At 64.3% G+C, this 57671-nt stretch carries 52 protein-coding genes and 5 pseudogenes (2 of these 57 running past the window's edge); 35 read left to right on the top strand and 22 right to left on the bottom strand.

Going from position 1 to position 57671, the window contains the following annotated elements; translation table 11 throughout:
* From hutU to DC31_RS07030, 4 genes are all read left to right on the top strand, one after another.
* A protein-coding gene (gene hutU, locus DC31_RS07015; RefSeq protein ID WP_051606624.1) for a urocanate hydratase crosses the window boundary here: on the top strand, positions 1-846 show its 3' portion. 837 nt of this gene lie to the left of the window's left edge; the window shows 846 of its 1683 coding nt (coding positions 838-1683); the start codon falls outside the window, past its left edge; the stop codon is at positions 844-846.
* Positions 846-2003, top strand: coding sequence for an imidazolonepropionase (hutI, locus tag DC31_RS07020; RefSeq protein ID WP_036278537.1), 1158 nt, complete (start codon positions 846-848; stop codon positions 2001-2003). Before hutU ends, hutI begins: the two co-directional genes overlap by 1 nt.
* 499 nt (positions 2004-2502) lie before the next feature.
* The gene (locus DC31_RS07025; RefSeq protein ID WP_036278875.1) at positions 2503-2961 is read left to right on the top strand and encodes a hypothetical protein; all 459 of its coding nucleotides are present in this window, start codon (positions 2503-2505) and stop codon (positions 2959-2961) included.
* Between the two features lie 2 nt (positions 2962-2963).
* On the top strand, positions 2964-3308 hold the full coding sequence (locus DC31_RS07030) for a hypothetical protein (RefSeq protein WP_036278539.1): 345 nt from the start codon (positions 2964-2966) through the stop codon (positions 3306-3308).
* A 4-nt stretch (positions 3309-3312) separates the two neighbouring features.
* On the opposite strand, the gene DC31_RS07035 is transcribed toward DC31_RS07030, so the two are convergent.
* Positions 3313-4215, bottom strand: a complete 903-nt coding sequence (locus DC31_RS07035; protein ID WP_036278541.1) for an arginase family protein — start codon at positions 4213-4215, stop codon at positions 3313-3315.
* 14 nt (positions 4216-4229) lie between these two features.
* A pseudogene (locus tag DC31_RS07040) lies at positions 4230-5506 on the bottom strand (DUF445 domain-containing protein).
* Between the two features lie 57 nt (positions 5507-5563).
* Here DC31_RS07040 and DC31_RS07045 point away from each other — a divergent pair.
* Positions 5564-5836 (top strand): metal-sensitive transcriptional regulator, encoded by a 273-nt coding sequence (locus tag DC31_RS07045; protein WP_036278543.1) that lies wholly within the window; start codon positions 5564-5566, stop codon positions 5834-5836.
* A 4-nt stretch (positions 5837-5840) separates the two neighbouring features.
* On the opposite strand, the pseudogene DC31_RS07050 reads toward DC31_RS07045, so the two are convergent.
* A pseudogene (locus DC31_RS07050) lies at positions 5841-7396 on the bottom strand (amino acid permease).
* 152 nt (positions 7397-7548) lie between these two features.
* On the opposite strand from DC31_RS07050, the gene DC31_RS07055 reads away from it, so the two are divergent.
* From DC31_RS07055 to DC31_RS07075, 5 genes are all read left to right on the top strand, one after another.
* Positions 7549-8904 carry a glutamine synthetase family protein gene (locus tag DC31_RS07055; protein ID WP_036278545.1) on the top strand — a complete coding sequence of 452 codons (1356 nt, stop codon included), beginning with the start codon at positions 7549-7551 and terminating at the stop codon, positions 8902-8904.
* Entirely contained in the window at positions 8885-9571 is a 687-nt protein-coding gene (locus DC31_RS07060; RefSeq protein WP_327036834.1) for a gamma-glutamyl-gamma-aminobutyrate hydrolase family protein, read from the top strand. Before DC31_RS07055 ends, DC31_RS07060 begins: the two co-directional genes overlap by 20 nt.
* 103 nt (positions 9572-9674) lie before the next feature.
* Complete coding sequence (locus tag DC31_RS07065; RefSeq protein ID WP_036278546.1) at positions 9675-11036, top strand: aldehyde dehydrogenase family protein; 1362 nt, start codon at positions 9675-9677, stop codon at positions 11034-11036.
* A gap of 26 nt (positions 11037-11062) precedes the next feature.
* Entirely contained in the window at positions 11063-11842 is a 780-nt protein-coding gene (locus tag DC31_RS07070; protein ID WP_036278548.1) for a 3-oxoacyl-ACP reductase, read from the top strand.
* Between the two features lie 11 nt (positions 11843-11853).
* Positions 11854-12582 (top strand): FadR/GntR family transcriptional regulator, encoded by a 729-nt coding sequence (locus DC31_RS07075; protein ID WP_036278549.1) that lies wholly within the window; start codon positions 11854-11856, stop codon positions 12580-12582.
* Here the strand turns inward: DC31_RS07075 and DC31_RS07080 are convergent.
* From DC31_RS07080 to DC31_RS07095, 5 genes and pseudogenes are all read right to left on the bottom strand, one after another.
* Positions 12579-13736 (bottom strand): acyl-CoA dehydrogenase family protein, encoded by a 1158-nt coding sequence (locus tag DC31_RS07080; protein WP_036278551.1) that lies wholly within the window; start codon positions 13734-13736, stop codon positions 12579-12581. The two genes, DC31_RS07075 and DC31_RS07080, sit on opposite strands and share 4 nt — an antisense overlap.
* Positions 13733-14491 carry an alpha/beta fold hydrolase gene (locus tag DC31_RS07085; protein WP_036278554.1) on the bottom strand — a complete coding sequence of 253 codons (759 nt, stop codon included), beginning with the start codon at positions 14489-14491 and terminating at the stop codon, positions 13733-13735. Before DC31_RS07085 ends, DC31_RS07080 begins: the two co-directional genes overlap by 4 nt.
* An 18-nt stretch (positions 14492-14509) precedes the next feature.
* The gene (locus DC31_RS19900) at positions 14510-14893 is read right to left on the bottom strand and encodes a PfkB family carbohydrate kinase (RefSeq protein ID WP_268748225.1); all 384 of its coding nucleotides are present in this window, start codon (positions 14891-14893) and stop codon (positions 14510-14512) included.
* A complete protein-coding gene (locus tag DC31_RS19905) occupies positions 14788-15426 on the bottom strand; it encodes a PfkB family carbohydrate kinase (RefSeq protein ID WP_268748222.1) in 639 nt (212 codons plus the stop codon). The genes DC31_RS19900 and DC31_RS19905 overlap by 106 nt, the downstream gene beginning before the upstream one ends.
* A pseudogene (locus tag DC31_RS07095) lies at positions 15423-16630 on the bottom strand (MFS transporter). The gene DC31_RS19905 and the pseudogene DC31_RS07095 overlap by 4 nt, the downstream one beginning before the upstream one ends.
* A 366-nt stretch (positions 16631-16996) precedes the next feature.
* Here DC31_RS07095 and nrdH point away from each other — a divergent pair.
* From nrdH to DC31_RS07125, 6 genes are read left to right on the top strand one after another with little or no spacing between them, the layout of a single operon-like run.
* On the top strand, positions 16997-17230 hold the full coding sequence (gene nrdH / locus DC31_RS07100) for a glutaredoxin-like protein NrdH (protein WP_036278555.1): 234 nt from the start codon (positions 16997-16999) through the stop codon (positions 17228-17230).
* 11 nt (positions 17231-17241) lie between these two features.
* Positions 17242-17703 (top strand): class Ib ribonucleoside-diphosphate reductase assembly flavoprotein NrdI, encoded by a 462-nt coding sequence (gene nrdI / locus DC31_RS07105; protein WP_036278557.1) that lies wholly within the window; start codon positions 17242-17244, stop codon positions 17701-17703.
* Entirely contained in the window at positions 17658-19844 is a 2187-nt protein-coding gene (gene nrdE, locus DC31_RS07110; protein ID WP_051606542.1) for a class 1b ribonucleoside-diphosphate reductase subunit alpha, read from the top strand. The genes nrdI and nrdE overlap by 46 nt, the downstream gene beginning before the upstream one ends.
* A 33-nt stretch (positions 19845-19877) precedes the next feature.
* Entirely contained in the window at positions 19878-20858 is a 981-nt protein-coding gene (gene nrdF, locus DC31_RS07115) for a class 1b ribonucleoside-diphosphate reductase subunit beta (RefSeq protein WP_036278876.1), read from the top strand.
* 29 nt (positions 20859-20887) lie between these two features.
* Positions 20888-21289: a hypothetical protein gene (locus DC31_RS07120; RefSeq protein ID WP_152545366.1), complete on the top strand. Its 402-nt coding sequence runs from the start codon at positions 20888-20890 to the stop codon at positions 21287-21289.
* Between the two features lie 16 nt (positions 21290-21305).
* Entirely contained in the window at positions 21306-21512 is a 207-nt protein-coding gene (locus tag DC31_RS07125; RefSeq protein WP_036278561.1) for a hypothetical protein, read from the top strand.
* Between the two features lie 19 nt (positions 21513-21531).
* Here DC31_RS07125 and DC31_RS07130 read toward each other — a convergent pair whose 3' ends face one another.
* Entirely contained in the window at positions 21532-22134 is a 603-nt protein-coding gene (locus tag DC31_RS07130) for a GNAT family N-acetyltransferase (protein WP_036278563.1), read from the bottom strand.
* 1097 nt (positions 22135-23231) lie between these two features.
* On the opposite strand from DC31_RS07130, the pseudogene DC31_RS20505 reads away from it, so the two are divergent.
* The 6 genes and pseudogenes from DC31_RS20505 to DC31_RS19295 form a co-directional block, all read left to right on the top strand.
* Positions 23232-24734 (top strand): annotated as a pseudogene (locus DC31_RS20505) (metallophosphoesterase); the annotation flags it as partial.
* A gap of 2729 nt (positions 24735-27463) precedes the next feature.
* Entirely contained in the window at positions 27464-28009 is a 546-nt protein-coding gene (locus tag DC31_RS20510) for a GLUG motif-containing protein (RefSeq protein ID WP_442921879.1), read from the top strand.
* Between the two features lie 28 nt (positions 28010-28037).
* Positions 28038-28667: a hypothetical protein gene (locus DC31_RS07140; protein WP_036278565.1), complete on the top strand. Its 630-nt coding sequence runs from the start codon at positions 28038-28040 to the stop codon at positions 28665-28667.
* Between the two features lie 48 nt (positions 28668-28715).
* Positions 28716-29645 carry an aldo/keto reductase gene (locus DC31_RS07145; RefSeq protein WP_036278567.1) on the top strand — a complete coding sequence of 310 codons (930 nt, stop codon included), beginning with the start codon at positions 28716-28718 and terminating at the stop codon, positions 29643-29645.
* A gap of 117 nt (positions 29646-29762) precedes the next feature.
* A pseudogene (locus tag DC31_RS19290) lies at positions 29763-29822 on the top strand (hypothetical protein); the annotation flags it as partial.
* A 104-nt stretch (positions 29823-29926) separates the two neighbouring features.
* Positions 29927-30121: a hypothetical protein gene (locus DC31_RS19295; protein ID WP_235201412.1), complete on the top strand. Its 195-nt coding sequence runs from the start codon at positions 29927-29929 to the stop codon at positions 30119-30121.
* A 9-nt stretch (positions 30122-30130) separates the two neighbouring features.
* On the opposite strand, the gene DC31_RS07155 is transcribed toward DC31_RS19295, so the two are convergent.
* From DC31_RS07155 to DC31_RS07180, 7 genes are read right to left on the bottom strand one after another with little or no spacing between them, the layout of a single operon-like run.
* A complete protein-coding gene (locus tag DC31_RS07155; protein ID WP_036278571.1) occupies positions 30131-31096 on the bottom strand; it encodes an epimerase in 966 nt (321 codons plus the stop codon).
* Positions 31097-31098: 2 nt separating this feature from the next.
* Positions 31099-32130: an NYN domain-containing protein gene (locus DC31_RS07160; RefSeq protein ID WP_036278573.1), complete on the bottom strand. Its 1032-nt coding sequence runs from the start codon at positions 32128-32130 to the stop codon at positions 31099-31101.
* Between the two features lie 2 nt (positions 32131-32132).
* On the bottom strand, positions 32133-33119 hold the full coding sequence (locus DC31_RS07165) for a Gfo/Idh/MocA family protein (RefSeq protein ID WP_036278575.1): 987 nt from the start codon (positions 33117-33119) through the stop codon (positions 32133-32135).
* A gap of 4 nt (positions 33120-33123) precedes the next feature.
* The gene (locus DC31_RS07170; RefSeq protein WP_036278576.1) at positions 33124-34182 is read right to left on the bottom strand and encodes an LLM class flavin-dependent oxidoreductase; all 1059 of its coding nucleotides are present in this window, start codon (positions 34180-34182) and stop codon (positions 33124-33126) included.
* A gap of 31 nt (positions 34183-34213) precedes the next feature.
* Complete coding sequence (locus DC31_RS19300) at positions 34214-34723, bottom strand: PLP-dependent transferase (RefSeq protein WP_235201386.1); 510 nt, start codon at positions 34721-34723, stop codon at positions 34214-34216.
* Positions 34720-35505: an aminotransferase class I/II-fold pyridoxal phosphate-dependent enzyme gene (locus DC31_RS19305; protein WP_235201387.1), complete on the bottom strand. Its 786-nt coding sequence runs from the start codon at positions 35503-35505 to the stop codon at positions 34720-34722. Before DC31_RS19305 ends, DC31_RS19300 begins: the two co-directional genes overlap by 4 nt.
* Entirely contained in the window at positions 35502-36209 is a 708-nt protein-coding gene (locus DC31_RS07180) for an alpha/beta hydrolase (RefSeq protein WP_051606546.1), read from the bottom strand. Before DC31_RS07180 ends, DC31_RS19305 begins: the two co-directional genes overlap by 4 nt.
* Before the next feature lie 120 nt (positions 36210-36329).
* Between DC31_RS07180 and DC31_RS07185 the strand changes: the two genes are divergently transcribed.
* From DC31_RS07185 to DC31_RS07210, 6 genes are all read left to right on the top strand, one after another.
* Positions 36330-37850 carry an ABC transporter substrate-binding protein gene (locus tag DC31_RS07185; RefSeq protein ID WP_036278882.1) on the top strand — a complete coding sequence of 507 codons (1521 nt, stop codon included), beginning with the start codon at positions 36330-36332 and terminating at the stop codon, positions 37848-37850.
* A 4-nt stretch (positions 37851-37854) separates the two neighbouring features.
* Entirely contained in the window at positions 37855-38880 is a 1026-nt protein-coding gene (locus DC31_RS07190) for an ABC transporter permease (RefSeq protein WP_036278577.1), read from the top strand.
* Complete coding sequence (locus tag DC31_RS07195; RefSeq protein ID WP_051606553.1) at positions 38877-39740, top strand: ABC transporter permease; 864 nt, start codon at positions 38877-38879, stop codon at positions 39738-39740. The genes DC31_RS07190 and DC31_RS07195 overlap by 4 nt, the downstream gene beginning before the upstream one ends.
* 99 nt (positions 39741-39839) lie before the next feature.
* Positions 39840-40700 carry an ATP-binding cassette domain-containing protein gene (locus DC31_RS07200; RefSeq protein WP_051606554.1) on the top strand — a complete coding sequence of 287 codons (861 nt, stop codon included), beginning with the start codon at positions 39840-39842 and terminating at the stop codon, positions 40698-40700.
* Complete coding sequence (locus DC31_RS07205; protein WP_036278578.1) at positions 40697-41479, top strand: ABC transporter ATP-binding protein; 783 nt, start codon at positions 40697-40699, stop codon at positions 41477-41479. The genes DC31_RS07200 and DC31_RS07205 overlap by 4 nt, the downstream gene beginning before the upstream one ends.
* 19 nt (positions 41480-41498) lie before the next feature.
* The gene (locus DC31_RS07210; protein WP_036278579.1) at positions 41499-42617 is read left to right on the top strand and encodes an LLM class flavin-dependent oxidoreductase; all 1119 of its coding nucleotides are present in this window, start codon (positions 41499-41501) and stop codon (positions 42615-42617) included.
* Positions 42618-42620: 3 nt separating this feature from the next.
* On the opposite strand, the gene DC31_RS07215 is transcribed toward DC31_RS07210, so the two are convergent.
* Together DC31_RS07215 and DC31_RS07220 are read right to left on the bottom strand one after the other, a co-directional pair.
* Entirely contained in the window at positions 42621-43658 is a 1038-nt protein-coding gene (locus DC31_RS07215; protein WP_036278581.1) for an LLM class flavin-dependent oxidoreductase, read from the bottom strand.
* Between the two features lie 37 nt (positions 43659-43695).
* Positions 43696-44430: an NADPH-dependent F420 reductase gene (locus DC31_RS07220; RefSeq protein ID WP_152545367.1), complete on the bottom strand. Its 735-nt coding sequence runs from the start codon at positions 44428-44430 to the stop codon at positions 43696-43698.
* Between the two features lie 22 nt (positions 44431-44452).
* Between DC31_RS07220 and DC31_RS07225 the strand changes: the two genes are divergently transcribed.
* A complete protein-coding gene (locus DC31_RS07225; RefSeq protein WP_051606555.1) occupies positions 44453-44803 on the top strand; it encodes a winged helix-turn-helix transcriptional regulator in 351 nt (116 codons plus the stop codon).
* Here the strand turns inward: DC31_RS07225 and DC31_RS19310 are convergent.
* Genes DC31_RS19310 through hrpA form a run of 3 tightly spaced genes read right to left on the bottom strand, consistent with a single transcriptional unit; the run spans position 44787 to position 49803 of the window.
* Positions 44787-45356: a zinc-binding dehydrogenase gene (locus DC31_RS19310; RefSeq protein WP_235201388.1), complete on the bottom strand. Its 570-nt coding sequence runs from the start codon at positions 45354-45356 to the stop codon at positions 44787-44789. The two genes, DC31_RS07225 and DC31_RS19310, sit on opposite strands and share 17 nt — an antisense overlap.
* Before the next feature lie 52 nt (positions 45357-45408).
* Positions 45409-45729 carry an alcohol dehydrogenase catalytic domain-containing protein gene (locus tag DC31_RS19315; RefSeq protein WP_036278585.1) on the bottom strand — a complete coding sequence of 107 codons (321 nt, stop codon included), beginning with the start codon at positions 45727-45729 and terminating at the stop codon, positions 45409-45411.
* Between the two features lie 30 nt (positions 45730-45759).
* Entirely contained in the window at positions 45760-49803 is a 4044-nt protein-coding gene (gene hrpA, locus DC31_RS07240; protein WP_036278587.1) for an ATP-dependent RNA helicase HrpA, read from the bottom strand.
* A 62-nt stretch (positions 49804-49865) separates the two neighbouring features.
* Here hrpA and DC31_RS07245 point away from each other — a divergent pair, with 62 nt between their 5' ends.
* From DC31_RS07245 to DC31_RS07255, 4 genes are all read left to right on the top strand, one after another.
* The gene (locus DC31_RS07245) at positions 49866-50702 is read left to right on the top strand and encodes an aldo/keto reductase (RefSeq protein ID WP_036278589.1); all 837 of its coding nucleotides are present in this window, start codon (positions 49866-49868) and stop codon (positions 50700-50702) included.
* Between the two features lie 42 nt (positions 50703-50744).
* Positions 50745-51062 carry a DUF255 domain-containing protein gene (locus tag DC31_RS20230; RefSeq protein ID WP_327036835.1) on the top strand — a complete coding sequence of 106 codons (318 nt, stop codon included), beginning with the start codon at positions 50745-50747 and terminating at the stop codon, positions 51060-51062.
* Positions 51017-52546, top strand: a complete 1530-nt coding sequence (locus DC31_RS07250; RefSeq protein ID WP_327036836.1) for a thioredoxin domain-containing protein — start codon at positions 51017-51019, stop codon at positions 52544-52546. The genes DC31_RS20230 and DC31_RS07250 overlap by 46 nt, the downstream gene beginning before the upstream one ends.
* A 66-nt stretch (positions 52547-52612) precedes the next feature.
* Complete coding sequence (locus DC31_RS07255) at positions 52613-54109, top strand: HNH endonuclease signature motif containing protein (RefSeq protein WP_036278591.1); 1497 nt, start codon at positions 52613-52615, stop codon at positions 54107-54109.
* A 288-nt stretch (positions 54110-54397) separates the two neighbouring features.
* Here the strand turns inward: DC31_RS07255 and DC31_RS07260 are convergent, their stop codons facing one another.
* Positions 54398-55948, bottom strand: a complete 1551-nt coding sequence (locus DC31_RS07260; RefSeq protein ID WP_051606556.1) for a dolichyl-phosphate-mannose--protein mannosyltransferase — start codon at positions 55946-55948, stop codon at positions 54398-54400.
* A gap of 67 nt (positions 55949-56015) precedes the next feature.
* On the opposite strand from DC31_RS07260, the gene rsmI reads away from it, so the two are divergent.
* Together rsmI and metG are read left to right on the top strand one after the other, a co-directional pair.
* Positions 56016-56837, top strand: coding sequence for a 16S rRNA (cytidine(1402)-2'-O)-methyltransferase (gene rsmI / locus DC31_RS07265; RefSeq protein ID WP_036278593.1), 822 nt, complete (start codon positions 56016-56018; stop codon positions 56835-56837).
* A 120-nt stretch (positions 56838-56957) separates the two neighbouring features.
* Positions 56958-57671, top strand: the 5' end (the start) of a protein-coding gene (metG, locus tag DC31_RS07270) for a methionine--tRNA ligase (RefSeq protein ID WP_036278594.1). It continues 864 nt past the right edge of the window; the window shows 714 of its 1578 coding nt (coding positions 1-714); it begins with the start codon at positions 56958-56960; the stop codon falls past the right edge of the window.

Raw genomic sequence — 57671 nt, forward strand, 5'->3', positions numbered from 1 at the left:
CTCCCTCTCGGGATCTCGGTGGCAGATTGGAAGGGCGACGCCCAGCGCGACCCGGAGGGATTTACTCTGCGCGCGCGTGAGTCGATGGCCGCGCACGTGGCCGCGATGGTGGCTTTTCAGGATGCTGGCGCCGCGGTCTTCGACTACGGCAACTCGATTCGCCGCGAGGCAGAGCTGGGTGGCTTCGAGCGGGCCTTCGCGTTCCCCGGGTTCGTGCCGGCGTACATTCGCCCGCTGTTCGCGGAGGGCAAGGGGCCGTTCCGCTGGGTCGCGCTTTCCGGTGATCCCGCCGATATCGCCGCTACCGACCGCGCGGTGAAGGAGCTGTTTCCCGAAGACGCCGCCCTTCATCGCTGGTTGGAGCAGGCCGCAGAGAAGGTGCGCTTCGAGGGGCTGCCGGCCCGCATCTGCTGGCTGGGCTACAAAGAGCGGCACCTCGCCGGATTGAAATTCAACGAGATGGTGGCGTCGGGTGAGCTGAAGGCGCCGATCGTCATTGGCCGTGATCACCTGGATGCCGGCTCCGTTGCTTCGCCGTACCGCGAGACCGAGGCGATGGCTGACGGCTCAGATGCAATTGCTGACTGGCCGCTGTTGAACGCACTACTCAATACCGCGTCGGGGGCGTCGTGGGTGTCGCTGCATCATGGCGGCGGGGTCGGGATCGGTCGCAGCATCCATGCCGGTCAGGTCACCGTCGCAGACGGCACCGCGCTCGCCGCAGAGAAGCTCGAGCGGGTCCTCACCAACGACCCCGGCACCGGCGTCATGCGTCACGTGGATGCCGGGTACGAGCGTGCCCGCGAGGTCGCCCGCGAACGCGGACTCAAAGTGCCGATGCTCTGATGCGCACCCTCATCACGAACATCGGGGAGCTGACGACCAACTCGGACGCCGGGATGCTGCATGATGCCGCAGTCCTGATCGAGGGCGGCCGCATCGCGTGGGTGGGATCGGCTGCCGAGGCTCCGTCTGCGGCTGACACGGTCGACGTCGGCGGGCGCGCCGTCATCCCCGGTTTCGTCGACAGCCACAGCCACCTCGTGTTCGCCGGCGATCGTGCGGCAGAATTCGAAGCGCGGATGGCGGGGGAGAAGTATGCCGCTGGTGGCATTCGATCCACCGTCGTGGCCACACGTGCCGCATCCGACGATGAGCTGCGCTCTCGTCTCCGCGGTTTCATCGCCGAACTACTCGCCCAGGGCACGACGACCATCGAGATCAAGAGCGGGTATGGACTCTCCGTGGCCGACGAAGAGCGTCTCGTGCGCCTTGCGGCTGAGGTCACGCCTGAGGTCACATTCCTTGGAGCGCATGTTGTTCCTGGCGAGTATGTCGATCGCTCCGACGAGTATGTAGATCTGGTCACCGGCGCAATGCTGGATGCCTGCGCCCCGCACTCACGTTGGATCGACGTTTTCTGCGAGACCGGCGCATTCACCGTTGAGCAGTCGCGCCGTGTGCTTGAAGCAGGAATCGTGCGCGGTCTCGTCCCGCGCGTGCACGCCAGCCAGCTCGGCCCCGGTGAGGGTGTGCGACTCGCGGTTGAGCTGGGCGCGGCATCCGTTGACCATGGCACCTACCTCACCGATGGCGACGTCGCTGCGCTCGCGGCATCCGACACTGTGCTCACGCTGCTACCAGGTGTTGAATTCTCCACGCGACAGCCGTACCCCGATGCGCGTCGACTCATCGATGCCGGGGTGACGGTGGCGCTGGCATGCGACACGAACCCCGGGTCGAGTTTCACCTCGTCTATGCCGTTTTGCATAGCAATTGCCGTGCGCGACATGGGCATGACGCCGGTCGAAGCGCTCTGGTCGGCAACGGCTGGCGGTGCTCGTGCGCTGCGCCGTGATGATGTCGGGCTCATCGCACCGGGTGCGCGTGCTGACCTCGTGCTTCTGGATGCTCCGACGCACGTGCACCTGGCATATCGCCCGGGCGTTCCACTGGTTCACACTGTCTGGAAGGACGGGGTGCGCGCCGGTCACCGTTCATAACTCATCAAGACCCGCGCCAAAACGGCGAGAATCCGCCGGAAAGGGTTACTTCCGTGCAGTCCTGGAGGAGTTATGAACGCGGGCGGCAGCACTCCTGGTTTCAGGCCGGGGATGCCTGGACACGCTGGTCGTCGAGGCCCCTTCATGATGAACGGTGACGACCCCACGCTCAGCCAGATCCTTCATGATCGATTGCTTTGCGTAACCCGCCATCAGCCATCTCGGAAGCGACTTCCTGGCGTTCTTGGGGTCAGCAATGCGGTCGCCGCTGACTCTAATGGAGGGACGTAGCCGGCCTGCCCCAGCGTGACCGCAGGAAGAGACATCCCACGGCGATCCCGTCTCGTATCCCTACGGATTCGAGACGCCTCGTGCAGCAGTCCCGTCCGTATGTCAGCGCGTACGCTGCCCGCCATGAATCGGATGCAAGACCAGATGCGCATTGACACGCGACGCACCAAGAGTGTACTTCCGAATACATTCCGAATAGATTGTGATCATGACTCTCCTCCACGGCGTCGGTACGACGACTCGGCGCTCATCCGACCTGAGCAAGCACTCCGCAGACGTATTCGCCGAGGCGGAGAAGCACCCGGTCCGGGTCACCCGGCGCGACGGTGAGACTCTCGTGTTGATGTCTCAACGCGAGGTAGATGCGCGCGCGCTGCTTTTGCAGTTCGCGGCGGACCTCATCACCGTCACGCTCGACGACGAAGGCACGCTCGCCTCGCGCATGGCTCGAAAGTTCGAGTGGATGCTCGCCTTGTCGGATGCAGATCAGGCGAGCTGCGCACGGGATCTCGTCGACGCCGCGCGAGCATCCTTCTCCACTGGGCAGGCTCATCTCGCAGTGGCAGAGCTCACCTCCTGGCGTGAGACCGCGACGGCGATCGCCGCGGGCCTCACAGCGTCACCAGTCGAGTGGCTCGAATTCCAAATGCCGGTCGAGCGCCCCTGATCGTGCCGAAGAACGACCAGGTCCCGAGACCGACGAAGAAGTCTGAATACACGATCTGTTTCGCATCAGTCAGCGCGCAGAGAGGATGGCGGGATTTGGTCGCGACAATTCGTGGGCCCTTAGCGGACTCGTGGGACTTCCTGACCCGGACGCCGACGGAACGCACTCCGACGAACTACCCGCTGAAGGGCGAAGAACTTGGCAGGATCACGCGCGGCGGTAGGAGCTATGTGCGCTGGCAGCACAAGCCGACTGCTCAAGGCGATGCGCGCATCTGGTTCTATATCGACGGCCAGACCATCTTCCTCGAGCAGGTGCACACCAAGCATCCGAACCAAACGACGTAGAGGCCTAAGCAGCGGCCCGAGACGCAACCCCCGCGAGCAACTCCAACACGCAGAGGGCGGTAAGGCGCACCGTCCGGGCGTCTTCAGTATCGGCGGTCGCATCGACCTCAACGAGGTCGGCGCTTACCACACGTGAGTCAGACGCCACCGCACGCGTGAGCGCCCGCAGCTCCCACGCAGCGAGCCCACCCGGAACGCTCGCCGGGCACCCCGGCGCGACCGAGCGATCGCACACGTCCACATCAACGTCCAGATGGATGCGCGGTGACGAGCCGGCACCGGCGACCTCGAGAGCTTCGGTCACAACCTCGTCGATGCCGCGCCCGCGTACCTCGTCGAGAGTAATTACCCGGATACCCCAGTCGTGCGCACGCTGCGCATACGCTGCCGAGTTCGCGAAGTCGGCGATCCCGATCTGCACGATCCTGGTCGGATCGATCCGAGCGCCCTCCGGAGCATCCTCAACCAGCCGCCGCACCGGCGACCCGTTAGAGATACCGTCACGCAGGTCGAAGTGCGCGTCGAAGGTGATCAGCCCTGTCGCGCCAGCCCCCTGAGCCACCGGATAGGTGACGGAGTTGTCACCACCCAGCGCAATCACGAATGCCGGAACCAGCCCGCGCACTCGGTCGATAACGGATGCTATCCCCGCCTCGCTATCGGGCTCGGCGATGTCGCCGGCATCCGCAATGCGCAGCACATCATTCAGATCAACCACTGGCGGGCCCATCAGCGTCGCGCTGTAACGAGACAGAGCTCCGCGCACTGCAGCTGGAGTCGCGTGCGCGCCGGTCGGTGACAGTGATGTCCGCCAGGCCGGAACGCCGAGCAGCACAGCGTCGGCGTTGCCATCGAATGCTGGCCAATCACCCGCACGGGGCCAAAACGGATCGTGTGGGAGGGCCATTGGGTTCTCCTGTCTCAGACGCCGGGAATGATGGCGTGCGCGATCGTGAAGATCGCTAGACCCGCAAGGCTCCGACGACCGTGCCGTTCAGACGGATGTACTGCAGGTCGCGTCCGACCATGAGCTCGATCTTCTCGGTGGTCTCAGCCGGATCCCAGCGCTCAACTGTGTCGGTAATGATCGACGCGATGTCGTGCCGGTACCGATCGACGAGGAAGACCGCGGCCTCCGACACCCAGCTGTCGACGCGCTTCTGCAGCGTGGCATCCGTCGTCAACCGTTCGCCGATCTCTTGCACAGCCTGGGCCGCGCGCACCCGCAGGCCACTCTGAGGATCGGCGAGCGCAGTCAGCAAGCCAGCTTTTGCGGTGTTCCATGCTTCGGCCGCCAACGCACCGACACGCGGACTGTCGAACAGTGACGCCTTGGCATTTTCGAGCTTCGCGCGCGTCGTCTCATCGTTCTGCAGGTTGTCGGCCAGCCGACCCAGATAGCCGTCGATTGCGAGGCGTGCCGGATGCCGATGATCGGCCTGCACGGCATGAACGAACTTGACGGCCTCGTGGTAAACCGTGTCGTCGACGAAACGATGAGCAAGCTTCGGAACCCACCCCGGCAACCGGCGCGAGACTAGTCCGGTGAAAGAGGACGCGTTCGACTCCAGCCACGCGGCAATACTGTCGGCTGCGAGATCAACGGCGCCGTGATGCGCATCCGCCTCGACGATTTTCTCTAGCCAGGCACCGGCCGGCGGCCCCCATTCGGGGGACACCAAGTGTTCGCGGGCGAGATCCGTGATCAGGTCGCGCACGTCGTCGTCGCTGAGCGCCTTGAGTACTCCGGTGGCGATTGACGCGCCTTCGGCGGCCACGCGCTCGGCGTGCGGCGTCTGCTGCAGCCACTCGCCAGCACGATGCGCGATCGCCGTACTCGCGAGCTTCGTGCGCACCACGTCCGCTGCCAGGAAGTTCGTCTCCACAAACTCGCCCAGGGTGCGGCCGATCTCATCCTTGCGGTTCGGGATGATCGCCGTGTGCGGAATCGGGAGGCCGAGGGGACGGCGGAACAGGGCCGTCACCGCGAACCAGTCCGCCAGCGCGCCGACCATGCCACCTTCTGCGGCCGCACGAACATACGCCAGCCACGGATACCGGCTCTGCAGCCAGAACGCGATCACGAACGCGATCGCCATGAACACCAGTGCGCCGACGGCAATCGCCTTCATCATTCGCAGGGCGCGCAGGCGTTCCTGATCGGCGGGGGAGAGCAGGGCCATCGGGGTACGCGGCATGTGGTTCATCCTCGCATGCGAGGCGACTGCTGTGGCCGACCGAGGTACCCTCGAATCGTGATCGAAGACATCAAGAAGCGCGCCCTGCACCGCACCAGCATCCTCGAGGGGCAACTGCGGGGAGTCACTCGGATGATCGAGAGCGAGGAATACTGCATGGACATCATCACGCAGTCTCGCGCGATCCAGAAGTCTCTCGAGTCCCTCAACCGCCTCCTGCTCGAGAACCATCTGCGCACCCACGTGACGCACATGTTCGAGCAGGGCGGCGAAGAGCGCGAGCAGGCCGTCGGTGAACTACTGAAGGCCTTCGACTTCGACTCGAAGTAGCCCCTCAGCGCGCCTCGGGCTCAGACGCCTTTGCGTCGAAGACTTCACCCTCCATTGCGTCGTAACCCTCGGTCTGCGGGTCGCCGTGCTGCCCACCGGATAGCGCGTATTCTTCCTCCGGTGAAAGCACGAGACGGTGCCGGAAGAAGACCGCGAACCCGATCAGGATGATCGCGTAGACGATCGCAATCGCGATGATGGCGGGTAGGAACGTGGGGTTCAGTAGGAAGCCCACGAAGATGAGCGCCGCGATGACGAGCGCAACGGCTGCTCCCGGCACGCCCCACGGGCTGCGGTACGGGCGATCGGCGTTCGGGTACCTGCGGCGCAGAATAATGAACGAGATCAGCTGCAGGCCGTAGGCCAGCACGGCGCCCCACACGGCGATGTTCAGCACGATCGCGCCAGCAACAGCGCCGATGCCCTCAGTGCCGAGGACGTCGAGTGCGACAAGGGCGATGAAGCCGATCCCGGCGCCGACGGTTAGTGCGACCCATGGGGTCTGACGCTTTCCGGTGAGCGAGAGGAAACGCGGGTAGTAGCCAGCACGAGAGAGTGAGTACATGTTGCGGCCGTAGGCGAACATGATGCCCTGCAGCGATGCCAGCAGACCGATCAGCGCGAACAGCGCGAGCACGGCGGCGAGCTGATCTCCGACGATTGCGCGGAAGCCGTCCAGCAGTGGCTCTCCGGCGGTGCCGGTGGCCTCTGCTCCCAGTACACCGGTGTTAAGGAACAGCACGAGCAGGCCGGTGATGATCAGCGTGCCACGTGCCAGAATCCGGCCTTGGGGATGTCGCGGGTGGGGTTCATCGATTCTTCCGCTGCGAGCGGCAGCTCTTCGATGCCGAGGAAGAACCACATCGCAAACGGCAGTGCGAACAGGATCGGCAGCACACCGTGCGGGAGGAATGCAGTCTGGCCGGGGTCGGGGACGATGTCCCAGAGGGCAGCCCAGCTGAACGCGCCAGAGAAAAGCGCCATCGCAGAGAACACCAGGATGATGCCGATCGAGATCACCGAGACGATGATCGCGAAGCGGAACGAGATCGCGGCGCCCGCAGCATTGAGCGAGATGAAGGCAACGTAGAGAATGAGGTACCAGAGCCAGCTGGGCAGGCTGAGCCCGAGCAGTTCGGAAGTGATTCCGTCGGCGTACGAGGCGGAGAAGTAGACGATCACCGCAGTGGTTGCCACATACTCGATCGTCTCTGCGGCTCCGGTCACTAGACCGCCCCACGGGCCCATCGCCGAGCGGGCGAACGAGTAGGCGCCGCCGGTGTGCGGCATCGCCGAGGCCATCTCGCCGATTGCGAAGATCATCCCGTAGTACATGACGACGAGGATGGCGAAGGCAATCAGCATCCCGCCGAAGCCGGCGAAGTCGATTCCGAAGTTCCACCCGGAGAAGTCACCAGAGATGACCGCTCCGACAGCAAGGCCCCACAACCCCCAGAGGCCTGCGCTGCGCTTCAGCTTCCGCTTCGCGAAGTATTCGTTTCCGGCTCGTGTATAGGTCGCACCAGCGACCTTGCGGGACCCACTGTTTTGCTCAGACATCCGAACTCCGTTCGCACGTGGACAGACGCGGGCTGCGTCTTGCACGAGATTGTGACAGCTATTGGTAGGTTGCGTCTACCTTTAGATTGAAAAGTGTTCTAGGGTGCGAAGAGCTCGGACGAACGTCGGGCGAAGACAGACGGGAGCCGAGCATGCCGGGAAACCTCAGTGTTGAGCAGCTGGACGAAGCTATTGCGAGTGGTGAAATCGACACGGTTATCGTCGCTTTCTGCGACGCGCAGGGGCGGCTTGCGGGCAAACGGATCTCGGCCCGGCTGTTCCAGGACGAAGTTCGCGACCACGGTGCAGAGTCGTGTGACTACTTGCTCTCGGTCGACATCGATCTGAACACGATGGACGGCTACGCGATGTCGAGCTGGGAGCAGGGCTATGGCGACATGGTGCTCAAGCCCGACCTCGCGACGCTACGTCGCATTCCGTGGATCGAAGGCACGGCCCTCGTCATGGCAGATCTGCTTTCGGTCGCTGGCGATCCGATTGCGCCGTCGCCTCGCGCCATCCTTGACCGACAGCGAGACCGTCTCGCCGAACGCGGCTGGACGGCGTTTGCCGGCACTGAGCTCGAGTTCATCGTGTTCGAAGACACTTACCGCGAGGCGTGGGCGCGCAAGTATGAGGGGCTGACACCCACGAGCGACTACAACGTCGACTACAACCTGCTCGCCACGACCCGGCTCGAGCCGTTGCTGCGTGACATTCGCAACAGCATGGATGCTGCGGGAATGTACAACGAGGGCGTGAAAGGCGAGTGCAACCTCGGCCAGCAAGAAATCGCGTTCCGTTTTGCCGAAGTGCGCGAGACCGCCGACCAGCACACGATCTATAAGAACGGTGCGAAAGAGATCGCCGAGCAGCACGGCCAGTCGCTCACCTTCATGGCGAAGTTCAATGAGCGCGAAGGCAATAGCTGCCACATCCATCTTTCGGTGCGGGATGCCGACGGCGGCGCGGTCATGGCTGGCGACGGTGAGCACGGCTTCAGCCCGCTGATGGAGCACTGGATCGCCGGCATCCTCGCGACGCTGCGTGAATTCACTTTCCTTTATGCGCCGACGATCAACTCGTACAAGCGCTTCGCTAAGGGCAGCTTCGCACCGACCGGTGTCGCCTGGGGAATCGATAACCGCACCTGTGCGCTGCGCGTTGTCGGACACGGACCGTCGCTGCGCGTCGAGAACCGTGTGCCGGGCGGTGACGTGAACCCGTACCTCGCCATCTCGGCAATCATCGCCGGGGGGCTGCACGGCATTGAGAACGAATTGACGCTTCCGCCGGCGCTGAAAGGCTCGGCCTACGACGCCGACGTCGAGCATCTGCCCACGACGCTGCGCGAATCAGCCGCACTGTTCGGTCAGTCGAAGATTGCCCGCGCGGCGTTCGGCGATGACGTCGTCGAGCACTACCTGAACCAGGCGCGCATCGAGGTTGAAGCCTTCGACGCTGCCGTCACCGACTGGGAGCGTATTCGTGGCTTCGAACGTCTCTGACCCCACTCGCTCACTGCCGCTGATCGGCGTCAGCACGTATCTCGAGCGCGCCCAGCAGGGTGTGTGGAACGTACGTGCGGCGTTCCTGCCTGAGCAGTATCTGCAGAGTGTCACCTCGTCGGGCGGCATCGCCATGCTGCTTCCGCCGCAGGCTGAAGAGGTGGCGGATGCTGCGATCGCCCGGCTCGACGGACTCATCCTCACCGGTGGTGCCGATGTGCAGCCCGAGCTTTACGGTGCAGAGCGTCATCCGACGACCGACCCGGCGCGCGTCGACCGTGATGCGTGGGAGCTTGCCCTGTTCCGTGCCGCCGAACGACGGCGGATGCCGGTGCTGGCGATCTGCCGCGGACTGCAGCTCGTGAACGTGGCCCGCGGGGGCTCACTACAGCAGCACCTGCCAGAGTCGTTGGGCACCGAACGTTACCGCCTCGGCGGAGGAGCCTTCGCTGAGAACGACGTCGATGTCACCGCCGGAACCACGCTTGCCGGCGTGCTCGGCGACGGCGAATTTCGCGTGCACAGCTACCACCACCAGGGCATTGACCGTCTCGGCGAGGGGCTCGTCGTCTCGGCGCGCACCGATGATGGGCTCGTGCAGGCGTTCGAAGACACCTCCAATGGCTACCTCGTCGGTGTGCAGTGGCATCCCGAAGAGAACGCATGAATCGGCGACTGTTCGAAGATCTCGTCGCACAGGCCCAGATGTTCGCCGCCGAGAATACCCAGAACAGTGAACAGAAAAGTACTGAAGAGAAAGAGGACGCGCGATGAGCGCATTCACCGTGATCAACCCGTCCACCGCGACGGCCATCCGCGACGTGTCACGGGCGAGCGTCGAGGAGGTCGACGCCGCTGTCGCGCGCGCCGTCTCCGCTCAGCGCGTCTGGGCGTCACTCGCGCCAGCCGCGCGCGCCGATGCGCTGCGTGCATTCGCGCGTTCGGTCGAGGCGGCGGTGGAAGAGCTTGCACAGCTCGAGGTGCTTAACTCGGGGCATCCGATCGGGTCTGCCCGCTGGGAAGCGAGCCACGTCGCTCAGGTGCTGAACTACTACTCCGCTGATCCTGAGCGTCTCTCCGGACGACAGATCCCGGTCGCCGGCGGGCTGGATGTCACGTTCCACGAGGCGTACGGCGTCGTCGGCGTGATCGTGCCGTGGAACTTCCCGATGACGATCGCTTCGTGGGCATTTGCGCCAGCGCTCGCCGCGGGCAACGCCGTAGTGCTCAAGCCCGCCGAACTCACGCCGCTCACCGCGATCCGCCTCGGTGAGCTCGCTGTCGAGGCGGGGCTGCCGGAGGGACTATTCCAGGTGATCACCGGGTCGGGTTCGGTCGTCGGCCAGCGTTTCGTCAGTCATCCTGATGTGCGCAAAGTCGTCTTCACCGGTTCGACCGAGGTCGGCACCGACGTTGCCGCCGGATGCGCGCGGGCGCTGAAGCCCGTCACGCTCGAACTCGGCGGAAAGTCCGCCAACATCGTCTTCGAAGATGCTGACCTTGCCAAGGCCGCAGCGGCCGTGCCTGGGTCGGTGTTCGACAATGCCGGTCAGGACTGCTGCGCCCGCAGCCGCCTGCTCGTGCAGCGGAGCGTCTTTGATCGGTTCCTCGAACTGCTCGAACCGGCGGTACAGAACTGGACGGTCGGCGATCCGAGCCAGGAGGGCACCGACATGGGGCCACTCATCTCTGCGTCGCACCGCGACACCGTGGCATCCTTCCTCGACGGCGCGAATATCGCCTACCGTGGCAGCGCGCCGAGCGGTGACGGCTTCTGGTTCGCACCCGCGGTCGTGCTCGCAGAGCCTGGCGACCGCGTCGCGCAGGAAGAGATCTTCGGTCCGGTTGTTTCGGTGCTTCCATTCGACGATGAGGCGGATGCTATTCGTCTCGCAAACGACACAATCTATGGTCTCGCCGGGTCGCTGTGGACCGAGAACCTGGGCCGTGCCATGCGTGTTTCCCAGGGGGTCCGCGCTGGTGTGCTCTCGGTGAACTCGCACTCCTCGGTGCGCTACGCCACACCGTTCGGCGGAATGAAAGCCTCCGGTCTCGGGCGCGAGCTCGGACCAGACGCCGCAGAGCACTTCACCCAGACGAAGAACGTCTTCTTCGCGACCGACGCATCCTGACCACCCCACTTGCCCGGAGGAACCACATGACCATCGATCTGACTCAGCGTCTCAAGGACCGCGTGGCGATCATCACCGGCGGAGCGAGCGGTATCGGCTTCGCCACTGCGCAACGCTTCGCGGCAGAAGGAGCGTTCGTCGTCATCGCCGACCTCGACCCGATTGCTGGCGAAGCCGCAGCAACCGAAGTCGGCGGCGTATTCCGTCCGGTGAACGTGGCCGACGAGCAGATGGTGAACACGCTGTTCGACGGAGTCGCCGAAGAATTCGGCCGCATCGACATCGCTTTCAACAACGCCGGCATCTCACCGGCATCCGATGACTCGATCGAGACGACCGAGCTGCCCGCCTGGGACCTCGTGCAGGACGTCAACCTCAAGAGCGTCTACCTGTGCAGCCGTGCAGCCCTCCGGCACATGGTGCCGGCCGGGCGTGGATCGATTATCAACACGGCATCCTTCGTAGCGCTGCTGGGATCTGCCACCTCGCAGATCAGCTACACGGCATCCAAGGGCGGCGTGCTTGCCATGTCGCGCGAACTCGGCGTGCAGTTCGCGCGACAGGGGATTCGCGTAAACGCGCTCTGCCCCGGGCCGGTGAACACGCCGTTGCTGCAGGAACTGTTCGCCAAAGACCCTGAGCGCGCTCAGCGCCGCCTCGTGCACGTGCCGATGGGGCGCTTCGCCGAGCCGGAAGAGCTGGCTGCCGCCGTGGCCTTCCTCGCCTCCGACGATTCATCGTTCATCACCGCCAGCGCCTTCGTCGTCGATGGTGGCATCAGCAACGCGTACGTCACACCCCTTTGAGAGGATGAACCATGAGCGAAAACCCTCCGGAGCGCGACCTCATCGAGGTGCGCAAGGCGGTCTTCCGACCGCTCCGGAGGGGAAACGCTCTGGAAGACACCGTCGCGCGCCTCGTGCAGACCCTGCGACTTGGTGTGGTCGCTCCCGGTGCTTCACTGCCGCCAGAGCGTGAACTCGCCGCGTCTTTTGGTGTGAGCCGCGACACCGTGCGGGAAGCGATTCGCGAGCTCGCCGACGCGGGGTATCTCGAGCCGCGGCGTGGTCGATACGGTGGCACGTTCGTCGCCGATCCGCTGCCGTTTCCGACGGATGCTGAACACGCAGACCCCGCCGATATCGACGACATTCTCGGACTGCGGTTCGTGCTGGAGAGTGGTTCGGCGCGGGCTGCGGCCGGGCGCACCTTGGACGCTGAGACGCGAGCGCAACTGTGGGCTCGGCATGAGGTCGCTCTCACTGCAGGGCCGGGGGAGTATCGGCGGCTGGACACCCTGCTTCATCTCGAGATCGCCGAGGCTGCCGGCATCCCCTCGTTGGTTGCGCTGGTCGCCGAGAACCGCGCACGGATTAACGCATGGCTTGACACGTTCCCGCTGCTGCCGCGAAACATCGAGCACTCCGGTCAACAGCACGAGCAGATCATCAACGCAATTCTGATGGGCCAGCCGGATGCCGCGGAAGACGCGATGCGCGGGCACCTCGAAGGTTCGGAAGCGCTGCTGCGCGGCTTCCTCGCTTAGTTTTCTGGCGGCCCGAGCAGCGCGCTCGCTGCGGTCGAGTGCGCAGACTCCGGGTCAGACGGGTGAAAGACTCCGGCGAGCACATCGCGGTACAGCCTCGACAGCTCGTTCGACGAGAAGTAAGACCCACCGCCGGCAGCCAGGATCGCTTCGTCAACGACGCGCTTCGCCATCATGACGGCGCGATGCTTGACGCCAGACAGCAGCGTGAACCAGCAGGCGCCATTGTCGGTCTGCTGATCCACGTCGCGCGTGAGTGCCGCGATCTGCGGGGGCAGGGCGTCATAGAGGAGGCTCATCTCGGCGATGCGCCAGCGGATGTCGGGATCCTGGCTGTACGTCAGCCCAGTCTTCTTCGACGTGCGCTTCTGCACAGTTTCAACGGCGAGGTCTAGCGCACGGCGGGCGATGCCGGTGTAGACCGAGGCGAGCAGCAGTTCGAACACGCTGAAGATGCCGAAGATGATCGGGTCAGGGCTGGGGCCCGGATCGATACGGCGGACGACGTGCTCTGGTGCGGCGACGGCGTTCTTCAGCTTCGTCGTGCGGCTCTGTGTGCCGCGCATGCCGAGGGTGTCCCAATCATCGCTCGTCGTAACCGCATCCGTACGGTCGATGAACGCGAACACGAGCTTCGGGGCATCGTCGCTCGTGGTGTCGAGACCGTGCAGGCCAAGTTGTGTCCACACCGGTGCGAGCGAGGTGAAGATCTTCGTGCCGGTGAAGGCGTAGCCGCCGTCGTTTTGCGGCACGGCTTCGGTGTCGCTGCCGAACAGCACCAGGTCGTTGCCGCCCTCGCTGATCCCGAAGGCGAAGACTTCACCCTGGGCCGCGCCATCCTGCACGAATTCCATGCCTGAGACGCCGCGGTCGCTGAAGACCTTCGCGACGCCGGTCCACACCAGGTGCATGTTGATCGCGAGCGCGGTAGCGGGCGCGGCTGTTGCGAGGCGCTGCTGCAGAATCGCCGCCTGCTCCAGACCGAGGCCGGCGCCGCCGCGCTCGGTCGGGACGAGGATTTTCAGGTAACCGGCATCCCGCAGCTCTTCGAGATCTTGCTGCGGGAAGGTGTTCTCGCGGTCGTGGATCGGCGCACGCTCGCGGATGCGCTCGAGCAGGTCATCGGGCAGATACGCGGTGGAATCGAAGGTCATGCGAGTGCCTCCAGCAGTTGGCGAATCGTTTCCTCGGGCTTGTCGCGGTGCGGAGAGTGCCCGGCGCCAGCGACGATCGACATAGAGATGTTCTCGTTAGCGGCGAGTACCGCTTCGGCAGTTTTCCCCGTGAACAGACTGTAGACCTCGGGGTCAGCGCCGAGGATATGCGTGGGAACTCTCAGGCGCGCAGCTTCCGCTCGCACGTCCCACGGCTGGTTCTGGGCGCTGGTCTGCTCGACTGCCCAGCCGCTCGCGCGAAGCACAGCGTCAACTTTGAGCTCGATTTCCTGCGGGTGCCAGTGCGGGTGCTCTTCGCGAACGGTCTCGGCACGCGTATCGGCGAACGCCCGCTCCTGGCTGCCGCGGATAATTCCGGCATCCCTGTCATCGACGAAGAGGGCAGGGTCGATGAGGATGAGCTGCTTCGTCCAAGACTCGTCGGATGCCGCGGCCACCGTGCTTGCGGCCGCGCCGAGCGAGTGGCCGATCACGGCATCCCAGGTGTCGCCGTGATCTGGTCGCGCGGCGGCGATATCTGCGGCATAGGCGGCGACGGTGTAGTCCAGCGCCCGCGGAGCATCGCCGTGTCCGCGCAGGTCTACCGCGGTGGCCTGCCAGCCCGCGTTCGCGAGGGCATCACCGATACGCCACATCAATGCCGCGGACGAGCCGAGCCCGTGTACGAGCAGCGCGTGCTTCGGAGCATCCGAGGCGCCCCAGGTGAGCCGGGGAAGAATGAGAGGAGCAGGCATGAAGCCAGCCTACGAGTCTCAGTCGATCGGCGGCATATCTGCGGCGATGGTGAGCACGCGCTCAGCGGCAATGTGCCCTGCCAGAAGGCGTTCTGCCAGTGAGTGGCCTTCGAGAGTTGCGGCGAGGAATCCCGAGGCGAACGCATCGCCAGCACCGACAGGTTCAACGACGTCGACAACAGGTGCGGCGACGAACACCGGTTCAGCGTCGCCGTCGAACGCGGTCGCGCCGATGTCGCCATCCTTCACCACGAGCAGCGCGCAGTCAGGAAGGAACGCACGAATCTCGGCGGGAGTCACTGTGCCCCAGATACGCTCGGCCTCGTCACGTCCGACGAACGTGATGTCGGCGGCGTTCGCGAGACGGGCAAGAGTTGCCGCGGCATCCTCGATCGACCACAGCGCGCGCCGATCGTTGACGTCGAACGACATGAGGGCGCCCACCGTGCGCGCATCGATGAACAGTGGTCGACCATCTCGCGACAGGATGCGGAGAGGGCAGGCGTGATACCCGTCGTGTGGACGATCTTCACGCCGGTGAGGCGCTCGATGCTCAAGTACCCGCGGGCCATGCGGGACGCGGCCGAACCGCGACGGTAGTAGTAGACCGCAGACCCCTCGGCACCGGGGTCTTTGAACATGACGCCGGTGGGTGCATCCTCATCGTGTTCTACCCATAGCTCGACGCCGCGACGCTCGAGATCCGTCGAGATCCGCACACCGAATGGATCGTCGCCGAGTCTGGATGCCCACGCCGCCCGATGACCCACGGCGGCGAGGCCAGCGCTGACGTTGGACTCCGCACCACCGAATCCAATGCGTGCCGACGTGGCCTCTGAGAGCTGGGCATCCGTCGGGGTGACGAGAGCCATCGTCTCGCCGACGCAGACGATCTCGGGAGCAGTCGTGGCCTCGCACAGAAGAGGAGTGCTCATGAAGGGGTGACCGCCACCGGTTCGGTGTCTGGATATGGACTGGGATCGCGATGGCGGAGGTCAGGGAATGCTCGGACGAATACCACCGCGACGATGAGACCGACGATAGCGAACAGGATGCCGGCCACGAACGCGCCCTGGGGTCCTGCATTGTCGACGAGGAGGCCGGCGATTGCGGATCCTGCCGCGGCGCCGATGAGCTGACCGGTGCCGGCCCAGCCGAAAGCCTCGGCGGTGTCGCTGAATTTCACGCTCGCTGTTGTGATTGCGAAGAGGACGGCGAGGGCGGGGGCGATGCCGATACCGGCGAGTAACAGCGTGCCGCCGATCCAGAAGATGTTGAGCGAGACCATGGTGAGTGCGAGGCCCACTGCGACGATTGCGAGGCGGCGTGCCATCGCCCACGGGCCGATCGGGATGTGTCCCATCGAAAGCCCGCCGGCGAGACTTCCCACCGCGAAGATCGCGAGCACGAGACCAGCATCTAGCCCCTCATGGCCGAAGGTGGCGACGACTCCGACCTCTACTGCGGAACAGGCTCCGATGAGGAGGAAGCCAATCACTGTCGCGAGGAGCACTGGCGGTTTAAGTACGACGAGCCCGAACGCACGGCGGCTGCGGGGGATGCGCACCCGTCCGAGCTCGGGGGAGAGGATGAACCACCCGCCGCCCACGACGAGGATGATCGCGACGAGCAGCAGGCCTTCTACCGTTCCGATCTGGGTGGAGACGAGTGTGATGACGACGGGCGCGAGGATCCAGATGATCTCCTGCAGCGAGGCATCCAGTGAAAACAGCGGCGTCAGCTGGGACGAGTTCACCAGCTTCGGATAGATAGTGCGCACAGCGGCCTGGACCGGCGGAGTCGAGAGGCCGGCGAGGAGCCCAAGTGCCATGTAGCCGGGGACGTTCAGGGGAAGCAACGCGAGACCGAGCACCGCCAGCACACACACGGTGAGAGTGAGGGTGAGCACGCGGCGCATTCCCCAGGCGCCCATCCATCGACTGGTCACGGGGCCTGCGATCGCCTGCCCGACTGACGTTGCCGCGAGCACGAGCCTGCGGATCCGTACGATCCGGTCTGCTGCTCGACATGCAGCAAGATCGCGAGCGAGGCCATGCCATTGGGGAAGCGCGCTGCGAGCTGAGCGGCGATCATGCGCCCCACGCCCGGAGTGCGAAGAAGGTCCCGATATCCAGCCACCAGATAAAGGTACCGGGGGTGGGTGGCGCTCCTTCGCCAGACTCCGATCCCGACACACCGCGACACGCCGAGATGCGTTCTCCACAGGAAATTGAATGTCCGAATCCCCGCGTAGCGTCCTGCCTGTGGATGGATTTCTGAGGGGGCGCTGAGAACCGCGAGATCATGCGCTTCGAGGGCACCGAAGTCGGATCGCGATCTGTGGATGAAACGGTGGACAACCTGTGTTGTACCAGTGGAGAGCGGTGGATAGTCACACCGATGTAACTACTACCCCTAGTGGTCACCCTCAATGTCCGTCCCTATATGTAGTATTGAAGTCCCGGCGGGGGTTTGCCGGAAAGCTGAGATTTGAGGGGAATAAATATGTCGATTACCGTCTACACAAAGCCGTCGTGCGTGCAATGCAACGCGACCTACCGCGCTCTGGATGCAAAGGGCATTGAGTACGAGATTCACGACCTCTCGGAAGACGCCGCGGCGCTCGAGCACGTCAAGTCGCTCGGCTACATGCAGGCGCCGGTCGTCGTCACCGATGAGGATCACTGGTCGGGCTTCCGTCCCGACAAGATCAGCGAACTCGCGTCTCGTCTGGCATAAGGAATCCGGTCATGAGCGTCGTCGCCACGGCCGCGCCGCTCCTGGTCTATTTCTCTAGCACCTCGGGCAACACGGCCCGGTTTGTTGAGAAGGTCGGTCTGCCGGCTCAGCGCATTCCGCTGCACCGCACCGACGAACCCCTCGTGATTGATGAGCCCTTTGTTCTCGTGACTCCCACCTACGGTGGCGGTCAGGGGCGTGGCGAGGAAAAGGGTGCAGTACCTAAACAAGTGATCCGGTTCCTCAACGATGAGCACAACCGACGTCATATCCGCGGCGTGATCTCCGCGGGGAACACCAACTTCGGCGAGTCGTTCTGTCGCGCCGGCGAGATCATCAGCCGCAAGTGCAACGTGCCGCACTTGTACCGGCTTGAAGTATTCGGCACACAAGACGATGTAGATCGCGTGAGCGACGGATTGGAACGATGGTGGGCATCGCAACTAACGAGTATGCAGGGCATGACACAGTGACAGACCAGACGGCCTTCAAGGTCAACCCCTCATATGAGGGGCTCGACTATCACGCGCTCAATGCGATGCTGAACCTGTACGACGCGAACGGCAAGATTCAGTTCGACGCCGACAAGCGTGCCGCACGGGAGTACTTCCTGCAGCACGTGAACCAGAACACCGTGTTCTTCCACTCGCTCAAAGAGCGCCTGGACTATCTCGTTGAGAAGGAGTACTACGACGGGGCTCTCCTCGAGAAGTACTCTGACGAGTTCATTCAGAAGCTCAACGATCTCGCGTACGGCAAGAAGTTCCGTTTCGAGACGTTCCTCGGAGCCTTCAAGTACTACACCAGTTACACGCTGAAGACCTTCGATGGCAAGCGGTACCTCGAGCGCTTCGAAGACCGCGTCGTGATGACGGCTCTCGGGCTCGCCGATGGCGACGAGCAGGTAGCGATCGACCTCGTCGAAGAGATCATCTCCGGTCGCTTCCAGCCGGCGACGCCGACCTTCCTTAACACGGGCAAGGCTCAGCGCGGCGAACTCGTCAGCTGCTTCCTGCTGCGCATCGAAGACAACATGGAGTCGATCTCACGCGGAATCAATTCCTCGCTGCAGCTGTCCAAGCGCGGCGGCGGCGTGGCTCTGCTGCTGTCGAACATCCGCGAGTCCGGCGCTCCGATCAAGCAGATCGAGAACCAATCCAGCGGCATCATCCCCGTGATGAAGCTTCTCGAAGACAGCTTCAGCTATGCCAACCAGCTCGGTGCCCGCCAGGGTGCCGGTGCGGTGTACCTCAACGCGCACCACCCCGACATCATGCGCTTCCTCGACACCAAGCGTGAGAATGCTGATGAGAAGATCCGCATCAAGACGCTCTCGCTGGGCGTCGTCGTGCCCGACATCACGTTTGAACTCGCCAAGAATGGCGAAGACATGTACCTGTTTTCGCCGTACGACGTCGAGAAGGTTTACGGCGTGCCGTTTGGTGACATCTCTGTCTCCGAGAAGTACCGCGAGATGGTCGATAACCCGCGCATCAAGAAGACGAAAATCAACGCGCGCGAGTTCTTCCAGACCATCGCCGAGATTCAGTTCGAGTCGGGCTACCCGTACATCATGTTCGAAGACACGGTGAACAAGGCGAACCCGATCAAGGGCCGCATCAACATGTCCAACCTCTGCAGCGAGATTCTGCAGGTGAACACCCCGACTACGTACAACGAAGACCTTTCGTACGACCAGATCGGCAAGGACATCTCGTGCAACCTCGGCTCGATGAACATCGCGCTGGCGATGGATGCCGATGACCTGGGCAAGACCGTTGAGACGGCGATCCGTGGTCTGACTGCGGTCAGCAACCAGAGCCACATCTCGTCGGTTCGTTCCATTGAAGACGGCAACGACCGCTCGCACGCCATCGGCCTCGGTCAGATGAACCTGCACGGCTACCTGGCGCGTGAGCGTGTGTACTACGGGTCCGAAGAGGGCATCGACTTCACGAACATCTACTTCTACACCGTGCTGTTCCACGCGCTGCGCGCATCGAACCGCTTGGCCATCGAACGTGGCGTCGCCTTCGACGGATTCGAAGACTCGACGTACGCGTCGGGAGAGTTCTTCGACAAGTACATCGAGCGCACCTGGACGCCTGAGACCGAGAAGGTCAAGGAGCTGTTCGCTGGCCAGCGCATTCCGACGCAGGATGACTGGGTCGCGCTGAAGGATTCCATCCAGAAGCACGGCATCTACAACCAGAACCTGCAGGCTGTGCCGCCGACCGGATCGATCTCGTACATCAACAACTCGACGTCGTCGATTCACCCCATCGCGTCGAAGGTTGAGATCCGCAAGGAAGGCAAGCTCGGTCGCGTCTACTACCCGGCGCCGTTCATGACGAACGACAACCTGGAGTACTACCAGGACGCGTACGAGATCGGCTACGAGAAGGTCATCGACACGTACGCCGCTGCCACGCAGCACGTCGACCAGGGCCTGTCGCTGACGCTGTTCTTCAAGGACACCGCCACCACGCGCGACATCAACAAGGCGCAGATCTACGCATGGCGCAAGGGCATCAAGACGATCTACTACATCCGTCTTCGCCAGATGGCGCTCGAGGGTACCGACATGGCGGAGTGCGTCAGCTGCATGCTTTGATGCGCTGACCAGGGATTTTAGAACAGGAAAATGATGACACCTCCCGAGAAGCTCAAGCTGGTCGACCACGTACAGGCGATCAACTGGAACCGCATCCAAGACGACAAAGACCTCGAGGTCTGGAACCGTCTGGTGAACAACTTCTGGCTACCTGAGAAGGTGCCGTTGTCGAATGACGTCCAGTCGTGGAACACGCTGACACCTGACGAGCAGCTGCTCACCATGCGCGTGTTCACCGGTCTGACGCTGCTGGACACGATCCAGGGCACGGTCGGTGCCGTCTCGCTGATCCCGGACGCGATTACCCCTCACGAAGAGGCGGTGTACACCAACATCGCGTTCATGGAGTCGGTGCACGCGAAGAGCTATTCATCGATCTTCTCGACTCTCGCGTCGACGAAGGAGATCGATGAGGCGTTCCGGTGGTCGACAGAGAATGTGAACCTTCAGAAAAAGGCGCACATCATCATGGACTACTACCGCGGAGATGACCCGTTGAAGCGGAAGATCGCTTCAACGCTGCTGGAGTCGTTCCTGTTCTATTCGGGCTTCTACCTGCCGATCTACTGGTCGTCGAAGGCAAAGCTGACGAACACCGCTGACCTCATTCGCCTCATCATCCGCGATGAGGCCGTGCACGGGTATTACATCGGCTACAAGTTCCAGAAGGGCCTCGAGAATGAGACGCAGGAGCGCCGCGACGAGCTGAAGGATTACACCTTCTCGCTGATGTTCGAGCTTTACGAGAACGAGGTGCAGTACACGCAAGACCTTTACGACGGCGTCGGTCTGACCGAAGACGTCAAGAAGTTCTTGCACTACAACGCCAACAAGGCTCTGATGAACCTCGGTTACGAGGCGATGTTCCCCGCCAGCGTCACGAACGTGAACCCGGCGATCCTGTCGGCGCTTTCCCCGAACGCGGACGAGAACCACGACTTCTTCTCGGGTTCTGGTTCGTCGTACGTCATCGGCAAGGCCGAGGCCACCGAGGACGACGATTGGGACTTCTGAGCGGAATTGCGGTTCGATAGATGATGCGGATGCTGCAAAACGTCGCTCGATGGGCTCTCGTCGCCCTGCTTGGGGTAGCGGGTGCTGGGCACCTGACATGGGGTCGTCGTGGCTTCCGGATCACAGTGCCCGACTGGGCTGAGCGCGTTCTGCGTCTGGACAAGGATGCGATCGTCGTCGCATCCGGTGCGGCCGAGTTGATGCTGGCGGGGGCTCTTGCTCTGCTCCCGGGCGAGAAGAAGCGCGTGGGATGGGCTGTTGCCGTATTCTTCGTCGCGGTCTTCCCGGGCAATGTGCATCAGTGGCGTACGGGGCGCTCCGCCCCGATGCTCGACACCGATCGTCGGCGCCTCGGACGCCTGTTTCTTCAGCCGGTGCTGGTTGCGTGGGCTTTATGGAGCACAGCCGAGTATCCTGGAAGACAGCACTGAAAACTGGAGGCAACCCGTGATCGTCAGCTTTATCGTCTACTTGGTCCTGTTCGTGGGCGGCATCGTCGTCATGGGGCTTGCTCAGGGGCTTGCCGATTACAACGCGCTGGTGTTCTGCGCGGGACTGGCATCTGTCTGCCTGTCGTTGGCATGGGTCATGCGTCAGCCGGGCGGCGCGACGCGTCGTGCGAACAACTGGGATGGCGGCCCGGGCGCCGAGTAATCGGAGCCTGCCTGAGCGATCAGGCGCGCTTCGACAGTCGCGCCTCGAGGTTTGCCTTCACGGCGGGCCACTCGGGCTCGATGATCGAGAACTCCACGCTGTCACGTAGCGCACCATTGCGGTAGCGCGACATCGCACGCATCACGCCGTCTTGTTTCGCGCCGAGCCGTTCGATAGCCGTGCGCGACTGGAAGTTCACCCACTGCGTGGTGAGGCCGACACGGAAGACGCCAAGATCTTCAAACGCATGCCGCAACAGTAGGAGCTTCGACTCCGCGTTCGTGCCAGTCCCGTGCGCTGACGGACGATTCCACGTGTACCCGATGTGCAATCGCGGCACGTCTGCCACAAGCTCGTAGTAGGTCGTCATCCCGAGCACGCGCCCGGCCGGGTCGAACGCGGTAAACGGAACCATCTCGCCCTTCTCTGCGAGGGCGAGTCGGCGGTCAATTTCGGCCGCCACCCCGTCGGGTGCAGGCACCGAGGTGTACCAGGCGGTCTCCCACAGGTTCCCCTCCTGCACAGCATCCACTAGGCCGTCATGGTGCGAACGGTCCAACGGGCGGAGCTTTACCAGCGAGCCGGTGAGAGTGAGCGGTGCGGGCGGGATGCGGAAGGCCATGCAGTCATTAAATCAGCTCGCGTTCAGCAGGCGTCCGAGGCGATGGAGGCGTACTGCGGTTCGCCCGTTCACTCTGTGTTTGCCTCCGCGACTCCGTGAGTTTCTTCCCCGCCCCTAACTTCGAGCAAGTGCGTGATCTGACTTCTTCCTTCGCCCTGGCCATCCCCATCCGTCATTCGAATCGACGGACACGCTCTGCGATCGCCGGAGCCGTAGCGATCGGCCTTATCGCGGCGCTCTTGCCCGCGGCAGGTGCCCATGCTGCTGACTCGGCAATCGACGGAACCGACCCGCACCCCACTTTTCTGGGCAAGACGAATTACACCGGCGAGTTCCACTCCCACACCTCGATCAGCGACGGCGTCGAACTGCCTGAAGACGCGTACGCGTACGTGGCGGAGAACACGAACGTCGACTTCTTCTCGACCAGCGAACATGATGTCACGATGGATGTGCGCTCCGCCGACGACTGGACGGAAGACCACGAGCACGCACGTTCCGAGGAATGGAACTATCTCAAGAGCGGCGCCGAGCGGCACAACGAGTCAGGGGACAGCGACCTCGTCGCCGTACCGGGCGAAGAAGTCACGTGGTACGACGCGACGGGGCACATCAACCTCTTCAACGCAGAGTGGTTCGTCACCGCTCCTGGGTATGTACGGGGATCCGGCGACAATCTCGGCGGCGTCTTTCCGACCGGCGACTTCATGTACGACCTGCCGACCTTCTATGCGCGTCTTGCACTCGATGACGACGTCATCGGACAGTTCAACCACCCCTCGCCGACGGGCAAGGGAAACTTCGGAGGTTTCACTAACCTCACCCCTGAGGCTGACGCGCGCATGTCGCTGTTCGAGCACAAAGGGCCGGGATACGACGGACAATGGCAGCTTGCGCTGGACAGCGGGTGGCACCTCGCCCCGGTCTTCAACGGCGATGAGCACAGCGCCAGCTGGGTCACCTCGAACCCCGCGCTGACCGGCGTCTGGGCCGATGAGAAGTCCCTCGACGCGGTGCATCGGGCAATGCGCGAGCGCAGCATGTATTCCACACTCGACGAGAATGCGATCCTCGCATTCAGCGGCAACGACCAGATGATGGGCTCCATCCTGTCTTCCGACACCGACACGCTGGATGTCGTCGTTCAGGCAGCGGATCCGGATGCTGCTGACTCATTCACCAGCATCCAGATCATCAGCAACGCGGGCCACGTTGCGCACGATTTCGGCGCGCTCAGCGGCAATGTGCAGGATCTCGCCGTCACCCTCGACGTTGCCGACGGCGACTACTACTTCGTCAAGGCGATCCAGGCGGATGGCGCGCAGCTCGTCTCCTCGCCGATCTGGATCGGCGACACCGTTCGCGGAGCGAACTACGCTCCTGACATCACCGTCGACGTGAATGCACCGGAATTCGCAGCGGCCGGGGAGCGTGTCGAGATTCCGAGCTTCTCGGCGGTCGACGACAGCGGCACGCAGCCGACGACGACTGTAGAGGTGTACAACGCGGAGCGCCGTGTACCCGTGAAAGATGGTGCATTCACCATCGAGGGGTATGACGATCACTTCATCGTGATCAAGGCGACCGACGCTGCTGGCAGCACCTCTGCTGAGGTGTACCGCATCCAGGTGCAGGACACCGACCTCGACCCCGAAGAAGTATTCCGCCACCTCGGTGCGGTCGCCACGGTCGGGGCGGAACCAGGAGACGCAGGCCTGAGCGTCGCCACAGACGTCACCATCGAAAAGGCCTGGGCACAGATTCAGCCGGTTGGTTCTTTCCTCGGACTGGGCTCGGAGACCATCGCGTCAACCAACGACCGAATCTTCGAGGTGGACTCGGTCGCCACCGAAGCCGATACGTATCTTGACAGCATCACTGCGCACGCGTTGCGCAGTCACGAGTTCGACCTGACGGGACTGGATCCGGGCACGCGCTACGAGTATCGCTTCGGTGCCGGCGAGAACGGCCCATGGACGGAGGTCCGTGGCGAGTTCGTCGCAGGCGGCGCCGAGGATACGCCGATCTACGTGCTCGGTGACATCCAGGTCGCAAGCGGGGATCAGTCGGACTTCGAGCTGCCGAAGCAGATGCTCGAGCAGTTGCGGGAGGAGCGGCCGGGCGGGGAAACAGCCATTCAGGTCGGTGACCTCGTCGACAACGGCGGCAACTCCCAGGAGTGGACTGACACGTTCAAATACTCCCTGCGCGATCTCGATCTGCAGTTCGCATCGATGGTCGGAAACCATGAAACGTACAGCGATCGCGAGGTCAACACCGCGTTGTCTCCCGAGCGCAGCCGCATCTTCACTTCGATGTTCAACCTGCCTAAAAACGGCAGCGCCGTGGGCGAGAGCAACTACTCGTTCGATCGAGGCAGCATCCACTTCTCTGTGCTGAACTCGAATTACGACCTCGATATGCAATTGGCGTGGCTCGAGGAGGATGTCCGATCTAGTGATTCACAGTGGAACGTCGTCATGGGGCACTTCCCGTATTACGGCGGCCGCCACAGCAGCGATGCGGGCATGTCGATCTCGCGCGCCAAGATCACAGAGACACTTCAGCAACTCGGCATCGACCTTTATGTCGGCGGCCACGACCATGTGTACAAGCGCAGCACGATTCTCGACGGGGCGCTCGTCACCGATGATGCGATGCGCGATCTCGGCACGACCTTCGTCACCATGGGATCGAGCGGACCGAAGTTCTACGAGAACCAGGTGCAGTGGTGGGATGACACTGTTTTCGACGTCGACACGCAGACCGGCCTTGTGCTCGAGGCGGCAGACGGCGAGCTTCAGGCCCGCGTCTATACGATCGACGGCGATGTGGTCGACGAATTCTCGGTGAGCAAGCCGGACAATATGTTCCGCGTCACATCGCACGATGTCATCGACGGTCAACTTTCCGAGGTCGGCGTGCTCAGCACCGAGGGTGCGCCCGACGGCGCGACCCTCGTCGCCGCCTCATACGACCTCAGCGGTGAACAACTGCTGGATGTCCGCACCGCAACACTCGACCTCGACCACCGCGGCATCGAACAGCTGGTCACCTTCGATTCTCCGCTTCCGGTGCGCTCAGACAGCACCATCCGACTCTTCGCCTGGGACGGGCTCGACAGCGGCCGGTCGCTGACCCCGGCGGTCCTCGTCCGCGAGGGGATGCCAGGGCAGGGGACTGCCGAAAGCCCCTACGAGCTGAGCACGTGGGCCGACGTCGACAAGATCGTGCAGGCACCGGACGCTCATTACGCACTGATGAACGATCTCGCCCTCGATGGCTCCGAGCGCACCCAGATCGGAGCGGGCGCGACACCGTTCACCGGCGTATTCGATGGTCGTGGCCACTCGGTCAGCGGTTTTGTGGCTGAACCGTCCAGTGGCTCCGGCCTGTTCCAGACGAACGAAGGGACGATTCACGATCTCGCTGTCGTGGATGCCAATATCACCGCGCTGATCGGCACGGCGGGCATTCTCGCCGATGTCAACAACGGCACGATCGAACGCAGTTGGACCGCAGGCTCGATCTCTGCGCCGTCGCGCGCTGGCGGGCTGGTCGGCGACTCGACAGGAACAGTCCGCGACAGCTACTCGACGGCCAGCGTTCAGGTGTCGGGCACGGAGTCCGGCGGACTCATCGGTGTGGCCCTGGCCGGATCGGTCACAGAGAACGTCTACGCGGCAGGTGTGGTCGGCGCGGACACGCGCAACACCGGCGGTGTCGTCGGTTACGGCTACAACGAGACCGTCATCCGCAACGCGATGTCGTTGAATATCGCGGTCACCGCGCCCAGCTACGCACACGCCGTGCTCGGCCGCGTGCTCTCCTCGCAGATGGCGACGCTGGAGAACAACTACGCCTCAGAAGCGACGTTCGTCTCCGCGGAGTCGCTGACTGATCCACCGGCTGCGGACAACCTTAAGGGTGCACGGGTACCGGCATCCGTCGCGGGCACTGCGGAACACTTCGCGAGAACCCTCGGCTGGGATCTCGAGGGCGTGTGGGAATGGAATGCGGATGCTGAGCGTCCGGTGCTGCGCTCCAACCCGGAGGTATACGTCAAACCCACCCCGGAACTGCCTACGAACGAGGAGGGGTACTTCGAGATCGCGACGGCCGATGAGCTGCGCATGATCGATGAGTTCCCGACCGAGCGCTTCGTGCTGACAGAGGACATCTTGCTCGCCGACGCGGCGTTCACTCCGCTCGGCGCCATCGTGCCGTTCTCCGGCGAGCTCGCGGGCGCGGGTCATGTCATCACCGGGCTGCAGTCCGACGTAGGTGGGCTGTTCAACCTGAATGGCGGATACATCCATGATCTCGGTATCGAAGGTGCGCAGGTCGGCAGCACCGTGGCCCGCGCCGGCATCCTCGCGAACGTCAGTACGGGTGTCGTGGAGAGGGTGTACACGAGCGGTGAGATCACCGGGCTGAGCCGTGTCGGTGGCATCCTCGGCGACTCCAGCGGTGAGCTTCGCGACGCCTATACGACCGCGACCGTCCACGGTACGGCGACCGAGGTCGGAGGCGCGGTCGGCGTGGCACTGGCAGGTTCGCTCAGCGAGCGCGTGTACGCGACAGGGTCCGTCACCGCTGATACGCGAAACACGGGTGGTGTCTTCGGTTACGCGTACACCGGCACCGTCATCCGCAACAGCGTCTCGTTGGCGCAGACCGTGACGGCCCCGTCATGGGCGCACCGGTTCCTGGGGCGCGTGTTGGGCGGAAACATCGCAACGCTCGAGAACAACTGGGCATCGGATGCGACGACCGCGACGACGCAGACGGACACCGCGGCCCCGTCGACAACGAACCTGCATGGCGGAACGGCGACCGCAGAGCAGATCGCAGCGTTCGCCTTCTACCGCGACATGCTGGGTTACGACACGGCGATCTGGCAGTGGAGCAACGCCAACGCGCGTCCGCTGCTGACCTCGATCGGTGAGTCGCGTGGACTCGATGAGAGCGATCAGGGGAATCCGGACGCGAAGAGGGGCCAGACCTGGCGACCGGCAGTGACGGGGAATTCCTCGTGGATGACGCCGCGGACTTCTCCGAGATCAACGACTATCCGGCAGAGCACTATCGTCTCACCGCCGACATCGACCTCGCCGGCAGCGATGCGCGCATCACCGCCGTGTTCTCCGGAGCGTTCGACGGCGATGGGCACGCGATTTCCGGGTATCGCTCGGATGTGGGCGGACTGTTCGCCGAGGTCAACGGCACGGTGCGGGAACTTGCGCTGGTGGATGCTGAGGTGGCATCACGCGCGCCAGAGGTCGGGCTCCTGGTGGATCGCCTTTCTACGAGCGGTGAAGTCGCAGAGGTGCGCACCAGCGGTTCGATCAGCGGCGCCTCGACGGTCGGCGGTGTCGTCGGCTATCTCTACGGCACGATCAGCGATTCATACTCGGACGCTGACGTCATGGCGAACGCGGGTCGACAGGCGGGCGGGATCGCGGGTATCGCCGGGCGTGGCAGCATCACGCAGCGTGTGTACGCGACCGGTGTCGTCGAGGTGGCCTCGAACCAGAACGCGGGTGGTGTCGTGGGCTATACCTACGCGACGACGACCGTGGTGCAGTCCGTCGCGCTCAACAGCGCGGTCACCGCATCGTCGCACGCCGGTCGCGTCGCGGCGCGAGAGTTCGGCACGGAGCACGCGACATTCGCGGACAACCTCGCAGTGGATTCGCTCGTCATCACCGGACAGACCGTCACCGACGAGGGACGCCAGACGCGCAACGGCGAAACGATCTCCGCGGATGCCGCGGGCCAGCAGAGCACATACGACGGAATCGGCTGGGACTTTAGCACCGTCTGGGCGTGGGATGCAGAAACCTCCCGCCCCGTGCTGATCAACGCCCGATAGTCGTCGCAGACCCAAGGAGAATCTGAACATGAACACGAAGAAGACCGCGGCGCAGGCATTGGGTGCGATTCTGCTCGGTGCCGTCCTGGCAATCGCCGCTCCTGTGATGGCGAACGCCACCGAGCACGACGCCACCACGACTGATGGCACCGCCGATGTGCATATCGATTTCGGAACGGAGTTCGCCGATACGACGGCGACAGTGCTGATCCTGGATGCTGACGCGGATCCGGATGCACCGACCGAGGCGAGCATCGCATATGTCGCTGAAGTTCTCACCGACGCGGAAGGGGTCGCCTCATTCCGCGCATCACTGCCGGAGGGGCTGGATTACTGGCTCGCCAGCGCAGCCGACGGAGGCGAGCGATATGTTGCGATGCTGGACGGCAGCGAGGGGAGTCCCGGTGGTGATGGCAGTGGCGATGGCGATGCCGGTGGAGACGATGACGCTGGCGACAGTGGTGACGGCGCCGGTGACGGAGGCTCTGACGGAGGATTCGGTAGCGGAGACAGCGGTCAGAACGATGCGGCCTCTGACAAGGGTGACCTTGCGACGACCGGTCTCGCCGCATGGATCCTGCCATCGAGCCTCCTGGTGGCGGGCGTCCTGATCGCGGCGGGCACGACTCTGGTGCGCCGGCGACGTGCGCGCGACTGACACTTCGCGGCAGGCCGCTCCGGCATCATTCAGCGATACGGTTGCCCAATGAAGTCTGTCTCTTTCGGATCCTCCACCGCCCCCGCCGTCATCGCCGGCATGATGCGCATCAACGACAAAGATGAAGCGCAGATCCGTGATCTGTACCGCACTGCGCGTGACGCCGGAATCGATTTCTTCGACCACGCCGACATCTACGGCGGCAGCATGCACTTCTGCGAGGGTCGCTTTGCGGATGCTCTTGACCTGAGCGCGACCGAGCGTGCCGAGATCACGCTGCAGACCAAGTGCGGCATCGTTCCGGCTGATGGCACCTTTGACTTCTCCTACGAGCACATCATCGGCCAGGTTGAAGGTTCACTCAAGGCTCTGCGCACCGACAACATCGATGTGCTTCTCCTGCACCGCCCCGATGCCCTTGTCGAGCCCGATGAGGTTGCTCGCGCGTTCGACGAGCTCGAAGCCTCCGGCAAGGTTCGCGCTTTCGGTGTTTCCAACCACACACCGAGGCAGATCGACCTTCTCCGCACGGCGGTGAAGCAGCCGCTTATTGCCAACCAGCTGCAGCTCTCAATGACGCACGCGCCGATCATTGCGCAGCCCGTCGCCATGAACATGGTCGGTGAGGACCAGAGCATCGTCCGCGACGGCGGCGGCATCGTTGAGTACTGCCGCATCAACAACATCACGATCCAGGCGTGGTCGCCGTTCCAGGCAGGCTTCTTCACCGGCGTCTTCCTCGGGAACCCCGAGTACGCAGAGCTGAACGCGGTGATCGACCGGCTTGCCGCGCAACACGGCGTTACCCCGATTGGCATCGCGACCGCGTGGATCACGCGTCATCCCGCGGGCATGCAGGTCGTTCTCGGAACGACCACACCCCAGCGAGTCAAGGACGCCGCGGCTGGCGCCGACGTCGTTCTCAGTCGCCAGGAATGGTACGAGCTGTTCCGTGCGGCGGGTCACCTGCTGCCCTGACCGGCGAATTCGTGAGAAGTCCGCGCGTGCGGGCGACAACCCCTCACGGTGGGCGACTGCGCGGTCGTCTACGCTGAGGGCATGCCGTTCATCCTCACGCTCCTCGTCATCGCTCTGATGATCGGTGCGCTGGTCGACATCATCAGGCGTGACGATTCGCAGGTGAAGTTCCTACCGAAGATGGTCTGGATCGTCATCGTCATCCTGTTGCCACTGATTGGCAGCGCCTCTGGTTCATTCTCGGCCGTGAGCACGGCGAGGGCGGGGTTTCGATGCCTCGGATGCCGCGCCGCGTCGCCCGTGCGAGAACACAGGCGCCGCCCGCCCAATCCTGGGCGCCGCCCGCCGACGGGCGCACTACTGAGCAGCAGATGGCGGACCTCGACCGAGAGATCGAGGAGTGGCGACTGCGCGAAGCGATTAAGAAGCGCAAACACGACCCTTCGACAGGCTCAGGGAGCGAAACTGTCGGCTGAAAGGAGCGACTAAGCAGCTGGCAGGTCGAACGATTCGCGCAGCGCGGGTTCCAGCGTCGGGTACGTGAATTCGAATCCTGCCGCCGACAGCTTTCCAGGTAGCACCCAGCGGCTCTTCAAGATCAGTTCAGTCTCAGTGCGGATGCCGATCGCGCCGATCTCCAGCATCCACCGCGGCATGGGCGGACCGAATCGCACGCCGAGCACCCGTCGTACCGCAGCCATGAACGTGGCGTTATCGACCGGGTAGGGGGCAGCGGCATTGACGGGCCCCTCGAGTTCTGGATGCTCTTCGACGAAGTCGATGATGCGGCCGATGTCGTCGATGTGCACCCAGCTGAACTTCTGCGCTCCACGCTTCGCACCGGGGAAATGCCCGGTTCGTGCTGCGCGCCGGGCCTTGGAAACCGGCCACCAGCCGTCGTGCTGCGCACCGCCCAGGCCGATCTTTGCGAGATTCTTGATCGGACCGAGGACACCGCCGTGCCCGAGGACGATCGTGCTGCGCAGCGCCACTCGGCGTGTGCGCGGCAGGTCGTCCGCAAACAAGGCCTGCTCCCAGGCTTTTGCGACATCCACCGAGAACCCGTCGCCCAGGTCACCCCGGGATTCAGTCATCGGGCGGTCGATTGCGTGGCGATAGATCGTCGCGGTCGACGAGTTGACCCACAGTGCAGGTGGATTCTTAGCGGCCGCGATCGCCGTGCTGAGGGATGCCGTGGTGTCGAGGCGCGAGCGGAAGATCTCTGCGCGATTCTCCGAGGTATACCGGCAGTTCACGCTCTTTCCCGCCAGGCCGATGACGAGAGACGCACCATCAACGGCCTGCTGGATGCCCTGCTGGTCACCCCAGCGCAGATCCGCTCCAGAGCGCGAAATCGTGATGAACTCGCGGCCCTCGGCTCGATATTTCTGCTGCAGATGTTGCCCCATGAAGCCGGATGATCCGCCGATCACGACCTTGCGGTTGCTCATACTCAGGGCTCGAGAAGGCGGACCAGCCGCTCGTGGCCGGTTTCCTCAAGCTCAGTGATCTCGTCGCGAGACTTCAAGAAGTCAGAGAATGAGCGGTAGCCAAGCGCCTTCTCGCTGAAGGACGGGTCCATGCGGCGCATGTGTGTCTTCACGGCGGAGCTATGCAGCCATTCGTCGGCACCGGACTTGTCGTGGCCGAGGCGCAAAGCGCGTTCAAGGAGCAGCGTTGCCTCCTCCTGCTCGGTGATTGGCGTCTCCGGCTCAGCGACCTGGGCCTCCGCTTCGACAGGCTTGGCGGCTTTTTTTGCCCGAGTTCGCGGAGCCGACTTCGGCTTCGCCGTGGGCTCTGCCTCAGCGTCCGGTGTCGCGGCTTCCTGAACGGGAGCGGCGGGCCCCTCTTGAACGGGTGCAGCGGGTGGAGTCTCGGCAACCGGTGCAGCGGGTGCAGTGGCGGCCTTCGCCGCCGGACGAACCACACCGGGCAGTGAGTCGTACGACTCGAACTCGTCGCACGCCGCGGCCAGCGACTTCGCAGTGGAGCCGGCAACGCCGACGCCGATCACGTATCGGCCGAGACGCTTGCAGCGCTGCGCGAGCGGCACGTAGTCGCTGTCACCGGCGACCAGCACCACATGTGTGAGGTCTGAGAGACGGAACATGTCCTCCACGGCATCCACGGCGAGGCGGATATCAGCGCCGTTCTTCGCGTACGCGGCGGCCGGAAACAGCTGCACGAGATCGACCGCACGGGCGACGAGCTGCGAGCGATACACGGCATTCACCGGGGACGACCAGTCGGCATACGCGCGGGTAAGCACCAGAGTGCCGAAGGACGCGGCGTAGTCGATGATCGCGCCGACCTCGATCATCGCGCTCTTGAGTCGCTCGATGACTTCGGGATCGTTCGGGTGCTCGGTGATGCGCTGACGGTCTTTGCCGTAGGCGTTGCGGCCGTGCACGCGGTCGTACCAAGAGATGACGATGTTGTCGAAATCCAGATAGACGGCGACCCTGGGGTCTTGGATCTCAGCCATCGTTACTTCTCCTCGCTCGGATAGCGGACACCGATCTGCGCGCGGATCTCGTCAAGCGTTCCCATGATCGCAACGCTTTCTGCAATGGGGAGAAGGTCGCCCTCGAGGATGCCGTCGCGCACCAGCCGTTCGGCGGCGAGTGCTTGGTACTGCATACCGCGGCCGTCGACCTTGGAAATGTATTCCTCCCAGACCGTGGAGTCCGGGGCGACAACGCGGAACGACGTCGGCGTGTACCAAATACGATCGATTTCAATCCGCGCTTCTGTGCCGATGATCGTCGCCGTGTTCGGCCCGGCAGCACGCGATGAGGAAAGGCTGGTTGAGAGCGCACCGCCCTCGTGCGTCATGAGTGTGGCGACCTCGGCGTCTGCACCGGTGTCGAGCAGCCGCGCGGTCGCCTTGATCGAGGTTGGTGCGCCGAGGATGTCCCAGATGAACGAGACCGGGTAGATGCCGAGGTCGAGCAGCGCCCCGCCGCCGAGTGCGAGGTTATTGAGCCGGTGCTCCGGGTCAGAGGGGAGCAGCTGGGTGTGGTCGGCGGTGACCGCACGAATCTCGCCGAGGGCACCGGAGGCGATGAGCTCGCGGATGCGAATCATGTGCGGCAGGTACCGCGTCCACATGGCTTCCATCGCCAGCAGGCCGCGTTCGGCCGCAATGCGCTGCAGGTCTTCGGCCTCGCCCTGATTGAGGGTGAACGCCTTTTCGACGAGCACGTGCTTGCCGTTTTCGAGCGCGAGCTTCGCACCGGCATGGTGCATCGGATGCGGGGTGGAGACGTAGATGATGTCGACATCCGGATCCGTCACCAGCGCCTCGTACGAGGCGTGCGCATGCGCGATGTCGAACTCTGCGGCGAAGGCGTCCGCAGACTCCTGCGAGCGCGATCCGACCGCGACGAGATCGAGACCCGCGGTGCGCAGGTCAGAAGCGAAGGCGTGCGCAATGCCGCCCGTGGCGAGGATTCCCCAGCGAAGACCAGTCATCCTCTCAGCGTAGAGCAGATGCGAGCGCCTCCTGCGGTACAAGGGGGAAGACTTGGGCTGCGATGCGCTCCAATTCTTCATCAAGGGGCGATGCCTGGATCAGCAGCAGCGTGATGCCGGCCTCGGCGTAGTCATTGATCCGTTCGGCAACCTGCTCGGCGGTGCCGACGAGGTTCGGGCGCAGTCCACGTGTCCCGACGGAATACTCGCGTTTGGTCACCTCGAGCGACAGTTTTGAGTGTGCGCGGAACTCTTCGAAGGATGCATATCCCGGGGAGTTCTCGTCGACTGCTGTGATGCGCTCCAGCTCCCGCTGGGCTTCGGCCTCGGTGTCGCGCACGATCACGTATGCCGGCATCCCGAATTCAGAGAGCGGTCGGCCGTGCACGCGCTCGGAACGACCGTTCATGTCGGCGACGTTGCTGCGCACCTCATCGAGGGTGCCTCCGTGCATGACGTAGGCGTCGGCGAACTCAGCGATTGCCTCTCGGCCCGCATCGCTTTCGCCGCCGGCGAAGATCGCCGGATGCGTGGACGGTTTCGGTTCGACGACGGTGCCTTCGAACTCGTAGTGGTCGCCGGCGAAGCTGAATGGCGTGTGCTCCCAGAGTCCGTTGAGCACGTCGACGAACTCTTTCGCCTGCGCGTAGCGTTCGTCGTGCGCAGGGAAGTTGCCGCCGAACTGCCGCGCTTCTTCCGCCCACCAGGCAGCGACGACGTTGAGTGCGATGCGGCCGGGGGCGATGCTGTCGAGCGTGCTGACGGTTTTCGCGAGCACCGCCGGAAGATGGAAACCCGGACGGACGGCGGTCATCACGCGGAGGCGCTCTGTGACGGCGAGGATTGCGGCCGACAGCGACCACGCTTCCAGGCTCGGCGCCTCGATGCCTTTGCGGTCATTGAGGTACAGCTCGGGGACGAGAGTGGTGTGGAACCCGAGTCGGTCGGCTCTCACCGACACGTCTCGGATGTGCTCCCAGGTGGCCGCCATCCGGCCCTCATCGGTGACGTTACGCAGGAACCCGCCGTAGACGGGGGTCCAGTATCCAAGATTGATACCCATGATGCTCCGATCGTGCGCGCAAGAGCGCGGGTCAGATGCGCGCGAGCGCGCGGTCGAGGTCGGCGATGAGGTCGGCGGGGTCTTCCAGCCCCGCGCTCAGACGGATGGTTTTCAGTGAGATGCCCGCGGATGCCCGCTGTGCGGCGTTCAGATGCGAGTGCGTCATCGACGCGGGGTGTGAGACGAGGCTGCGCGCGTCGCCGATGTTGGCAACCAGGCGCACGACTTCGAGCGCGTCGATCACCTGTGCGACGCGCGTCTGGGTGTCGGCATCCTCGGCACCTTCGAGATCGAACGAGAACACCGAGGGCACGCCGCGCGGCAGGTAGCGCGTGGCGAGTGCATGCCAGCGATTGTCGGGAAGGCCGGGGTGATAGACGGCGGTGACCTTCGGATGCTGCGCCAGGTGCTGCGCGAGCGTCAGGGCCGTCGCGCTCTGACGCGAGACCCGCAAGTCGAGTGTCTCGATGCCCTGCAGGATCTGCCATGCGTTGAACGGTGAGAGCGATGGTCCCAGATCGTGCACATACTTCGTCTTCACGAGGGCCGCGAAAGCCTGTCCGATACCGAAACGGTCCCACAGTATGAGATCACCGAGCGCGGATACTTCGCGGTGAACTGCGGCCAGCACTCGGGCTGTGCACCAAAGTCGAACGAGCCCTGATCGACGACCACACCACCGAGCGAAGTACCGTGACCGGAGAGGAACTTCGTCGCCGAGTGCACGACGAAATCCGCGCCGTGCTCGCCAGGTCGGATCAGGTACGGCGTGCCGACGGTGTTGTCGATGACCAGTGGGGCGCCGGCTTCGTGAGCGATATCTGCGATCAAGCGGATATCGAGAACCTGCGCGATCGGATTGGCCACCGACTCTGCGAAGAGGGCGCGCGTCTCCGGACGGATCGCAGCCCGCCAGGCGTCAGCGTCATCCTGATCGACAAACGTCACTGAGATGCCGAAGTCGTCGAAGGTGTCCTGGAACAGATCGACGGTGCCGCCATACAGCTGGCTGGCCGAGACGATGTGTCCGCCGCGGCCGGCGAGCGCGAGCAACGTGACGGCCACGGCCGCCTGTCCGGATGCGACGGCTACAGCGCTCGTGCCGCCTTCGAGCGCGGCCACCCGCTCTTCCAACAATTGCTGGGTGGGGCTTGCGCTGCGGCTGTAGAGGTTGCCCGCCTTGCGGAGAGCGAAGATGTCTGCGGCGTCCGCCAGCGAAGCAAATTCGTATGCGGCGGTCTGATAGATCGGCGGCACCGCGCTGTTGTGCACCGCTGCAGGTACGTAGCCGGCCTGCACCTGCCGAGTGGAGAACGCGGTCATACGTCGGCCACCTCGGCTCGCTGAGCCTGTCGAAGCGCGTCGACGACGGGGACATGCACGTCGCCGCTGCGCAGCCGTTCTAGCCACAACACGATGGATGCTGCGACGCTGCGGTGCGACTGGTCGTTGAGCGCGTCGTGGAGTCCTCCGACGGTCTCGAGCAGTTCGAGATCGGGGACAGCATTGAGGAGCGCGGACGCTTCGGTGATCAGCGCGACGGTGTCGGCGCCGCCGTGGAACGCGAGCACCGGCACCGCGATGGATGCGAGATCAGCGGCGTCAGGGACGGGTTCGACGGCGACCGGTGCGGTGCGGGCTTCGTCCGTGCCGAGTACGCCGAGGTGCAGGGGGCATGCGGTGCGTTCGGCATCGGCGGGCTGAGCGGCACCATCCGTGTCGACGTCGACCGGAGTGCCAGCGATGATTGCGCCATCCGCGGTCGCCCCCTGGGTAAGTACCCGGAGCACGGATGAAGCCCCGGTGTCGGAGCCGACCAGTACCCGAGGCGCGTCAGCTGTCTCGATCCAGGCGGCTGCCGCGTCGGCATCCGCCTCGAAGATGGCGACCGTGTAGCCATCGGCGCTGATCCGCTGGCCGAACCGCTCGTAGACGGCGGCGCGCTCGCCGCGGCCGGTGACGACGGCGAGAGTGCCGCGCACGCGGGCGGCAGGCCAGAGGGCGGCGGGGGAGGAGAGCGAAGTCATGCGTCCATAATGATTGGCACCCGCACCCTCACGACAGCGATGTGTCGAACTGTTGCGGCGTGTGTCGCCGTGCATCGGCCCTGCTGGTTTGCGGCGAATTGGGGTTCTACGTTCGCATCCATGACCTCACGACCAAGACTCGCGTCGTTCGCTGCCCTCACGATCGCCGCCCTCGCCTTCACCGGGTGCGCCGCCTCCCAGAACCCCAGCGGAGCGGACGCAGACGCCACATCGCTCACATGGGGATGGCGGCTACCCACCAGCTGGGATCCGGTGACCTCGACCGCAGGGTGGGACACCCACGCCCTCGCTCTCGTCTATGACGGACTCACGCAACTGAACACGGATGGTGAGCCGGTGCCAGGGCTCGCCGAGTCGTGGGAGTACAACGACGATGGCACCGCGATCACGTTCCACCTCCGTGACGACGGAACATTCAGCGACGGAACCCCGGTGACAGCCGACGCCGTCAAGCTCAACCTTGAGCGTGGGCGTGACCAGGAGAACTCCACGCTTGCCGGGCAGTTACGCATCATCACCGCAGTCGATGCCGTCGACGAGTACACCGTCACGGTGCACCTCGACCAGGCCGACTATCAGGTGCCGTATTTATTCGCCGGTAAGACCGGGTTCATCGTGAACCCCACAGCATTCGACGATGTCGCATCCCTCGCGACGCAGCCGGAAGGCGCGGGTCCCTTCGCGCTGACCGAATACGTGCCGAACGCCCACGCAACGCTGGAGAAGAACGACGAGTACTGGAACGCCGATCACATCTTCATCGACGAGTTGTCGGTGGTGCCGGTGGCGGATGACGCGACCGCTGTCGCTGGGGTGACTTCGGGTCAGTGGGATGTCTCGCTCATCCCCGCATCACAAGCGCAGGGCGCCGAAACTGCGGGCCTTCAGATCGAAGAGATCAAGGCGCTCACCGTGCGTGCGCTCGATGTCAATGGCACCGTCGCACCGTTCGACGATCAGCGCGTGCTGCAGGCGATCAGCCACGCCACGGATCGGCAGGCGCTCATTGACACCACGTATTTCGGGCATGGCACGCCGAACTGGCAGCCGTTCCCCGACGGCTATGTCGCGCACAACGACGACCTTGATGATCTGTACGCGCATGATGTGAAGGCCGCGAAGTCGCTCCTTGCCGAGGCGGGATATCCGGATGGCGTGGACATCACGCTCACCCTCGGCGAAGACGACACCGCGCTCGCCGAGTTGCTGCAGGCGCAGTGGGCCGAAGCCGGCATCCGGGTCACGCTCAACGTTCAGGCGAGCGCGGCCATCTCGCAGAACTACGTGCAGCGCACCTTCCCCTTCGTGCTCGACAGCTTCTCGGGCCGTCAGTCTCCGCTGCAGGCACTGGAGGTGCTGTACGGACCGGAAGGGCTGATGAACCTCGGCCGCCAGACGCCGGACGAGCTCACCGCGGCGATTGACACGGCGCGGGCCACCCCGACCGATGACCCGGAGTACGCGCAGCGGCTTCAGGACGCCGTCGAGGTCGGGGTCACGCTGCAGCCGAACACGTTCCTGTTCAGCTGGCCGCGCATCCTCATCCACTCGGAGAGGGTCACCGGCATCCAGCACTGGCTTGACGTGCAGCGCTGGGAAGACGTGAAGGTCGAAGGCTGAGGCAATGACGACGACCGTGGCCGCCGAAGCGGCGATCGCGCCCAGCGCTGACGAAGTGCCGAGCGCCCGTCGGGCGTGGCCTGTATTGCGCACTGCGCTGACCACACTCGGAACAGCGGCCACAGTCTTCGTCCTCGCCACTTTCGCAACCTTCGCGTTGGGGGCCGCGAGCGGCTCCAACCCGGCGGCGGTCGCGCTGGGAGAGGTCGCAACCCAGGCAGACGTCGACCGCCTGAATCACCTGTTCGGCCTCGACCGCCCGTTCCTGGTGCGCTACGTCGACTGGATCTCGCACGCCGTCACCGGAGACCTCGGCACGAGTTGGTTCACCACAATTCCCGTCGCCGACAGCATCGCGCAGGCGTTCCCGGTGAGCCTGTCGATCGCGGCGGGTGCCATCGCGCTCGCGCTACTGTTCGGGTTCATTGGCGGCGTGCTGGCAGCCGTCAGCCAGGGCGGAATCGTCGATCGCATCGTGACACTGTTGAGCACGGTTTCGGCCACAATTCCCGCCTTCGTCGCGGCGATCGGACTCATTCTACTTTTTGCATATGCGATCCCGATCTTCCCGGTTGCTGGTTACGTGCCACCAGAGCAGAATCTGGTCGGATGGCTGATGTGCCTGGTGCTGCCGTCGATCGCGCTGAGCCTCGACGCCGGCGCAGACATCGCCCGCCAGCTGCGTACGTCGCTGGTCGGCACGCTGCGTGAGAACTACGTCATCGGTGCGCGCGTGCATGGGCTTGCGCCGGCGCGGATCGTGTTCCGCCACGCGCTGCCGATCGCGTCGACGCCGGCGCTCTCGGTGCTCGGGGTACACGCCCCGCGGCTCATCGGCGGCGCGGTCATCACCGAGGTCATCTTCGGCATGCCGGGACTCGGCCAACTGGCCAACCGTGCCGCACTTCAGGGCGACATTCCAGTGGTGCAGGGGGTGCTGCTGGTCACGATCCTGATGGTCGTACTCATCGGCGCGATCCTCAACCTCATCATTGCCCGCTCGGGCGGCACAGGAAGGAGCGCCGCATGAACGCCCTCGCTCGCCTCTGGAATGCCGGATGGACAGTGCGCATCGCACTGCTCGTCGTTATCGGCATCGCAGTGATCGCCATCGGCGGTCCAGTGCTGGCACCGTACGATCCCCTGGCGCAGGACACCGCGAACGCACTGCAGGACTCGAGTGTCGCGCATCTGCTCGGCACCGACTATCTGGGTCGTGACGTGTTCTCGCGGCTGCTCGCGGGGGCGCCGGCTTCGCTGCTCAGCGCGCTGGGCGCGGCACTGATCGGGCTCATCATCGGTGCGGTGCCCGGCGCACTCAGCGCCTTCGCGCCGAAGATCGGCGAGTGGCTGTCACTTCGGGTGGTTGACGCGCTGCTGTCGCTGCCCTTCATCCTGTTCGCGATCGTGTTCGCCGCGCTGCTCGGCAACGGTCTTGTCCAAGCGACCCTGGCGATCGGCATCCTGCTCGCCCCGAGCTTCTTTCGGATCGCCCGTGCAGCGACGCTTCGAGTCAGAGACTCGCAGTACGTCGAGGCCGCGCTGTTCCTCGGTGGCTCTGCGTGGTGGGTGCTGCGACGCCACGTCTGGCGTCAAGTGGCGCCCAACCTCGTCGTCGCCTCCGTCTCTGCGCTTGGCGGTGCGCTGCTCGCCGTCGCGTCGCTGACATTCCTCGGCATCGGCGTGCAGCCACCCGCGCCGACCTGGGGCGGCATGCTCGCCAGCGACCTCGGCTACCTCAGCCAGCGACCGCTCGGACCGTTCGGCCCGGCGCTCGCGATCATCATCACCGTCGGTGCGTTGAACCTGCTCGCCGATGCGGCGCGCGATGTGTTGGGGGCGGATGCCGTGAACGGCCGTGTTCTCCGGAAGGAGAAGACTCATGTCTGAGGTGCGCACGTCGTCGCTCGCGCAGTTACACCTGGCGGGGATGTTGCAACCGTCGGAGGGATTTCGACAGAAGCTCCGACACCTGCAACACACTCCGCTGTGCGTAACACAACCGCGGTACAGGTGCCCCTCACTCCGTCGTTCGACGAGGGCTCACTCGTTCGCCCTTCGGTCGCCGCAGCAGAGCAGCTTGTGATCACGGCCGCGGACGGCACTGAACTCGTGCACGGTGTCTCGGTGGTGGTGCGACCCGGCGAAGCTGTGGGCATCGTCGGAGAATCGGGAAGCGGCAAGACTCTGACTTGCCGTGCGCTGCTAGGGATCCTCCCGCCGGGCCTCACGGTCACCGGGGGAACCGTGCGCATCGACGATCAGGACTTCACACACGCGACCGAGAAAGAGTGGCGGCGGGTGCGCGGCACGCACGTCGCCGCAGTGTTCCAAGACCCTGCGTCCTATTTGCATCCCGCCATCCCGGTCGGGGCACAGCTGGAGGAGACGCTGCGCATGACCGCAGGCGTGCCTCGACGAATCGCACGCGAGCGGGCCCGAGAGCTGCTTGATGACCTCGGCATCCGCCGGGTTGACCTCGTTCTCCGCCAACGCGTCGCGCAGCTGAGCGGAGGGATGCTGCAACGCGTCCTCATCGCGATGGCGCTGGCCGCAGACCCGGCGGTCTTGATCGCGGACGAGGCGACGACGGCACTCGACGTCACGGTGCAGGCCGAACTGCTTGAGCTGCTCGCGAAGCTCAGAATCGAGCGCGACCTGGCGCTGATTCTCGTGTCACACGACCTCGCCGTGGTCGCGCAGGTGTGCGAGCGGGTGCAGGTCTTCCGCGACGGACGCGTTGTTGAGGCCGGCGCGACATCACGGGTGCTGCGTGCACCAGGGCATCCGTACACGCGTGAGCTGCTCGCGGCGCACGCCGCTTACGGACTTGAGAGGTACCTCGCATGACCGTTCTCGAACTTGACGGCGTCTCCGTCGACTATGGCCGGGTGCGGGTGCTCGATCGCATCTCGCTGAGCGTACGTCCCGGTGAGGTTGTCGGCGTTGTCGGCGAATCCGGCTCCGGCAAGACAACACTCGCCCGTACGGTGCTGCGGGCCGCCGCGGCATCCGAGGGCCAGGTGCGCGTCGCGGGCCAGGATGTCAACCGACTGCGGGGGCGAGCGCTGCGGGCGTGGCGGCGTTCTGGTGCGGTGCAGTATGTGTTCCAGGATCCGTTGCGTTCACTCGACCCCGGTGCGCCAGTGGTCGACTCCATCGTCGAGGGCCTGCGGATTGCCCGGATTCCTGCAGTGGATGCCGAGCGCCGCCGCAGCGCGGCGCTGGAGGCGGTTGGACTCGATGAAGATCTGATCACCCGACTGCCGTCTGGACTCTCTGGCGGGCAGCGGCAAAGGGCTGCGATCGCCAGAGCTCTCGTAGTCGAACCCCGACTGCTTGTACTCGACGAACCTGTCAGCGCTCTCGACGCTGCGAGCCGTGATCGGGTCGTGCAGGCCCTCATTGCCCTCCGCGATCGGCGCGGCAGCGACCTGGCGATGCTGGTGATCTCGCATGACATCGGCTCGCTCGCCGCAATGAGCGACCGGCTCGTGGTGCTCAATCGTGGTCACATCGTCGAGGACGGGCTGACGCGGCGCGTGGTTGCGCAGCCGCAGCATCCGTACACTCGCCGGCTCATCGAATCCGTTCCGATCATCCCCACGCTTTCCGCCAACCGTCCCTGACACATCTGGAGTTTTTGCAATGCCCATCGAACTGCTCGGAATGATCGCCACCACCGCAGGGTCGGAGTCGAAGGCCCTCTCAGGGCCCGTCGTTGACCCCTCCTATGTACGCGACTTCTCCCGCGCACACGAGGATGCCGGGTTCGACCGGGTGCTGATCGGCTACAGCGCGAGCTCGCCGGATGGCTTCGCCGTGGCATCCGCTGCCCTGAACTCGACTGAGCGGCTGAAGGTGCTCATCGCGCACAGGCCGGGATTCGTGCCGCCCACGATCGTTGCGCGCAAGCTCGCCACTCTCGACCATCTCACCGGCGGGGGACGCGTCGCGATCCACCACATCACCGGCGGCAGCGAGGCCGATCAGCGCCGTGACGGCGACTTCAGTGAGAAAGCTGACCGCTACCGCCGCACTGGTGAGTTCATCGATGTGCTGCGCAAGACTCTCACGTCGGATGAGCCCTTCGATCATGAGGGCGAGTTCTATCGCTTCGAAGGTGCGTATTCGGGTGTGAGGCCAGCTACGGCGGACGGTATCCCGATCTTCTTCGGAGGGCTCTCGGGCGGCGCGGTCGAAGTGGGCGCGAAGGGGGCCGATGTGTACATGCTTTTCGGTGAGCCGCTCGCCGATGTCGCCGAGCACATTCGCACGATCCGTGCCGCGGCGGCCAAGGAAGGACGCACGATCGAGTTCAGCCTGTCGACACGCCCAATCATCGCCGACACCGAAGCCGAGGCGTGGGCGAAGGCCGACTGGATTTACGCGCACACAGAACGGCTCCTCGAAGGGAACAAGACCGGTAATACGCTGGCGTTCGCCGAGCCACTGCGTCGCGAACGAACCGCCGTATCTGCCGATCGTCTGCAGGAGCACGCCAAACGCGGCGACGTGCACGATGAGCGTTTGTGGCTCGGCATCACTCGGCTCACCGGGCCGTCTGGCAACTCCACGGCACCGGTCGGCACACCAGAACAGGTCGCCGAGGCGCTGCTCAAGTACTACGACCTCGGGGTGACGCGGTTCCTCATTCGCGGGTTCGATCCGCTAGGCGACGTGCGCGACTGGGGTAAGGAACTGATCCCGCTGCTCCGCGAGGGCGCGCGCCGCCGCGACGAGGCTCTTGAGGAGCAGGTCGCCTAGACGTCACGCCTTCTTAGCGAGCAGCCTTTCCACGCGTGGCTTCACTTCTGTTGCCAGCAAGGTGAGGGATTCGATGAAGTGCTCCTGGGGCAGGCCGCCGAGATCCATCTGCAGGAAGTGGCGCATATGTCCCATGTATCCGTGCAGATGAGCTATGCGCTCGGCGACGTCGTCGGGGTCCCCGACGTAGTACGCACCCGGTGCGTGCGCCTGGGCGCGGAAGTCGTCATCGCTGGGTGTCGCCCAGCCGCGAAGTTTGCCCATCGATTCGTTGAGGATTCGCCACCCCGGATAGAACCGCTCGAGTGCTTCGCTCTTTGTGGGTGCGATCAGGCCTAGCGCAGCGACTGACACCTTGATGTCGGACCCAGTGTGACCTGCGTTGGCAGCGCTGGCGCGATAGAGATCTGCGAGCGGCGCGAAACGGTGCGGGGCACCGCCGATGATGCCGTAACTGACCGGCAGGCCCAACCGCCCCGCGCGTACCGACGACGGCGCGCTGCCGCCGGTTCCGACCCAGATCGGCAGGGAGCCGCCTGCCGGACGCGGCACGACCGGGAGGCTGTCGAGCGGCGGACGCACCGTGCCCTCCCAGGTCACGTGATCCGAAGCGTTGATCCGCATCAGCAGATCGAGCTTCTCTTCGTAGAGGCGATCGTAGTCGCGCAGTTCATAGCCGAAGAGTGGATACGACTCGACGGATGAGCCGCGGCCGGCGGTGATCTCGACTCGTCCTCCAGAAACCGCATCGGCGGTCGCGAATTGCTGAAACACGCGGACCGGGTCATCCGTGCTGATCACGCTGACACCCGACCCGAGTCGAATCTGCGTCGTCGCCCCGGCTGCCGCCGCGATCATGGCTCCAGGCGACGACGCCGGCATATCAAACGTGTGGTGCTCGCCGACGGCGAAATAGTCGAGTCCTACCCTGTCGGCATGAACGATCGCGTCGAACAAATTCTTGATCGCTTCGGATGTCGACCGAAGCGTGCCGTCGCTGTTGCGCTGGGTGTCGCCGAAACTATATGCGCCTAATTCCATGGGGTGCTCTCCACTCTGATGAGGTTTGGTGTCGTTGTCACGAGACAAGTTGGTGTGACAAAAGCTCGGTTTGCAGCTCGTTGGTTGTCAACGTGCTGTTGAAAATGTGGGCACCGGGGCCGAAAGCGCGTCCGGTGTGCAGCGGGCCGGAGTAGAGCGGATCGAAGCCGAAACGATCGACCATGGCCATCACCTGTTGGGCGGCGGCTTCATCATCGCTGGCAACGGCAAGAGCCCGACGGTCGGGCACGCCGCTCTCAGACCAGTCCTCCTCGAGCTCGTGGTAGCCAATGTGGTTGAGGGCTTTGACGAGCCGAGCATCCGCGAAGTGGCACGCGACTATTTCGCTTGTGCCTGTCTCATCGATGTCGTATATATCACTCTCGCCGTCAACGGGAGCCCACCAGTTCATCGCATCGACGACAACCTTTCCGGCCAGTAGCGACGCGTCGATCGAGCGATGCTTGTGAAACGGGACGGCGAGGATGACGATGTCGGCCGCAGCGACGGCATCCGCTGCGGTCATTGGTATTGCGCCGGGTATGACGATCTCGGACAGCAGGGCGATGTCTTCTGCTGGGCCCGAACCTGCCACGTGAACGTCGAAGCCCGCTCTGAGCGCACTTCGCGCGACCGCAGATCCGACTCGGCCGACACCCAACACTGCGATCGTCTTCACTCTTGCTCCTGACCCATTTTTAAGCTGAACTCTGTTCTCCCATCTTGCGAGACGGATGACGCGGGCACGAGTCAGTGGTAATCTACTTACTATTAGTTAGTTCGAAGGGGGAGCAATGGAAGCGCAGCACATTGATGAGGCGGCGTGCCGAACGTTTCGTCTGGCCGCGGAGCTGGCTGGAAAGAAGTGGAACGCCGCAATCCTTCTGGCGATGGCGCGTGGCGCAGATAGATTCTCGAGCATCGCTGTTGCTATCGACGGGATCTCAGACCGTCTTCTCACCGCACGGCTCCGCGAACTTGAACTTCACGATCTGATCAGCCGAGAAGTAGTGCCGACTGTCCCCGTGCAGGTTCTGTACCGTCTCACCCCGGCGGGCAGCGATCTGATCCGAATCCTTCACCCACTGGTGCAGTGGTCCCAGCGCTGGGACCAGACGCCTGCGGAGGCTACGGCACCAGCGTGATCTTGCCGCGGGCGGCGTGCGCTTCGATCAGCCTGTGGGCCTGAGCTGCTTCGGCCAGCGGCAATTCGGCGCCGAGTTCGATCTGGAAGTCGCCGGCCGCGATCAGGTCGGCGGCGATGCCGATGGCTTCTTCGCGCCAGGCAATCTGCTGCGAGGTGAGTGGCGTGGGTGAGCCCCCGCTGAAGGCACGGATGCCGAGGCTTGCGGCATCAGGCCCGCGCACGATCGTCGCGATGCGATCGTGGTTCTCGACGAGTTCGAGCGACGTCGCAATCGCCTCCTCACTGCCGATGCAGTCGAGCACGACCGTCACGCCGTCAGGAGCAGCAGCGCGCACTCGGTTGGTAAGACCCTCGCCGTAGGCGACGGGGATCGCGCCGAGCTCGCGCAGCTGCTCGTGGCGCCCGGGGCTTCCGGTCGCGATCACGGTTGCGCCCCACGCTACGGCGAACTGGATGGCGGCCTGTCCGACCGCTCCGGACCCCGCGTGTACCAGCAGCGTGTCGCCGGTGGTGACCTCGAGAGATCGGAGGCATTGGTAGGCGGTTCCCACCGGGATGCTGAGGCTGCGCCTTCCGCGGCGGTCACGGCATCCGGCAACGCCGTCAGCTTGTCGGCTGCGACGGCGATATGCGTCGCGTACGTGCCCAAGGCACCGCCAATGGCGACCCGGTCGCGACGGCGAAACCGGTCACGCCCTCTCCGATCGAGTCAATGACTCCGGCACCATCGAAGCCCACGCGTCGCGGCTCGATGATCGGCGGCGACGGGCGCTTTCCCGCACGCAGCTTCGCATCGAGTGGGTTGACGCCGGCGGCTTCGATCCGCACGACGACCTCGCCGGGGCCTGCGACCGGATCGGGGATGTCCACGAGGTGGAGGACGTCGGGGGAGCCGATTTCGGTGTAGACGATCGCGCGAGCCATGCCGCCAGGTTACCTGGAATGAGCGCGGGCTCAGCCCTCGCGCAGAACTTTCGTGATGCGTTGCGGTGAGACCGGCTGTGCGGTGCCGAGACGCTGTGCGAACACGCTGATCCGGTACTCCTCCAGCAGCCAGCGCACCTCCACGAGCGCGGGCGAAGCGCCTGGTGCGAGTGGGATTGTGCCGCCGGCATCCTCGAAGATCTTCGCGACGCGCTCATACTCGCTCATGCGCGTGCGATCCTTGCCCGGTTCGCGCTCGAGCATCTTCAGCCGGTCGATCATGCCCTCGAGATACCGCGGGAAGTGGGCGAGACGTTCGGTTCCAGCCTGGGAGATGAACCTGGGATGCACGAGCGCGCTGAGCTGCGTGCGTACATCGTTCAGGGGTCCGAGGAGCGCGAGCGAGTTCTGAGACTTGATGCCGCGCTCGACCTCCCGCGACTTCGTAAGAATCCGAGCGACGAGCGAGACCGTGGCGAACAGCTGGTCGACGAGGGCGCCATTCACGGTATCTCGCACTTGCACGAACTCGGCCTCGGTCCGGATCGTGTGCGCGGGCAGCATCGAGCGCACGACCGCGGCCCTGGCATCCTCAATCAGCGCTGCCGCCGACGAGTACGGCGATGCGGCCAGCGCGAGTTTCTCGGGAGCGGTCAGATGCTCCTGCACATACGACGCCGGCGACGGCACGTTCAGCAGCATGAGGCGCAGCACTCCGTCGCGGGTGGCAGCCGCTGCGGCATCCGCCTTCGACTCGACGCGAACCGACACGGTCTTGCCCTGATCGACGATCGCCGGGTATCCGCGCACGACTCCACCGGCGACCCTGGTGTCGAGCAGCTCGGGAAGATCGCCGAACGTCCAGCTCGTCAGGCCGTCCTGTTCGATCGGCCCACGCGCGGATGCCGAGGCAACCGCGTTCGCGTCCGGGCGGGCGTTACGACCGTTCCGTTCCGGCCTTGCGATCGATCGCGCCACACTCGCACGGGCCCGATCCGAAAGCTGTATCTGGAGTTCGCTCAGATCGCGCGCCGAACCGACCACACGGCCGCGCTCGTCGACGGCACGGAAGTTCATGCGCAGGTGGCCGGGGACTCGCTCGTCATCGAAGTCGGCTGCCGAGACCCGCTGGTTCGCCAGCGGCTGGATCAATCGGGCGAGCGCCTCTTTCATCGAGCGCTGCGGCCGTCCGTTGTGTCGCTCAGGGCCCTCTTCCGCGAGTGTCTCGCCGAGCTTCTCCGCCCAGTCTGCGGCGGGGACGACGTGTCGGCGGATCGCCTTCGGCAGCGCCCGCAGCAGCGCGGTGACGAGTTCTGCGCGCAGACCAGGCACCTGCCAGTCGAAACCGCGATCCTCTACCTGCGCCAGCAGCGCCAAAGGGACGACGACACTCACACCGTCATCCTCGGCACCCGGCTCGAAACGGTAGGCGAGGCCCAGTACCTGATCACCCTGCGTCCAACGGGTGGGGAATTCGCTCTGATCCGCGCGCTCTTCGTCTTCGATCAAATCACTCTCGCGCATGACGAGCAGCTTCGGCGTCTTCAGGAGGACTTCGCGCCACCAGCTCTCGAACGAGCGCACATCGAAGACTTCGCTCGGGATGCGCTCGTCGTAGAACTGGAAGACGGCTTCGTCGCCGGCGAGGATGTCGCGGCGACGCTCGCGCTCCTCCAACTTCTCGAGGCGCTTTCGCATTTCGCCGTTGCTGCGCCAGAACGCGCTTACGCGCTTATCGAGCCTGCTCGGATCCCACTCGCCTTCGACGAGCGCATGTCGCACGAACAGTTCGCGCGATGCGGCGCGATCGACGCGGGCGAACTGGATGCGCCGCCGCGGGATGATCTCGACGCCGAACAGTGTCACCTTTTCGAACGCGACGGCGGCCCCGGCGTCTTTCGACCAGTGGGGCTCTGAGACGGAACGCTTCGCGAGATCGCCGGCGAGGGTCTCTGCCCAGGCGGGGTCGATGGCGGCGACAGTGCGCGCGAACGTGCGCGAGGTCTCGACGATCTCGGCGGCCATGACCGCGCGAGGGCTCTGCTTGCGAAGGCCAGACCCGGGGAAGATTGAGAAGCGGATGCCGCGGGCTCCGCGATATTCGGCGACCCGGCGCTTCGGATCCTTCTGGCTCTTCGCCTGGCCCTTCGGCGGGGTCTTCGTGTTGCGCTCGTCGAGCGTTCCGATCTGGGACAGCAGTCCGGAAAGCACGGCACGGTGCACGGCGTCGGGGTCGGCGGCGCCTTCGGCCTGCCCCTTAGTGGTTTTCACCAGTGAGCGCAGCTGACGGTGCACGTCGAACCATTCCCTCACACGCACGTAGTTCAGGTGCTCAGATCGGCACAGACGGCGGAACGCGCTGGAGCCCAGTTCGCGCTGCTGTTCGCGCAGGTGGTTCCAGAGGTTCAACAGCGCCATGAAGTCGCTGGTCGGGTCGGTGAAACGCGCGTGCGCTTTTTCGGCAGCATCGCGGACTGCCTGCGGTGCCTCCTGCGAGGGACGCTCGCGGACATCTTGGATGGTGAGGCCGGCAACGATCGCGAGCACCGCCTCGACGACGCCGGTGCTCCCTGAGCCTGTCGAAGCGGTCGTTGGACCTGTAGAACCGATCCCTGAGCCTGTCGAAGGGTTCTGCGCCTCGAGCAGCATGCGGGCAAAGCGCGGGTCGATCGGCATCCGGGCGATGTCGCGCCCGATTTTCGTGAGGCGCGGTGTGTCGGGCGTGGTGTCGACCGCCCTGAGCTCGGTGAGCAGGTCGAAAGCCGCTTTGATACCGCGAGAATCTGGCGGGGTGAGGAACGGGAAAGCGGTGATGTCACCAAAACCGAGCGACAGCATCTGCAGTACGACGGAGGCGAGCGAGGTGCGCAGGATTTCGGGTTCGGTGAACTCTGGACGCTTCTCGAAGTCATCCTCGCCGTAGAGGCGGATGGCGATGCCGTCGCTGGTTCGCCCTGCACGGCCCGAGCGCTGGTTGGAGGAAGCCTGCGAGATCGGCTCAATGGGTAGCCGCTGTACTTTCGAGCGGTTGCTGTACCGCGAGATGCGGGCGGTGCCGGTATCGATGACGTACTTGATGCCAGGGACCGTCAAGCTCGTCTCGGCGACGTTGGTGGCGAGGACAACGCGGCGCCGAACGCCCGCGACGCGACTCTTCTCGAAGACGCGGTGCTGCTCGGCGGCAGACAAGCGGCCATAGAGGGGGAGTACTTCCACCGGGGCTGCGGCTGAGGTGTATGCAGCGCGCACCGCATCCGCGGCATCCCGAATCTCGGCCTCGCCGGGAAGGAAAACGAGCACGTCGCCCGGCGCTTCGCGGTCGAGCTCGCGGAGGGCGGTGACGATGGCCGAGACTTCGTCTTCGGGCTCGCCCGTTGCATAACTCCTGAGCTTCTTGCCAGATCGCGCTGAATTCGGGCCGGTAGAGGGCCCTGCGGCCGATTCCTCAGGAGTTGTGTCAGCATCGGCGAGCGGTCGGTACCGAACCTCGACCGGATAGGTGCGCCCCGACACCTCAATCACCGGTGCAGGGGTCCCATCTGGCGCGGCAAAGTGCTTCGCGAAACTGACCGGATCGATCGTGGCCGAGGTGATGATGACCTTGAGGTCGGGCCGCTCGGGCAGGATGCGCGTCAGGTACCCGAGCAGGAAGTCGACGTTGAGGGAGCGCTCGTGCGCCTCGTCAATGATGATCGTGTCGTAGCGGCGCAGCAGCCGGTCGCGGTGGATCTCATTGAGCAGGATGCCGTCCGTCATCAGTGCGACGCGAGTGCTGTCTGAGACTTTGTCGGTGAAGCGCACCTTGTATCCGACGAGTCCGCCAAGCTCGACGTCAAGCTCTTCGGCGATGCGCTCGGCGATCGTGCGCGCGGCGAGGCGGCGCGGCTGGGTGTGCGCGATGTTCTTGCGGCCGAGTTCCAGACAGATCTTCGGCAGCTGGGTGGTCTTTCCCGAGCCTGTGGCACCGGCGACCACGACGACCTGGTTGTCGCGGATGGCGTCGGCGATCTCATCCCGCGCTGCGCTGACGGGCAGCTCCGAGGGATACGTGATGACGAGATCGGGTGAAGGCATAGCTCTTCATCGTATGACGTCATGACCAACCTGCCTGTGATGACAGGTCGTAGGCTGGGCATATGACGATTCCCACGATCACTCTCAATGATGGCTTCACGATTCCGCAGCTCGGCTACGGCGTCTTCAAGGTGCCGGCGGCAGAAACCGAGAAGGCCGTGAGCGAGGCCCTTGAGGCCGGCTACCGCCACATCGACACCGCGGCGATCTACGGCAATGAAGAGGGCGTCGGCGCCGCGATCGCGAAGAGCGGCATCGCGCGTGACGAGCTTTTCATCACCACCAAGCTGTGGAACGACCGTCACGACGGAGACGAGCCGAACGCTGCGATCGCCGAGAGCCTCGAAAAGCTGGGCCTCGAACAGGTCGACCTCTACCTCGTGCACTGGCCGACGCCCGCGAACGACAACTATGTCCACGCCTTCGCCAAGCTCATCGAGTTGCGCGAGCAGGGGCTGACGCGCAGCATCGGTGTCTCGAACTACCTTGTCGAGCACCTCGAGCGTGTGGTGAGCGAGACCGGCGTCACGCCCGCGGTGAATCAGATCGAGCTGCACCCGGCGTACCAGCAGCGTGACGTTGTCGCATGGGCTGCCGATCACGGCGTCGGCATCGAAGCCTGGGGACCGCTCGGTCAGGGCAAGTACGACCTGTTCGGCATGCCTGCTGTTGCTGATGCGGCGGCCGCGCACGGCAAGGCTCCGGCGCAGATTGTGCTGGGCTGGCACCTGCAGAAGGGCAATATCGTGTTCCCGAAGTCGGTGCACGCGGAGCGTCTGCGCCAGAACCTCGACGTGTTCGACTTCACCCTCACTGACGCCGAGATCGCCGCGATCGACAGCATCGACTCGCTGGATGGGTCTGGCCGCGTGGGCAGCCACCCCAACGACGTCAACTGAACTGACGGCATCCGGGGGTGCGGGCGGGCGTAGCGTGAGGTCATGACGAACCGTCTCGCTGACACGCTCAGCCCGTACCTGCGGGCGCATGCCGACAATCCAGTCGATTGGTATGCGTGGGGGCCAGAGGCGTTCGCCGAGGCTGCTCGTCGCGACGTGCCGTTGCTTATCTCGATCGGTTACTCCACCTGCCACTGGTGTCATGTCATGGCGCGAGAGTCGTTTGCGAATCCTGAAACGGCCGAGCTCATCAACCGGGATTTCGTCGCGGTGAAGGTAGATCGAGAAGAGCATCCTGCGTCGACGGCGCGTACATGGCCGCCGCATCCGCGTTCACTCAGAACCTCGGATGGCCGCTGACGGTGTTCACGACGCCGCAGGGGCGCACGTTTTACGCAGGAACGTACTGGCCGCCCGAGGCGCGCGCACCTATGCCGGCGTTCCGTGATGTGCTCGCTGCGGTGCGCGAAGCATGGAACGTGCGCCGAGAACAGGCGATCGAATCGGCGGATGCTGTCGCTGACGCACTTGCGCAGGCCGGTGCCGCCGCGCCCTCTGTACTGCCCAGCGCGGATGAGATCGTGCTGGCGGCCACAGCGCTCGTGCGGAAAGAAGACCGGCTGTACGGCGGATTCGGTGGGTCGCCGAAGTTCCCGGTCGCGACGACGCTGCGATTCCTGCAGGCACCGTTGGTGCGGCGTTCTTCTCCCGATTCGGCTGCTGTGGCTGACCGTGCGCTCGCGGCGATGACGGCATCCGCTCTGCGTGACGAGGATGGTGGGTTCTTCCGCTACGCGACACAGCGCGACTGGACCGTGCCGCACTACGAACGGATGCTGACCGACAACGCGCAGCTGCTCGATGTGGCTCTCGACGCAGGAGACGAGGCGACCGCGCGCGGAATTGCGGGATTCTTACTGTCAGTGCTGCGACGCGACGGCGGCGGATTCGGTGCCGCGCAGGATTCGGAATCGTGGATCGATGGTGAGCGCAGTGAGGGTGGGTACTACCTGCGCGCGGTGGCTGATCGGGGGGAGCTTGAACCGCCTACCGTAGATGGCAAAGTCATCACCGGGTGGAACGGGCTCGCGATCGGTGCGCTCGCGCGTGCCGGTGCTGTGTTCGGTGAAACGGCGTGGGTGGACGCTGCGGCTTCTGCTGCGTCGTATGTCATGAAGACGAATCGGGATGCTGACGGACGGCTCGTTCGCACGTCGTTGGACGATGTGGCGTCACCAGCCGTGGCGACGATGGCGGATATCGGTCTGCTCGCGGATGGGCTGTTCGCGCTCGCCGTAGCCACCGGTGACGCGTCGTGGGCGGTCAAGGCGCACGATGTGCTCGACGATGCGCTCGCCGGGAGGCTCGTGGCCGACCCCGTACTCGTCGCACAGGGAATGGTGCTTGCGCCGGATCAGACGGACGGCGATTTGCCTTCGGGAGTTTCGGCGGTGGCATCCGCTGCGCTCGCGGCCTGGCGGCTGGGTGCGGGGGAGTCGTATCGAGTGGCGGCCGAAGAACTGGTGGGTGCGCATGCGGGCCGCGGGATCGAGCAACCCTTCGGACACGGATCGCTGCTTCTCGTGGCGGCCGGGCTTGTTGATCCGCCTCGCCAGGTTGTGGTGGTGACTGAATCGCCCGCTGGGGCGCTGGCTCGGACTGCGCGGACGGTCGACGCAGATGTGATCGCCGTGGTATCCGTTGGGCAGGCGCAAGAATTTGCGGATGCCGGGTTTGAGCTGTTTGAGGGCAAGTCGGTTTCTGCTGAAGTGGCGTATGACTGTCGCTCGTTTGTATGTCGGTTGCCAACTTCGGACCCGGGCGGGCTGAATCGGGAGCGTTGAACCTGGGGTTTAAGGTTCATAGCGAATATTTGTTCGAATGTCGGTGGCCCTCGGTTAAATAGAGGTATGAACAGCGTTGTCGCCCACCTTGAGAGTCTCGATGAGACGCTCGCTGTTGCGGCGCGCGAAGGGTTCGAAGCTGAGGCGATCCCTGACCTGGCTGGTCGTGAAATTGCTGACCTTCTCGCGGTGGCCGGGCGTGTGCAGCGGCGCCTTGAGAGCCTGCAGGTCGAGGCGACCGTGCAGGTGCGTGAGCGTTCCGAGGGCATGCGCGACGAGCGACTGACCACGACGTATGGGTGCTCACGTCCGGCAGATTTGGTGCGGATGCTGACGCTCATTGATTCGCGATCAGCGAATCGACTAGTGAGGGCGGCCGGGTTCGCGCGGCGAGAGCGCAGCATTACGGATGGTGGATTCCTGCCGGCCCGCTACCCAGCGTTGCGCGAGGCGATGGTCTCCGGTGACCTTGGGCTCGACGGATTCCTCGCGGCAACAGAACCGTTAGAGGCGTCGGCGCGGCGCATCAGTGACGAGGCTCGGCTTGAAGCAGACCGGCAACTCGGCGCTCTGGCTCGCGGAATCCAGAGCGATCTCGATGCCGATTCGACTATGGACGAAGGCATGGCCGGACCACTCCCGACTCCGGAAGACTTGAAGGTCTTGTCGCAGGTGCTCGTTGCCTATCTCGACCCTGACGGCGCCGAGCCCACCGATGAGCTTGCGATGCGCGGCCGTAGCTTCACGATTGGAGCGGTCTGTGACGGTCTTGCTCCAGTTCACGGCAAGCTCCTTCCAGGAGTTGCAGGTCAATTGCAGTTGCTGATCGACAGCCTGATGAATCCAAAAGTCGATGGTCCAGAAAATCTCGGCGTGCACTTCACGCCATCTGAAGGCGACGATTCGTCCCGTTCCGACGATTCACCCGGGCTCGATGATTCGCTGCCTGACGCGACGTATCTTGACAACCGCACCCGTACCCAGAAGCGGCATGATGCGATCGCTACTCTTTTAAATGTCGCGGCCCGTGCCGGCGAAGTTTCCGATCTCGGCGGCGCGGCGCCCACTCTTGTGGTGTCAGTCTCCGCCGAGGATTACGCGGCTGGCAAAGGCTGGGGAACAGTCGTCAACACCGGAGATCTCGTGCCGATGCGAGTCGCGGCGCAGACGGCTTGCGCGGGTGGCATTCAGCGAATCCTGTTCGACGAACGAGGCCGAATCGTGTCGCTGGGAACCTCCGGCCGCATCTTCAACTCCCTGCAACGGCGGTCGATCGTACGCCGCGACGGCGGATGCATCGTGCCAGGCTGCACTGTGCCCCCTACCTGGTGCGAAGTGCACCACGTTCACGAGCACGCCGACGGCGGGCCGACCCACACCGATAACGGTGTGCTGCTCTGCTGGTTCCACCATCGAACCCTGCATCTGTCGCACTGGCAGGTTCGAATGAACCGTGGCGTTCCAGAGATTCGAGGCCCCGAATGGTGGGACGCCGAACAACGATGGCGGCCCGCCAGCAAGGTGCGGCCGAAGCGCTCCCGATCATCGACCATGTCACGATGAGTATATGAACTCTCTCGATCCCGCGCTCGTTCCTGAGCTGTTGGTCACTGACAGGGTGAAGAGTATCGAGTTCTGGTGTGAGCTCTGCGGGTTCAACTGTTCATGACACCGGAGACGAAGTGGTATCGAATCGGAGACTTCGACGAGAGCGGAGTGCGTCAGTTCCTGGTTGCTGATCCGGACGGGTATCTCATTCGTTTCCAAACATCGTTTGGCCGTCGATCAGTCGCCCCGTCGGGAGATACGGTTTCGAATCCGGTGGGGGAACCCATTTCGAGAGCGTAGCTTTCACACCCAAGTGGGCATCCAGTTGTGGATGAGCCAGAACTCGTAGGGCACGCTCGTCCCTGTCCACACCGGATAGAAGAACGCAGACAGCACAAGTGCGACCGCAAGCACGACGAACACCGTGCGCTCGCCGGACTGCCTGCGATGCAACGGATGATCTCGACGCCCGGCAATCTCCCGTAGCGCCAGCACCAGGGCCAGCACCAGGAACGGTATCATCGCCACCGTGTAGAACTGGAAGATCGTCCGGCTGGGAAACATCAGCCACGGCACATAGGTCACAGCCAGTCCGACCAGCGGCACGGCATAGGCCCATGACATCGGCCGACGCATGATCAGACCCCGCACAAACCTGTACAGCAGGAACAATGCCGCCGCGATGCCGGCGTACCAGATCAACGGATTAGGGATGCTGGAGATCACCGAAATGCAATGGTCAGTGCCGCAGCCAGCTCCATCCCCGACCCACACCGCCGTCGGACGGATCAGCAGCGGCCACTGCCACGCAGGACTCGCGTAAGGATGCCCGGTCGTGAGCCCGACGTGGAACCCATACATGCTCTGGTGGTATTTCCACAGCGCAATCAGCGGGTTCGCGTCGCTCTGTCGGTCGTAGCCACCGGCCGTCACCAGCCACCCCGTCCAGCAGACCAGATAGGTCAGGAGCGCAGGCGGAACCAGGAGCATGAACGTGACCGGGCCCTGTCTGGCTGCGGCATCCATCGGCCAGAACGCGATTCCAGCGCGGCGACGTGCGAGCGCATCCGTCACCACTAAGTACAGCCCGAGACCTGCGAGCGCATACATTCCCGACCACTTCACCGCGCTCGCCGCGCCCAGAGCGACGCCCGCCGCGATCAACCAGGGGCGGCGCCAGATGATCCGTCCCCAGAGCGTCTCGCGATTATCCGGATCAGCGTATCCCAGGAGCGGCATACTTCGTTTGCGGTCGTGCAGGACGAAGAGAAAACCGAGCAGCATGAAGAACGTCAGGGTGCCGTCCAGCAGCGCGATGCGGCTCATCACAATGCTGAGCCCGTCGATTGCCAGAAGGAGCCCTGCGACAGTCGCTGCGACGATCGATCGGGTCAGCGCGAGAGCGACCAAGTAGACGAGCAGCACGGTTGCGGTGCCGACCAGGGCCGTTGCCAGACGCCAGGCCTCGCTGGATCCCGCACCGAAAACCCCCATGCCCAGCGCGATGATCCACTTGCCCAACGGTGGATGCACGATGAAGCTGCCCGTCGTGCCGAGAGCGTTGGTGTCACCATTGGGAAAAGCTTCGTTCGCCCCGTCGCCCCAGGTTCCCTCGTAGCCGAGCGTCCACAGTGACCAGGCGTCCTTGACGTAGTAGGTCTCGTCGAACATCAGCTCGTGCGGATGCCCGAGATTCGCTAGCCGCAGCACTGCGGCTAGCAACGTGACGACGAGCGGAGCGAACCATCGGATGATGCGATGCCACTCCGGATCCAGCAGCATCCGATCGCGAAGTCGCCCCCACGCGGTCAGACGCTCCGCCGGAGGCGGCAACAGGGGCACAGGTGCGGTCACGGGACAAGACTAAGCCTGGCGCCAGGCGATGCCTGGACACCGGAATCGCCGCGCCTAAGCTGAACGGGTGATCATCCTTGCTGCGACTCCGATCGGAAACCTCGGCGACGCCTCCCGCCGACTCATCGAGGTGCTCGAGAACGCCGAAGTGATCGCGGCCGAAGATACCCGCACGACGCAGCGTCTTCTGCAGGCGCTGCAGATCACGAACCGCCCCCGACTCATCGCACTGCACGACCACAACGAGAAGCACAAGGCTGCTGAGCTCGCAGCCCTCGCCGCCGAGCAGGACCTTGTTGTGCTCAGCGACGCCGGGATGCCGACGGTCAGCGACCCCGGATACGGATTGGTTGCCGAGGCCGTCGTCCAAGGCGTCACAGTCACCGCGATCCCGGGACCGAGCGCCGTACTGATGGCGCTGGCGATCTCGGGCCTCCCGACCGACCGCTTCACGTTCGAGGGATTCCTGCCGCGCAAACCAGGCGAACGGCGCACCGCTTTGCGGGCGGTAGCAGCGGAACCACGCACGATGGTGTTCTTCGAATCACCTGCCCGTCTCGCCTCATCGCTCAGCGACATGGGCGCAGCATTCGGCCCCGACCGCCGCATTGCTGTCTGCCGCGAACTCACTAAGTTCTATGAAGAAGTGCGGCGCGGCAACGCAGCTGAGCTCGCCGAGTGGGCCGGCGCCGGAGTGAAGGGCGAGATCGTCGTCGTCGTCGAGGGAGCATCACCCCGGGAGATCTCCCCAGAGGATGCCATCGCCCAGGTGCAGCAGCTCGTCACGGACGGCATCCGCTTGAAGGATGCTTGCGCCGAGGTCGCCGCAGCGACCGGTCTCTCGTCTCGCGACCTCTATCAGCAGGTGCTCGCCGCCCGTTCAAAATGAGCGGCGACTCGAAATGAGCGGCGACGCACCAAGAGCAGCACGCACCCCTGCGCCCGCACCCTTTGATCGTTCACTGACACGCGGGCAATGGGCCCCAGCATCCGGCCTAGAATTGAGCGCATGCCCGCAGGCGAATCTTTCTACATCACCACGCCCATCTACTACCCCTCTGATGTCCCGCACATCGGACACGGGTACACCTCGGTGGCGGTCGACACGCTCGCGCGTTGGCACCGTCAGGGTGGCGATGACACCTGGATGCTGACCGGCACCGACGAGCACGGGCAGAAGATGCTGCGTGCCGCGGCGGCGAACAACGTCACCCCGCAGGAGTGGGTCGACAAGCTCGTCACCGAGAGCTGGTTCCCGCTGCTGGAGACTCTCAACGTCGCTAATGACGACTTCATCCGCACCACTCAGGAGCGGCACGAGAAGAACGTTCAGGTGTTCTTCCAGCGCCTCTACGACTCCGGCTACATCTACGCCGGCGAGTACGAAGCGCTCTACTGCGTGGGCTGTGAGGAGTTCAAGCCCGAGTCCGAGATCGTCGACGGCACCGGGCCCTTCGAGGGCCTCAAGGTCTGCGCGATCCACTCCAAGCCGCTCGAACTGCTGCAGGAGAAGAACTACTTCTTCAAGCTCAGCGAGTTCCAGGACCGTCTGCTTGAGCTTTACAAGACCGAGCCTGACTTCGTCCGCCCGCACTCCGCGCGCAACGAGGTCGTCTCTTTCGTCAGTCAGGGTCTGAAGGACCTCTCCATCTCGCGCTCCACCTTCGACTGGGGCATCCCGCTGCCCTGGGACGAGTCGCACGTCATCTACGTGTGGGTAGAT

The sequence above is a fragment of the Microbacterium sp. CH12i genome, assembly GCF_000685355.1.
GTDB lineage: Bacteria > Actinomycetota > Actinomycetes > Actinomycetales > Microbacteriaceae > Microbacterium.

Bases quoted from the DNA above. Each gene is read 5' to 3' on its own strand.
- DC31_RS07070 (WP_036278548.1), top strand. From the start codon at position 11,063: ATGACCATCGATCTGACTCAGCGTCTCAAGGACCGCGTGGCGATCATC.
- DC31_RS07210 (WP_036278579.1), top strand. From the start codon at position 41,499: ATGCCCATCGAACTGCTCGGAATGATCGCCACCACCGCAGGGTCGGAG.
- DC31_RS07085 (WP_036278554.1), bottom strand. From the start codon at position 14,491: ATGCCTGCTCCTCTCATTCTTCCCCGGCTCACCTGGGGCGCCTCGGAT.
- nrdF (WP_036278876.1), top strand. From the start codon at position 19,878: ATGACACCTCCCGAGAAGCTCAAGCTGGTCGACCACGTACAGGCGATC.
- nrdE (WP_051606542.1), top strand. From the start codon at position 17,658: ATGGTGGGCATCGCAACTAACGAGTATGCAGGGCATGACACAGTGACA.
- hutI (WP_036278537.1), top strand. From the start codon at position 846: ATGCGCACCCTCATCACGAACATCGGGGAGCTGACGACCAACTCGGAC.
- DC31_RS07250 (WP_327036836.1), top strand. From the start codon at position 51,017: ATGGCCGCCGCATCCGCGTTCACTCAGAACCTCGGATGGCCGCTGACG.
- DC31_RS07055 (WP_036278545.1), top strand. From the start codon at position 7,549: ATGCCGGGAAACCTCAGTGTTGAGCAGCTGGACGAAGCTATTGCGAGT.
- DC31_RS07160 (WP_036278573.1), bottom strand. From the start codon at position 32,130: ATGGCTGAGATCCAAGACCCCAGGGTCGCCGTCTATCTGGATTTCGAC.
- DC31_RS07155 (WP_036278571.1), bottom strand. From the start codon at position 31,096: ATGAGCAACCGCAAGGTCGTGATCGGCGGATCATCCGGCTTCATGGGG.
- DC31_RS07215 (WP_036278581.1), bottom strand. From the start codon at position 43,658: ATGGAATTAGGCGCATATAGTTTCGGCGACACCCAGCGCAACAGCGAC.
- DC31_RS07205 (WP_036278578.1), top strand. From the start codon at position 40,697: ATGACCGTTCTCGAACTTGACGGCGTCTCCGTCGACTATGGCCGGGTG.
- DC31_RS07075 (WP_036278549.1), top strand. From the start codon at position 11,854: ATGAGCGAAAACCCTCCGGAGCGCGACCTCATCGAGGTGCGCAAGGCG.
- DC31_RS07170 (WP_036278576.1), bottom strand. From the start codon at position 34,182: ATGGGTATCAATCTTGGATACTGGACCCCCGTCTACGGCGGGTTCCTG.
- DC31_RS19905 (WP_268748222.1), bottom strand. From the start codon at position 15,426: ATGAGCACTCCTCTTCTGTGCGAGGCCACGACTGCTCCCGAGATCGTC.
- DC31_RS20230 (WP_327036835.1), top strand. From the start codon at position 50,745: ATGACGAACCGTCTCGCTGACACGCTCAGCCCGTACCTGCGGGCGCAT.
- DC31_RS07245 (WP_036278589.1), top strand. From the start codon at position 49,866: ATGACGATTCCCACGATCACTCTCAATGATGGCTTCACGATTCCGCAG.
- DC31_RS07120 (WP_152545366.1), top strand. From the start codon at position 20,888: ATGCTGCAAAACGTCGCTCGATGGGCTCTCGTCGCCCTGCTTGGGGTA.
- DC31_RS07185 (WP_036278882.1), top strand. From the start codon at position 36,330: ATGACCTCACGACCAAGACTCGCGTCGTTCGCTGCCCTCACGATCGCC.
- DC31_RS19295 (WP_235201412.1), top strand. From the start codon at position 29,927: ATGCCGCGCCGCGTCGCCCGTGCGAGAACACAGGCGCCGCCCGCCCAA.
- DC31_RS07140 (WP_036278565.1), top strand. From the start codon at position 28,038: ATGAACACGAAGAAGACCGCGGCGCAGGCATTGGGTGCGATTCTGCTC.
- DC31_RS07255 (WP_036278591.1), top strand. From the start codon at position 52,613: ATGAACAGCGTTGTCGCCCACCTTGAGAGTCTCGATGAGACGCTCGCT.
- DC31_RS07195 (WP_051606553.1), top strand. From the start codon at position 38,877: ATGAACGCCCTCGCTCGCCTCTGGAATGCCGGATGGACAGTGCGCATC.
- DC31_RS07145 (WP_036278567.1), top strand. From the start codon at position 28,716: ATGAAGTCTGTCTCTTTCGGATCCTCCACCGCCCCCGCCGTCATCGCC.
- DC31_RS07180 (WP_051606546.1), bottom strand. From the start codon at position 36,209: ATGACTTCGCTCTCCTCCCCCGCCGCCCTCTGGCCTGCCGCCCGCGTG.
- nrdH (WP_036278555.1), top strand. From the start codon at position 16,997: ATGTCGATTACCGTCTACACAAAGCCGTCGTGCGTGCAATGCAACGCG.
- nrdI (WP_036278557.1), top strand. From the start codon at position 17,242: ATGAGCGTCGTCGCCACGGCCGCGCCGCTCCTGGTCTATTTCTCTAGC.
- DC31_RS07225 (WP_051606555.1), top strand. From the start codon at position 44,453: ATGGAAGCGCAGCACATTGATGAGGCGGCGTGCCGAACGTTTCGTCTG.
- DC31_RS07080 (WP_036278551.1), bottom strand. From the start codon at position 13,736: ATGACCTTCGATTCCACCGCGTATCTGCCCGATGACCTGCTCGAGCGC.
- DC31_RS19315 (WP_036278585.1), bottom strand. From the start codon at position 45,729: ATGGCTCGCGCGATCGTCTACACCGAAATCGGCTCCCCCGACGTCCTC.
- DC31_RS19305 (WP_235201387.1), bottom strand. From the start codon at position 35,505: ATGACCGCGTTCTCCACTCGGCAGGTGCAGGCCGGCTACGTACCTGCA.
- DC31_RS07065 (WP_036278546.1), top strand. From the start codon at position 9,675: ATGAGCGCATTCACCGTGATCAACCCGTCCACCGCGACGGCCATCCGC.
- DC31_RS07025 (WP_036278875.1), top strand. From the start codon at position 2,503: ATGACTCTCCTCCACGGCGTCGGTACGACGACTCGGCGCTCATCCGAC.
- DC31_RS07165 (WP_036278575.1), bottom strand. From the start codon at position 33,119: ATGACTGGTCTTCGCTGGGGAATCCTCGCCACGGGCGGCATTGCGCAC.
- DC31_RS07035 (WP_036278541.1), bottom strand. From the start codon at position 4,215: ATGGCCCTCCCACACGATCCGTTTTGGCCCCGTGCGGGTGATTGGCCA.
- DC31_RS07130 (WP_036278563.1), bottom strand. From the start codon at position 22,134: ATGGCCTTCCGCATCCCGCCCGCACCGCTCACTCTCACCGGCTCGCTG.
- DC31_RS07190 (WP_036278577.1), top strand. From the start codon at position 37,855: ATGACGACGACCGTGGCCGCCGAAGCGGCGATCGCGCCCAGCGCTGAC.
- hrpA (WP_036278587.1), bottom strand. From the start codon at position 49,803: ATGCCTTCACCCGATCTCGTCATCACGTATCCCTCGGAGCTGCCCGTC.